The sequence below is a fragment of the Marinobacter sp. SBS5 genome (genome assembly GCF_048285575.1).
Taxonomy (GTDB): Bacteria; Pseudomonadota; Gammaproteobacteria; order Pseudomonadales; family Oleiphilaceae; genus Marinobacter.
This window is the reverse complement of the sequence record NZ_JBLWAZ010000005.1, coordinates 1-42751: the sequence shown is the minus strand read 5'-3', so window position 1 is coordinate 42751 and position 42751 is coordinate 1. Positions and strand designations below refer to the sequence as shown.

32 protein-coding genes are annotated in these 42751 nt (G+C 54.6%); 8 read left to right on the top strand and 24 right to left on the bottom strand.

Translation table 11 applies throughout. The features are described from left to right. Positions 1-120: 120 nt before the first annotated feature. From hemE to ACNQ6O_RS14110, 11 genes are all read right to left on the bottom strand, one after another. Complete coding sequence (gene hemE / locus ACNQ6O_RS14160; protein ID WP_418053877.1) at positions 121-1188, bottom strand: uroporphyrinogen decarboxylase; 1068 nt, start codon at positions 1186-1188, stop codon at positions 121-123. Positions 1189-1313: 125 nt separating this feature from the next. Beyond that, positions 1314-2732: an FAD-dependent oxidoreductase gene (locus ACNQ6O_RS14155; protein ID WP_418053876.1), complete on the bottom strand. Its 1419-nt coding sequence runs from the start codon at positions 2730-2732 to the stop codon at positions 1314-1316. Positions 2733-2807: 75 nt separating this feature from the next. After that, the gene (gene gltB / locus ACNQ6O_RS14150; RefSeq protein WP_418053875.1) at positions 2808-7256 is read right to left on the bottom strand and encodes a glutamate synthase large subunit; all 4449 of its coding nucleotides are present in this window, start codon (positions 7254-7256) and stop codon (positions 2808-2810) included. A 186-nt stretch (positions 7257-7442) separates the two neighbouring features. After that, the gene (locus ACNQ6O_RS14145; protein WP_418053874.1) at positions 7443-8885 is read right to left on the bottom strand and encodes an AAA family ATPase; all 1443 of its coding nucleotides are present in this window, start codon (positions 8883-8885) and stop codon (positions 7443-7445) included. 40 nt (positions 8886-8925) lie between these two features. After that, a complete protein-coding gene (aroB, locus tag ACNQ6O_RS14140) occupies positions 8926-10002 on the bottom strand; it encodes a 3-dehydroquinate synthase (RefSeq protein ID WP_418053880.1) in 1077 nt (358 codons plus the stop codon). Further along, positions 9983-10573, bottom strand: a complete 591-nt coding sequence (gene aroK, locus ACNQ6O_RS14135) for a shikimate kinase AroK (protein WP_418053873.1) — start codon at positions 10571-10573, stop codon at positions 9983-9985. Before aroK ends, aroB begins: the two co-directional genes overlap by 20 nt. A 126-nt stretch (positions 10574-10699) precedes the next feature. Continuing rightward, the gene (gene pilQ / locus ACNQ6O_RS14130) at positions 10700-12808 is read right to left on the bottom strand and encodes a type IV pilus secretin PilQ (RefSeq protein WP_418053879.1); all 2109 of its coding nucleotides are present in this window, start codon (positions 12806-12808) and stop codon (positions 10700-10702) included. After that, on the bottom strand, positions 12808-13365 hold the full coding sequence (locus ACNQ6O_RS14125) for a pilus assembly protein PilP (RefSeq protein ID WP_418053872.1): 558 nt from the start codon (positions 13363-13365) through the stop codon (positions 12808-12810). The genes pilQ and ACNQ6O_RS14125 overlap by 1 nt, the downstream gene beginning before the upstream one ends. Before the next feature lie 2 nt (positions 13366-13367). Continuing rightward, positions 13368-13979 carry a type 4a pilus biogenesis protein PilO gene (locus tag ACNQ6O_RS14120; RefSeq protein ID WP_418053871.1) on the bottom strand — a complete coding sequence of 204 codons (612 nt, stop codon included), beginning with the start codon at positions 13977-13979 and terminating at the stop codon, positions 13368-13370. Beyond that, positions 13979-14542, bottom strand: coding sequence for a PilN domain-containing protein (locus tag ACNQ6O_RS14115; RefSeq protein ID WP_418053870.1), 564 nt, complete (start codon positions 14540-14542; stop codon positions 13979-13981). The genes ACNQ6O_RS14120 and ACNQ6O_RS14115 overlap by 1 nt, the downstream gene beginning before the upstream one ends. After that, entirely contained in the window at positions 14542-15606 is a 1065-nt protein-coding gene (locus ACNQ6O_RS14110) for a pilus assembly protein PilM (RefSeq protein ID WP_418053869.1), read from the bottom strand. Before ACNQ6O_RS14110 ends, ACNQ6O_RS14115 begins: the two co-directional genes overlap by 1 nt. 268 nt (positions 15607-15874) lie before the next feature. Between ACNQ6O_RS14110 and ACNQ6O_RS14105 the strand changes: the two genes are divergently transcribed. After that, positions 15875-18376: a penicillin-binding protein 1A gene (locus ACNQ6O_RS14105; RefSeq protein ID WP_418053868.1), complete on the top strand. Its 2502-nt coding sequence runs from the start codon at positions 15875-15877 to the stop codon at positions 18374-18376. 90 nt (positions 18377-18466) lie between these two features. On the opposite strand, the gene ACNQ6O_RS14100 is transcribed toward ACNQ6O_RS14105, so the two are convergent. Both ACNQ6O_RS14100 and rpmE read right to left on the bottom strand, forming a co-directional pair. After that, on the bottom strand, positions 18467-19732 hold the full coding sequence (locus ACNQ6O_RS14100) for a malic enzyme-like NAD(P)-binding protein (protein WP_418053867.1): 1266 nt from the start codon (positions 19730-19732) through the stop codon (positions 18467-18469). A gap of 214 nt (positions 19733-19946) precedes the next feature. Continuing rightward, on the bottom strand, positions 19947-20168 hold the full coding sequence (gene rpmE, locus ACNQ6O_RS14095; protein WP_114335865.1) for a 50S ribosomal protein L31: 222 nt from the start codon (positions 20166-20168) through the stop codon (positions 19947-19949). 234 nt (positions 20169-20402) lie between these two features. Here rpmE and ACNQ6O_RS14090 point away from each other — a divergent pair, with 234 nt between their 5' ends. The 5 genes from ACNQ6O_RS14090 (at position 20403) to hslU (ending at position 26981) form a co-directional block, all read left to right on the top strand. Beyond that, on the top strand, positions 20403-22574 hold the full coding sequence (locus ACNQ6O_RS14090) for a primosomal protein N' (protein WP_418053866.1): 2172 nt from the start codon (positions 20403-20405) through the stop codon (positions 22572-22574). Between the two features lie 127 nt (positions 22575-22701). After that, a complete protein-coding gene (gene argS / locus ACNQ6O_RS14085; RefSeq protein WP_418053865.1) occupies positions 22702-24387 on the top strand; it encodes an arginine--tRNA ligase in 1686 nt (561 codons plus the stop codon). 7 nt (positions 24388-24394) lie between these two features. Further along, complete coding sequence (locus tag ACNQ6O_RS14080; protein ID WP_418053864.1) at positions 24395-25048, top strand: SPOR domain-containing protein; 654 nt, start codon at positions 24395-24397, stop codon at positions 25046-25048. Positions 25049-25110: 62 nt separating this feature from the next. Further along, the gene (gene hslV / locus ACNQ6O_RS14075; protein WP_114335860.1) at positions 25111-25641 is read left to right on the top strand and encodes an ATP-dependent protease subunit HslV; all 531 of its coding nucleotides are present in this window, start codon (positions 25111-25113) and stop codon (positions 25639-25641) included. Between the two features lie 11 nt (positions 25642-25652). Next, positions 25653-26981: an ATP-dependent protease ATPase subunit HslU gene (gene hslU / locus ACNQ6O_RS14070; protein WP_418053863.1), complete on the top strand. Its 1329-nt coding sequence runs from the start codon at positions 25653-25655 to the stop codon at positions 26979-26981. An 83-nt stretch (positions 26982-27064) separates the two neighbouring features. Here hslU and ACNQ6O_RS14065 read toward each other — a convergent pair whose 3' ends face one another. From ACNQ6O_RS14065 to ACNQ6O_RS14055, 3 genes are all read right to left on the bottom strand, one after another. Next, entirely contained in the window at positions 27065-28306 is a 1242-nt protein-coding gene (locus tag ACNQ6O_RS14065; protein ID WP_418053862.1) for a patatin-like phospholipase family protein, read from the bottom strand. 91 nt (positions 28307-28397) lie between these two features. Further along, positions 28398-30695, bottom strand: a complete 2298-nt coding sequence (gene ptsP, locus ACNQ6O_RS14060) for a phosphoenolpyruvate--protein phosphotransferase (RefSeq protein WP_418053861.1) — start codon at positions 30693-30695, stop codon at positions 28398-28400. Positions 30696-30707: 12 nt separating this feature from the next. After that, positions 30708-31238, bottom strand: coding sequence for an RNA pyrophosphohydrolase (locus tag ACNQ6O_RS14055; protein ID WP_114335856.1), 531 nt, complete (start codon positions 31236-31238; stop codon positions 30708-30710). Between the two features lie 183 nt (positions 31239-31421). Here ACNQ6O_RS14055 and ACNQ6O_RS14050 point away from each other — a divergent pair, with 183 nt between their 5' ends. Continuing rightward, the gene (locus ACNQ6O_RS14050) at positions 31422-32078 is read left to right on the top strand and encodes an HAD family hydrolase (protein WP_418053860.1); all 657 of its coding nucleotides are present in this window, start codon (positions 31422-31424) and stop codon (positions 32076-32078) included. Between the two features lie 156 nt (positions 32079-32234). Here ACNQ6O_RS14050 and ACNQ6O_RS14045 read toward each other — a convergent pair whose 3' ends face one another. The 3 genes from ACNQ6O_RS14045 to ACNQ6O_RS14035 all read right to left on the bottom strand — a co-directional run bounded on the left by ACNQ6O_RS14045 (position 32235) and on the right by ACNQ6O_RS14035 (position 34947). After that, entirely contained in the window at positions 32235-33431 is a 1197-nt protein-coding gene (locus ACNQ6O_RS14045; RefSeq protein ID WP_418053859.1) for a class I SAM-dependent rRNA methyltransferase, read from the bottom strand. A 185-nt stretch (positions 33432-33616) separates the two neighbouring features. After that, entirely contained in the window at positions 33617-34009 is a 393-nt protein-coding gene (gcvH, locus tag ACNQ6O_RS14040; protein WP_418053858.1) for a glycine cleavage system protein GcvH, read from the bottom strand. A 47-nt stretch (positions 34010-34056) separates the two neighbouring features. Further along, the gene (locus tag ACNQ6O_RS14035; protein WP_418053857.1) at positions 34057-34947 is read right to left on the bottom strand and encodes a LysR family transcriptional regulator; all 891 of its coding nucleotides are present in this window, start codon (positions 34945-34947) and stop codon (positions 34057-34059) included. 114 nt (positions 34948-35061) lie between these two features. On the opposite strand from ACNQ6O_RS14035, the gene metE reads away from it, so the two are divergent. After that, the gene (metE, locus tag ACNQ6O_RS14030; RefSeq protein ID WP_418053856.1) at positions 35062-37332 is read left to right on the top strand and encodes a 5-methyltetrahydropteroyltriglutamate--homocysteine S-methyltransferase; all 2271 of its coding nucleotides are present in this window, start codon (positions 35062-35064) and stop codon (positions 37330-37332) included. Between the two features lie 69 nt (positions 37333-37401). Here metE and ACNQ6O_RS14025 read toward each other — a convergent pair whose 3' ends face one another. The 5 genes from ACNQ6O_RS14025 to ACNQ6O_RS14005 all read right to left on the bottom strand — a co-directional run bounded on the left by ACNQ6O_RS14025 (position 37402) and on the right by ACNQ6O_RS14005 (position 42327). Continuing rightward, on the bottom strand, positions 37402-38007 hold the full coding sequence (locus ACNQ6O_RS14025; RefSeq protein WP_418053855.1) for a DUF2931 family protein: 606 nt from the start codon (positions 38005-38007) through the stop codon (positions 37402-37404). Between the two features lie 3 nt (positions 38008-38010). Next, positions 38011-40092: a T6SS phospholipase effector Tle1-like catalytic domain-containing protein gene (locus ACNQ6O_RS14020; protein WP_418053854.1), complete on the bottom strand. Its 2082-nt coding sequence runs from the start codon at positions 40090-40092 to the stop codon at positions 38011-38013. 147 nt (positions 40093-40239) lie between these two features. After that, positions 40240-41046, bottom strand: a complete 807-nt coding sequence (gene cpdA / locus ACNQ6O_RS14015) for a 3',5'-cyclic-AMP phosphodiesterase (protein ID WP_418053853.1) — start codon at positions 41044-41046, stop codon at positions 40240-40242. 178 nt (positions 41047-41224) lie between these two features. Beyond that, positions 41225-41710: a DUF1249 domain-containing protein gene (locus tag ACNQ6O_RS14010; protein WP_418053852.1), complete on the bottom strand. Its 486-nt coding sequence runs from the start codon at positions 41708-41710 to the stop codon at positions 41225-41227. Further along, positions 41707-42327: an NUDIX domain-containing protein gene (locus ACNQ6O_RS14005; RefSeq protein WP_418053878.1), complete on the bottom strand. Its 621-nt coding sequence runs from the start codon at positions 42325-42327 to the stop codon at positions 41707-41709. Before ACNQ6O_RS14005 ends, ACNQ6O_RS14010 begins: the two co-directional genes overlap by 4 nt. Positions 42328-42751: the final 424 nt, after the last annotated feature.

The following is a 42751-nucleotide window of genomic DNA, read 5'->3' as shown; positions in this document are numbered from 1 at the left end:
GCCATGGATGGCCGGAGAGAAGCGCACATGGATGTGCTTGTAGCGTTTTTTTGGAGGCCGTCCCCCCGAGCCACCAACACCCAGCTAGCAGGCTAGCGGGCGACAACCCCCAAGCTTCAATTACTGCTGATGATACTTGGCACTCAACTCAACAACAGCCTCAATGAACGCACCCGCATGCTCCGGGTCCACTTCTGGCGTAATACCGTGACCCAGGTTGAAAATGTGCCCAGTGCCCTGCCCGTAACGAGACAGAATATCTTCCACTTCCTCACGGATACGCTTCTTAGGCGCATACAACATAGTCGGGTCCATATTGCCCTGCAGGGCAACTCGATCACCCACTCGTGCACGGGCGTTGCCGATATCCGTGGTCCAGTCCAGACCGACAGCATCACAGCCCGTATCGGCAATCGACTCCAACCACTGGCCACCGTTCTTAGTGAACAGAATCACCGGAACCCGGCGACCTTCGTTTTCGCGAATCAGCCCGTCTACAATCTTCTTCATGTAGCGCAGCGAGAACTCTTCATAAGCCCAACCGCTTAGCACACCACCCCAAGTATCGAAGATCTGAACCGCCTGAGCGCCGGCTTTGATTTGGCCGTTCAGGTAGTCAATGACCGAATCTGCAAGGTGGTCCAGCAAACGGTGCATCACTTCCGGCTGACCGTAGGCCAGTTTTTTGGTCTCGCGGAAATCCTTGGAGGAACCGCCTTCTACCATGTAAGTGGCCAGTGTCCACGGGCTACCGGAGAAACCGATCAACGGAACGCGGCCATTGAGTTCACGACGGATGGTGGATACCGCGTTCATCACGTAATCCAGATCGGATTCAGCGTTCATCTTCGGCAGCGCATCCACATCCGCTTCAGAGCGGATAACTTTACGGAATTTGGGACCTTCGCCGGTTTCGAAATACAAACCAAGACCCAACGCGTCGGGAATGGTCAGGATATCGGAGAACAAGATCGCCGCATCCAACGGATAGCGTTCCAGCGGCTGCAATGTCACTTCACAGGCCAACGGTGTGTTCTTGCACAGACTGAGGAAGTCACCCGCCTGGGCCCGGGTTGCGCGGTACTCCGGCAGGTAACGGCCCGCCTGACGCATCATCCACACCGGGGTACGGTCCACAGGCTGGCGCATAAGGGCGCGCAGGAAGCGATCGTTCTTCAACTCAGTCATAGTTACAGTCTTCTCATCGTTTAAGGGTCAGAGACAATGGGTGCCAATGATACCCCGTTTGCGCCAATAAAAAAGGGCGGCTTTCCCCTAGGAAGCCGCCCTTCTGACACCGATCAAGCTTTTACTCAGACATCCAGGTAATCCAGGATGCCTTCTGCGGCCTGTCGACCTTCCCAAATCGCGGTGACCACCAAATCCGAACCGCGAACCATATCGCCGCCGGCGAAGATTTTCGGGTTGCTGGTCTGGAACGGAAGTTCCGCTTTCTCTGGTGCCGTTACCCGACCGGATTCGTCGGTATTCACTCCAAGGTCTTCAAACCACGGAGCCGGGCTCGGGCGGAAGCCGAAGGCTACCAGCACGGCATCAGCTGGAATCACTTCCTCACTGCCGGGCACCACTTCCGGGCGACGGCGGCCGTTCTCATCCGGCGCACCCAGCTCGGTGGTTACAACTTTGACGCCTTCAACTTTGCCATCACCAACGATTTCTACCGGCTGACGATTGAACAGGAACTTCACGCCCTCTTCTTTGGCGTTGGCCACCTCGCGGCGGGAACCCGGCATGTTGGCTTCGTCCCGACGGTAGGCACAGGTCACGCTTTCCGCCTGCTGGCGAATGGAGGTACGGTTGCAGTCCATGGCAGTGTCACCACCACCCAGAACGACTACACGCTTGCCTTTCATATCGATGAAATCGGCAGGCTTCTTCTCGAAGCCCAGTCGGCGATTCACGTTGGAGATCAGGTACGGAAGTGCATCGTGAACACCCGGCAGATCCTCACCCGGGAAACCACCTTTCATGTAGGTGTAGGTGCCCATGCCCATGAATACGGCATCGAACTCTTCAAGAATGCTCTTCAACGATACATCCTTGCCCACTTCGGTGTTCAGGCGGAATTCCATGCCCATCTCTTCGAACACCTGACGGCGGCGAGCCATCACACTCTTTTCCAGCTTGAACTCTGGAATACCAAAGGTCAGAAGCCCGCCGATTTCCGGATAAATATCGAACACAACAGGCTTCACACCGTTACGCACCAGCACGTCGGCACAGCCAAGACCCGCAGGGCCAGCACCAATCACGGCAACCTTCTTGTCTGTCCATGTCACCTTGGACATGTCTGGCTTCCAGCCCAGCGCAAAGGCGGTATCGGTGATGTACTTTTCAACCGACCCGATGGTAACTGCACCAAAACCGTCATTCAGGGTACAAGCGCCTTCGCACAAGCGGTCCTGAGGGCACACGCGGCCACATACTTCAGGCAGCGAGTTGGTCTGATGACACAACTCCACAGCTTTCATGATATTGCCTTCCGACACCAGCTTCAGCCAGTTTGGAATGTAGTTGTGCACCGGGCACTTCCACTCGCAATACGGGTTACCGCACTCCAGGCAGCGGTGTGCCTGAGACGCAGCATGGGTTTCTGTAAACGGATGATAGATCTCACCGAACTCTTTCTTCCGCTTTTTCGCCGGCACTTTCTTCGGGTCTACCCGCCCTACTTCGACGAACTGGAAGTCATTATGAAGACGTTCTTTCATAGTGTTGCTCTCATACTTTCGATTTCGACGCGGACTGCGCTCGTGGCGCAGCCCAACTTACAGTTTTCCCGGTGATTACTCCGGGCGGGCTCGGGTGCTGGCCAACAGGCTGCGTAAATTCGCGGCCTTCGGTTTAACCAGCCAGAACCGGTTGATGTAATCGTCGAAATCCTCCAGAAGATGTTCAGCCCAAGCACTTCCGGTTTCGGAAATGTGCTCCCGAATCACACCGCGCAGGTGGTTTCGGTAGGCTTCCATGTCTTCCCGTGCAATACGCTGAATCTCAACCAACTCGTGGTTGTACTTGTCAACAAAGGTGTTATTCAAGTCCAGAACGTAGGCGAATCCACCGGTCATACCCGCACCGAAGTTGTAGCCTGTTTCGCCGAGAACTGTCACCAAACCGCCGGTCATGTATTCGCAGCAGTGATCGCCTGCGCCCTCCACAACAGCGTGGGCACCCGAGTTACGAACCGCAAATCGCTCGCCCGCCGTACCCGCAGCAAATAACTTACCGCCAGTTGCGCCGTACAAGCAGGTATTGCCTGCGATGGACGTTTCCTGGGTTTTGAAGTCACTGCCACGAGGCGGCTTGATAACCAGCTTACCGCCGGTCATGCCTTTGCCTACGTAGTCGTTGGCGTCGCCGTGAAGAACCATATTCAGGCCACCCACGTTCCACACACCGAAACTCTGACCGGCAGTGCCAGTAAGATCCAGAGTAATCGGAGCGTCAGCCATGCCCTTGTTTCCGTAGCGAGCGGCAATTTCACCCGACAAACGTGCGCCGATAGAACGGTCACAGTTGGTCACTTTGTAAGTCCAAGCGCCACCGGACTTTTCATTGAGTGCCGCGGCGGTGTCTTTGACGATCTGCTCAGCCAACTGACCCTGATCGAACGGTACGTTACGCTCTACCTGGCAGGTCTGCGGCTTGTCCGCTGGAATATGGTCGTTTTCCAGCAAACGGGTCAGATCGAGCTTCTTCTGCCGCTCGGTGTTACCCGGCAGGCGCTCGAGAAGATCAACGCGCCCGACCAGCTCTTCCAGATTGCGAACACCCAGCTTGGCCATCCACTCGCGTGTTTCTTCCGCGACAAAGCGGAAGAAGTTCATCGCCATTTCAACGGTACCCTTGAAGTGCTCCTCACGCAGGTAATCGTTCTGAGTCGCCACACCGGTCGCACAGTTGTTCAGGTGACAAATACGCAGGTACTTACAACCCAAGGCAACCATTGGCGTTGTACCAAAGCCGAAGCTTTCCGCTCCCAGAATGGCCGCTTTCACCACGTCCAGACCGGTTTTGATGCCACCATCTGTTTGCAGACGAATCTTGCCACGCAGGTCGTTGGCACGCAGAGCCTGCTGAGTTTCGGTCAAACCGAGTTCCCATGGGGAGCCGGCATACCGGATAGACGTCAGCGGGCTGGCCGCAGTACCACCGTCATAACCAGACACAGTAATCAGGTCAGCGTAGGCCTTGGCCACACCGGCGGCGATGGTGCCCACACCCGGCTCCGACACCAGCTTCACAGAAACCAACGCTTCCGGATTGACCTGCTTCAGATCGAAGATCAGCTGAGCCAAATCTTCAATGGAATAGATGTCATGGTGAGGCGGAGGTGAAATCAATGTCACACCCGGCACCGAATAACGCAGACGAGCAATCAGGTCGTTCACCTTACCACCCGGTAGCTGACCACCTTCACCCGGCTTGGCGCCCTGAGCGACTTTGATCTGCATAACGTCTGCACTGCGCAGGTATTCAGCGGTCACACCGAAGCGGCCGGAGGCAACCTGTTTAATCTTGGAGCGCTTGTTCGTGCCATAGCGTGCGGGATCTTCACCGCCTTCACCAGAGTTCGAACGGCCACCCAAAGTGTTCATAGCCACAGCCAGAGCTTCGTGCGCTTCCGGAGACAGTGCGCCTAGCGACATGGCCGCCGAATCAAAGCGCGGGAAGATGTTTTCTACCGGCTCAACTTCATTGATATCGATAGGCTGAATGCCATCTTTGAACACCAGCAGGTCACGCAAGGTTGCGACTGGGCGCTCATTAACCAAGCTCGCGTATTCTTTGTAGTGACCGTAGTCACCACTGATGACCGCATCCTGAAGCTTGCCAACCACGTCCGGGTTGAACGCATGGTATTCCTGGCCATGAATGTACTTCAGCACACCACCGGGGGACAGCGGTTTACGGGGCTTCCAAGCAACCGAAGCAAGCAGCTCCTGGTCCTGCTGGAAGTCACCGAAATCAGCACCCTGAATTCGGCTGGGTACGCCCTTGAAGCATAGATCAACCACGCTATCCGCAAGACCGATCGCTTCGAATAACTGAGCTCCCCGGTAGGAAGCAATGGTTGAGATGCCCATCTTGGACAGAATCTTCAACAAGCCCTTGTTAATACCCTTACGGTAATTGTTCTTGGCTTCGATCGGATCCATCATCAGCTCGCCCGTCCGAATCAGATCGTTCATGACCTGATACGCCAGATACGGATAGATAGCGGTCGCGCCAAAGCCCAACAGTACGGCGAAGTGATGCGGGTCACGCACCCAACCACTTTCAACGATGAGGTTGGTATCGCAACGCAAGCCATTAGCCGACAGGTGGTGATGAACCGCTGCGGTGGCCATCATAGCGTTCACCGGCAGCTCGCCTTCCACCAAGTCCTTATCACTCAGAATCAGCAGAACCTTGCCATCACGCACCGCCGCTGCAGACTCTTCACAAACTCGAACAATCGCCTGTTCCAGCCCTTCTTCAGGGCGGTAGCTGAGGGCCACACGACCGACTTCAAAGCCAGGACGCTTGTTATTGGTAAGCCTGAGGAACTTGGCCGGTGACAGTACCGGCGTTGTCAGAATGACACGGTCGGCATGGTCAGCGGTTTCCTCAAACACGTTCCGCTCTGCACCCAGACAGGTTTCGAGCGACATCACGATGGTCTCGCGAAGCGGATCAATCGGCGGATTGGTCACCTGCGCAAACTTTTGACGGAAGTAATCCGCAATGTGGCGCACCTTGCTTGAAAGCACGGCCATAGGCGTGTCGTCGCCCATGGAGCCAACGGCTTCTTGAGCACTTTCAGCCAGAGGCCGAAGCACCTGATCCCGCTCTTCAAACGATACGTTAAACATCTTTTGATGAACCAGCAGCTCTTCCGGCCCCATCAATTTGAACTCCGGAGACTCCTGATACAGCGTGGATTCCACCCGAAGTGCGTTTTCTTTCAACCAGCGCTTATACGGCTGCGCATTTTTCAGGCGCTCATCGATATCCGGAGTGTGCAGCACCTCGCCGGTTTCCGTATCAATCGCCAGCATCTGGCCTGGCCCTACCCGACCCTTGGCAACCACATCGCTGGGAGCGTAGCTGTATGTACCCACTTCCGAAGCCAGCGTGATGAAATCATCTTTGGTGATTACCCAGCGCGCCGGACGCAAACCATTTCGGTCGAGCATACACAGCGCATAACGGCCGTCGGACATAACCAGTCCAGCCGGACCATCCCACGGCTCCATGTGCATCGAGTTGAACTCATAAAAAGCACGCAGATCGGAATCCATGGTATCGACATTCTGCCACGCAGGCGGAATCATCATTCGAACGGCACGGAACAGATCGACACCGCCGGCCAGCAGGATTTCCAACATGTTATCCATGCTGGAGGAGTCAGACCCGCTCAGATTGACCAACGGCTGCAAGGTTTGCAGGTCGGGCAGATCCGGTGAGCTGAATTTGGCGGCACGGGCAATGGCCCAGTTACGGTTGCCATCAACCGTGTTGATTTCGCCATTGTGTGCCAAATAACGGAACGGCTGTGCCAACGGCCACTTGGGCATGGTGTTGGTTGAGAACCGCTGGTGGAAAACGCAGATCGCGGTTTCCAGATCGGGATCGCCCAGATCTTTATAGAAATTCGCCAGATCCGCCGGCATCATCAGGCCTTTGTAGGCCAAAGTGCGGTGCGAGAGACTGCAGATATAGAACTCCGAATCGTCAGCCATATCTCGCTCGGCATAACGACGACCGAGGAACAGGCTGATCGCGAATTCCTTCTCTGCTTTATCGCCCGGCTCGACAAATACCTGCTCAATGCGGGGCAAACAATCCTTTGCCATGGGGCCCAAGCAACTATCATCCACGGGCACTTCGCGCCAGCCCATGATTTCGAGCCCTTGCTCGGTCAATCTGCGCTCAATAGCAGCCCGACCAGCGGCAGCCTTACTTTCCTCTTGAGCTAAAAAAACCTGGCCAACTGCAAATAAGTCGCCAGGTTTTTTCCCAAACGCTGCTTCAGCAGCTTTAACCAAAAAGGCCTTGGGGCTCTGCAACAGCAGACCACAACCATCACCGGTCTTTCCGTCGGCAGCAATGCCTCCCCGGTGGGTCATGCAGGTGAGTGATTCGATAGCTGTTTCCAACAGCTTATGGCTAACCTCGCCCTTCATATGGGCTATCAGGCCAAAACCGCAGTTGTCCCTGAATTCATCGGGATGATACAAGCCTGTTGTCATAAGCGTTCTCTCACGTAAAAATCATTCCCGCCAACGCATTTCGCACCACCGTAGTGCACAAAATGAGCTGACACTTTAAAAAAGGGGGAAGGGATTATACGTATGACAAACGATCACGCAAGAAGTTTTAAACTTTTTCTTAACTTGAAAGGAATGCGTGCACCACATAGGTGCACTTTTATCGATTCAGAAGCTTTCGTATGTGCGAATCCAAGGTCTATCGACTTTTAATGCCTCAGGAAGGGTCGCAGCGGCAGATTCCGCTTCGTTCCGGGTCGCGTAGCTTCCATACACCAACATAAACCACGGCTGCCCATCACGTTCGCCTACGGTATAGCGCAACCTTTTATCTTCCGGCAACCGGCCAAGCACATTAAGAACGGTTTGTTCCAAACGCCCGGCCACCAACTGGAGGGTCCAGCCCTGGCTTTGTTGCAAGCGCTCCAAAGCCACAAAACGCTCCGGTAAAACAGGGGTAAATGTGGGCTCTGGCTCTGGCTCTGGCTCTTCAACAGTTTTCGCGGGTTCCTGCGGAACATCCCGCACAACCGACGGCTCAGTTTCTGGCGCTTGAGGCGCCTCACCCACTGCGGTCACGCGCTCTGCCGGGACGGCTAATGCCGCATCGTGCTCGGCAATCACAGCACCTTCATTTTCTTCTATCGCAGACTCCGGCCCTATCGTAATGCTTTTACGCACCCGTTCCGGCGCAACCGATTGATCCGGAAGGTTTTCTACAGCCTGATCATACTGCAGAGATACCAGCCACCACGAAATACCAAGCAACAACACAGCAAGTGCCGGCCAGCGCAAACTTTGGATAGACGGGAAATTAAACCGGGACACCCCATGAGAGCCAGCCACCATGTCGAGCCAGACGCCCGGCGTTACCCGTTTTAAACGACCCAAACTGCCCTGGCTTAGGGCATGTATCTGCTTTAAACGGCAGGAAGACAGCAACTCATCCACCGAACCACCCGTTTTATTAACGCGGGGTTCTAAATAGGCAAAAACATCGTCTTTATCCAACGGAGGCAGCGCGAGATGATGCACGTATCCAGCATCAGGCTCAGATGAAAGAACCCGCTCGACGGCTTCACTACCGGCAAATACGGGTACGGCGGCGGCCGTGCGGTCAGCCGCGACGAATGCGGACAGAATAAGATTCAGAACATCCGGAGGACATCGGTCGGCATCATCTACCAAAAGAACCTGCCGCCGGCCACGTTCAACACGACTCTCAGACCATGAAAAATAACGATAAACCGCCTCTCGTGGCTCGAAGTCTTCAGGAATAGCCGAGCGCGTTAAGCTTTTCAGTTCTCGCGCCAGCGCGGCGGCACTTGTCAGGGCAGCTACCGGAACATGGTGAAAGTCCAGTCTTGCCGACTCACTTCGCACCAATTCGGTCAGCACTCGCGTTTTCCCTGCCCCGGGCGCGCCCGTAACAACCAACGCCATATCACCAAAACCACTGAGATGACGCAGAGTCTCCAAAGCATGCTGCCGCATCGCCCCTGGAAAGAATGGCGAGTCCATCTCAAGCGGGTTCTCGCTCAAACCATAGCGCTGCTGCAGACGCGGGAACAACCCACCGCCATCAAGACTGCTTAAAGTGTCCTGAGCCACACCTCATCCCTGTATTATTGTTTTCTGGGTAGACAACCGGTTAACGGATAAACGCCTGCAAGGTCGCACGCAAATTCGCTGGCTTATAGTCTGCGGTAACCCAAGCATCACCCAGCTCACGCAGGAGCACCAAACGAATCTGGCCATCGACATTTTTCTTATCCACAGCCATCAATCTCATGAAATCTTCTTCGGTCATGCCCTCTGGAGCCCTTTCAGGAAGGCCCGCGCGACGAATTAATCTATTCGTACGGTCTTTATCAGAGGGTGAGATATGCCCCTCTCGAACAGACAGATCCGCCGCCATCATCATGCCGGTTCCAACCGCTTCACCATGCAACCAGTTGCCATAACCCGCAAAGGTTTCGATCGCGTGGCCAAAGGTATGACCGAGGTTAAGAATGGCCCGCAATCCACCTTCTTTTTCGTCCAGAGAAACCACTTCCGCCTTGCACTCGCAGGAGCGGTAAATCGCTTCACCCAGAGCCACGGTATCCAAGGCACGCAGGGCGTCAACATGATCTTCCAGCCAACCAAGGAATTGCGGGGTTCGAATTAAACCGTATTTGATCACTTCTGCCAGCCCCGCAGACACTTCTCTGGCCGGAAGGGTTTCGAGCGTGTCGGTATCAATAAGAACGGCTTGAGGCTGATGGAAGGCTCCGACCATGTTTTTGCCCAAAGGATGGTTAATACCGGTTTTACCACCGACCGATGAATCCACTTGCGACAATAGCGTGGTCGGTATCTGAATGAACGGCACACCACGCTGGTAACAAGCAGCAGCAAAACCTGCCATGTCTCCAACCACACCGCCACCTAAAGCCGCGATTGTGGTATGACGGGTGTGGCGATTTTCCAGCAAACCATCGAAGATGAGATTCAGCGTCTGCCAGTTCTTGTGTTCTTCGCCATCTGGCAGTGTCACCACATCAATCTGTTTACCAGGAAAACAGGCCTTCGCTTTTTCCAGATATAAAGGCGCGACTGTCTCATTGGTGACAATCATCACCTGACTGCCACTCACCCAGGGCGTGAGATCGTAAGAGCCCAACAACCCCGACCCAATCACGATGGGGTAACTGCGCTCACCAAGATCAACTTTGAGTTCTTTCAGTACCTTGTACATGCTGACGACCTTCCTTCCGCCTTTGCCTTCTATGCCTTGGGGTTTTGGGACTGATTCTGTTCACCAATTGCCGAACCACAAGCCGCGGGCTCTTTCGGTCGGTGTACATCACTATATCGGCTAACTGAGTATACAAAGGGTCCCGGATCGCAAACAGCTTTCGTAATACCCCTTCGGGATCATCATTTTGTAGAAGGGGGCGATTGCGATCTTTTCTTGTTCTCTCAACCTGCTGTTCAATCGAGGTTTTCAGGTAGACAACCACTGCGTTCTTACGCAATAAAGGGTGGTTTTCCGCGCGCATCACGGCACCACCGCCTGTCGCCAAAACCACTTCAGATTCGACTGTCATCTCGTCAAGCATTGCGGTTTCTCTTTGCCGAAAGCCACCTTCACCTTCGACATCAAAAATCCACGGGATATTTGCCCCACACCGCTCCTCGATGACTCGGTCTGAATCCATAAAACGATAACCGAGCTCTCTGGCAAGCAAACGGCCGATAGTGCTTTTTCCGGCCCCCATGGGCCCAACCAGAACAACGCGTTTGGGCAAAGACATAACTTTCCGCTCAACAATTTTTCAGGCGGATGAGAATAGCACAGGGCGCGCCAATCCATAACCTCGCCAGGCCTCGGACACAAAAAAGCCGCCGGTATTAGCGGCGGCTTTCAAACTCAGACCCTGTTACTGGATCAGGTCGCTCTTGATGATCTTCGGTGTGATGAAGATCAACAGTTCACTGCGCTCGTCAACATGCTCGGTGCGCTTGAACAACCGACCTAGGTAAGGAATGTCACCCAAGAACGGCGTTTTGGTCGTTTGGGTTGCAACTTCTGACTGGAAGATACCGCCCAGAACTACCGTTTCACCGTTCGCTACCAGAACCTGCGTAGTGACTTCATTGGTATTGATTGACGGGATGCCTGCGGTCACTTCACCGCGAGAGTCTTGGTTCACCACCAGGTCCATAATGATCTTGTCATCCGGGGTAATCTGCGGAGTTACCTCCAAAGAAAGAACTGCTTCTTTGAATGAGACAGAGGTAGCACCACTGGACGAAGCCTCCTGATAAGGAATTTCTTCACCGGACTTGATCGAAGCGCTTTGGCGGTCAGCCGTCACAACGCGCGGCTGCGAAACAACTTCAGCACGCCCGTCGCTTTCCAGTGCAGAAAGCTCCAAATCCACCAAGAAGTCATCGCTACCCCAGCCAATGGCAAAGGAAGACGCCCCCTCTCCAGTCACGCCTAGATCCACACCCAGAGCTCCCGGGAACGAAATGGTATTGCTTCCACCACTCGCGGCATCACGCGCTTCGCTGAGAGTTCCCAGCGAGCCACCCACAGTCACAACGTCGTTGCCACTCACATCATAGGCTGCACCACCCCAACGAACCCCCAAATCTTCGGCTACGTTGGTCTGTGCACGAACAATACGGGCTTCGATAGACACCTGACGCACCGGAACGTCCCAAGTGCTGACCAAGCGGCGAATCTCTTCGAGCTTATCCGTGCTTTCGCGAACCGTGATGGTGTTGGTGCGCTTGTCCGAAGACACAAAGCCGCGAGATGAAATCAACTCGGCGTCAGCCTGGATCAAGCTAACAATTTCGTCGGCCTTCGCGTAGTTCACCTGAATAATATCCAGTCGAACCGGAGCTAGCTCAGCAATCTGTTTGTTCGTTTCCAGCTCAAGCTTCTCACGAGCCGCAATTTCTTCCGCCGGCGCTACCAGCAACACGTTACCAATCTGGCGCTTATCCAAACCTTTGGTCTTCAAGATCAGATCCAGCGCCTGATCCCATGGTACGTTCTGCAAGCGAAGTGTGATGCTTCCGCCCACAGTGTCACTCGCCACCAGGTTCAGGCCGGTGAAGTCAGCAATCAGCTGCAATACCGAGCGAACTTCGATGTCCTGGAAGTTGAGAGACAACTTCTCACCGGTATACGGGAACTTCTCTTCGCGACGCGTTTCCGCTTCTTCTTGAGATATTTCCTCAACGCTTACGGTGAATTCGCGGCCAGACTGATAAGCGATGTAGTCGTAATCCCCTTCCGGACGAATTTCTACAACGGCATTGCCGTCTTCCACAAAGGTGTCGATGCGAGTGACAGGTGTTGCAAAGTCCGTCACATCCAGACGACGTCGAAGATTAACCGGCACATCCAGATCCGGCATCGTCAGACGGATGCGTCCACCCAGCTCAGTCAAGTTAACCGCTGAAGAACTGCTGCCCAAGTCAACAATCACCCGCCCTTCGCCGGCTTTCCCTCTTCGGAAATCGATGCCCGCCAACGCATTTCCACCCGTCTGAGCAGAAACAGTCGTTTGTGACGCAGTGGATGTCGCAGCGACCGACGAAGCGGCACCACCGATCGTCATCACCAGCGAATTGTTATTTCTCACCGTCTCGTGCGGAACCAATTCAACCAGATTGAAGATCAAACGGGTGCGATCTTTGGTTTCCACAACGGTCACGCTCTGAGCATTACCAGAGCCAAGTGGAATGCTGCGCTTATTAATTGCGCTCGTTGTATCTTTCAGGTCAACGGTAATCCGCGCCGGCCGCTCAATGGTGTAACCCGTCGGCTCCGGCGGAGTTCCATCAAACTCCATGGTCACTTCCAAGCGTTCACCCGGCAGCGACGAAAACGATACGTCTTGCAGCGTGACCGCGCTGGCCAGGCTGCTCCATAACCCCACGGCAATAATACCTACGGAGACATTAAGTTTTTTGAACATCGCTAGCCTCGACCCTAAACCTGTTTGTTCTTGCATATTTCTTGTATTCATCATCCTGCCGCTCCTGAGCCCTCATCCAAAGACAAGGAGCGGGGGCGTTCAACCCATCCACCCCGGCCATTCGGAACGATTTCAATCAGTTCGATGCGCGTTTCACTGACACCTACGATACGGCCATAGTTTTGCCCCATGTAGTTCCCAACCCGCACTCGATGAATGCCTGATGCGCCATCCCGCACCAAGGCATAAAGGCTTCCGCCAGAGCCTTCCAAGGTTCCCACCATAGTCAGCGATTTCAGATCAAAGTTCTCGAGCACCTCTCTCGGGCGATCAAGATCCGGCTCGACATCGGTGATAGGTTTTTCGTCCACCATGGTGAGCTGAACATCAACGGGCGGCTCAAACGGTGCCCTGCGATCGGCCGCCGAATAACTGAAGGCCTCATAGGCCTTGAATTCTGGCAAGGGCTCAACGTGCCCCCGGGGTTTCGCCCGGGTATCCGCCATAAACTTGTCCAAATCCGAGAAGCCATTTCCCTGGGAACAAGCCGTCAACAACGACGCCAGACACACACCCAGCCAGGCTTTTCCTGCATGCTTCTTTGCCATGCTTACTCTCCAGCCCGGTAACGGTAGGTACGGGCTACAACTTGCATATCAAGTCGCTCGCCATTTCCACCGATTGGTTTAATCGTCAAATCGTGCAGCGTAACAATTCGCGGCAGACTTGCCACACTGCTCACGAACGAAGCCAGCTCGTGATATGAACCTGAAACCCGCACATTAATAGGAAGTTCAGAGTAGAAGTCTCTCCGGCGTTCTGGCTGTAATTTCACTTCCTGCAAACTCAGACCATTACCTAGCGCTGTATTGGTAATATCTTCCAACAAGCCCGGCACCTCGGTTTCACTTGGCAACTGGCGGACCAGAGCTCCAAAGGTTTCTTCCATTTCGACCATTTGAGCTTTGAACACTTCCAGGTTGGCCACCCGATAGGCCTTCCGCTCATACTGCTGCTTTAACTCTTGCTCTTTTTGCGCCACTCGATCCAGCTGCACGTACTGGTCTTTAATAAAAAACCAATATCCGCCGCCCAGAATCAAGCCAAACACCAAGAGGAACACAATTGCCTTGATCGGTGCAGGCCAAATACCTGCATTATTGACATCCAGATCGTTGATATCGAATTCGTTAAGACTTTTCAGTGAGTCCGCGAGGCTCATTATTTATCCTCCCCTTCGGGCTCTGGCGTTTTCTGCTGAACCGATAGATTGAACTGACTGTAGCCAGCACGACGATTATCTGCGGCAGCAACGTTGCTGAGGTTTGGTCCCGTAAACCACTCGGAATCGTCATACTGACGCATCAGATTGGAAATCCGACTGTTAGATTCTGCCATCCCGACGATATCCAGACGTTCACCCGTCTTCTTAAGATCGGTGAAGAACACCCCATCCGGAAGCGTCCGAACCAACTCGTCAAACACCCGAACAATCACCGGACGCTTGCCTTGCAGATCTTGAATAACCTTCATCCGGGCGAGTAGCTCATCGCGCTGACGCTTAAGGTTTTCAATTTCTTTAATCTGCTTATCAAGCTGCTTCGCTGCTGTCTCAATGTAGGCATTGCGGGACTGCTGGTAAGCGATTCGGTTATCCGTATCTGTTTTCCACAAAAACACCAAGCCGGCCGCAATAATCACGGCGCCCAACATCATCACCACAAACTGCTTCTGCTTCTCCGCGCGCAGTTCTTCGCGCCAGGGTCTGAGGTTAATTTTTGCCATCAGTCGAAACTCCTCATCGCCAGACCACAGGCAATCATCAACGATGGAGCGTCATTGCTCAGCGAGGATGCATTCACCCGGGACCCCACAGCCATATCGGCGAACGGGTTAGCAACCAACGTAGGCGTCCCTGTTTTCTCTTCGACCATTTCGGTAAGGCCCTGAATCGAAGCTGTACCACCCGCCAAAACCACGTAATCCACAGCGTTGTACTGGCTTGCGCCGAAGAAAAATTGCAGCGCTCGTGCCACCTGCTGGACAACCGCTTCCCGGAACGGGTTTAGCACTTCGGCCTCATAATCATCCGGCAGGCCACCTTGTTTTTTGGCCAGCCCCGCTTCTTCTGTCGACAAGCCGTACCGACGCTGAATTTCCTCAGTAAGCTGTTTACCACCAAAGATCTGCTCCCGGGTGTAAACCGTCTTACCTTCGGCCAGAACACTGAGGGTGGTCATGGTTGCACCGATGTCTACGATGGCCACGACCAACTCTTCGCCCTGAGAATCCAGCTGCGGCTCGATCAGCTCGTAGGCCCGCTCAAGGGCGTAGGCTTCAACATCGACAACCTTTGCGTTCAAGCCTGCGATTTCGAGAGCGTCTTCCCGAACGTCGACGTTTTCTTTCCGACAAGCAGCAAGAAGCACATCGACCTGATCCGGATTGCTTTCGGAAGGCCCTTGTACTTCGAAATCGATTGCTACTTCATCAAGGGGATATGGAATGTATTGATCCGCTTCCAAAGCAATCTGGTCTTCCATCTCAAATTCATTGAGGCCGGAATCCATTTGAATCACTTTGGTGATGACCGCCGAACCGGAGACTGCAACAGCCACCTGTTTGACACTAGTGCGGGACTTAGACGCAACACGCTTGAGCACTTCGCCCACCGCCTCTACGTCTGTAATGTTTTTCTCGACAACTGCGTTGGCCGGAAGGGGCTCAACAGCGTAGCTTTCGACCCTGTAACGGTCGCCCTGCTTTGACAGTTCGAGGAGTTTTGCTGAACTGGAGCTGACATCAACCCCAAGAACAGAACTGGATTTTTTTCCTATCAATCCGAACACGCGCTCACCCTATACCTGGTTGAATACACCCGGCGTTGGAGCCCCCCGGCCTCTTGCCTGTTAGCGACAGAAGTTCCGAGATCGCTCTCTTAGTTTTAAGCAGTTTCCCTGCTTTTATCTGTTTTATATGTAAGAGAATTTCTTATTCATTCCGTCTACAATGCAATCTCTCGAATCTACGGGAGACGTTGCACGCCGGAAGGCCGCCAAACCTTCCTAAAGCAATTTCTCAAATAATAGACCTATATCTAACAGATGTCAGAAAAAAATGTCTCATTTGATGCGTACATCTCGTGTTTTTGCCTGGATCATTCTTACCGGCCTGAGTGTCGCCGTCATAATGTCTGCAAGCCTGTATCTTTATTTGCGACCAAGCCTGCCTCCTGTCGAACAACTGCTCGACGTCAAACTGCAAACGCCTCTGCGGGTGTACAGCAATGACAACAAATTAATAGCAGAATTCGGCGAAAAGAGAAGGACGCCGGTCACAATCGAACAGATCCCTACACTTCAGTTACAAGCCTTTCTGGCCGCGGAAGACTCCCGTTTTTACGAGCACTTCGGAGTAGACATCAAAGGCCTGACACGGGCTGCGATCGAACTGGTCTCCACCGGATCGATTCAATCCGGGGGCAGCACCATCACCATGCAGGTTGCAAAAAATTACTTTTTGTCACGCGACCGGACCTTCATCCGCAAGTTCAGCGAGATACTTCTGGCCATTCAAATTGAGCGAGAACTGAGCAAAGAGAAGATTTTTGAGCTGTATTTGAACAAGATTTATTTAGGCAATCGTGCCTACGGCATTTCCGCCGCCGCTCAAGTGTATTACGACAAACCTGTTAACGAACTATCACTCGCACAGATGGCGATGCTGGCCGGCCTTCCCAAAGCCCCCTCAGCCTATAACCCGATCGCCGACCCGGAACGCGCCCTTGTGCGCCGCAATTGGATACTCGGTCGCATGGAGAGCCTGGGTTTCATTACCAGCGACGCTCGTGAACTGGCCGCCGGAGCACCCATCACCGCCAGCTACAACGCTCGAGACACAGACGTCGATGCCGACTTCGTCGCAGAGATGGCACGATCCGAAATGGTCCGCAGATTCGGCGACACCGCGTATACAGATGGTTATAGCGTCACCCTGACCGTCAACGGTCTGAAACAGCAAACCGCAACCGATTCATTAAGAGCGGGCCTCGAAAATTACGACCGCCGCCACGGTTTCCGGGGTGCCATCGCACAAATTGACATCGATGGCATGACACTCGCCGAACTCTCGGGAGAGCTTGCCAACTACTCTAGCGTGGAGAGCTTGATCCCGGCCATCGTGACTGCAATCGATGACAAGAACGGCGTCGTTGAGACTCATACCCGTGCCCTCGGCCCCACCAAAATCGCATTTGACACCATGAAGTGGGCACGCCGGCACCGCACGGAAAGCCTTACCGGCCCGGAACCGAAAAAGCCGTCTGACGTCGTCAGCGTTGGCGATGTCATTTATGTAAAAGCTCTCAACTCCGAAAAGCCCTCCGAAGACGCAACGGCTGTCACGCAAAGCGTTGCCCTGGCTCAAGTACCGAATGTAGAAGGCGCGCTCATCTCTCTGAACGCCAAGACCGGCGCCATTGAAGCACTCACCGGCGGCTACAGCTTCGGACAAAGCAAATACAACCGGGCGACACAGGCAAAGCGCCAACCAGGCTCCACGTTTAAGCCCTTCTTGTACCTGGCCGCCCTCGAGAATGGTCGCTCCCCAGCCACCATTTATAACGATGCGCCAATCGTGCTTGATAACTCCGATCTTGAAGGCACTTGGCGCCCCCAAAATGCATCCGGCCAATTCTACGGACCAACAACCTTGCGCAAAGGCCTGTACCGCTCGCGCAACCTGGTGTCGATTCGACTACTGCGCGATCTGGGCATTCGCACTACGCTGGACTATCTCGAGCAACTTAAACTCCCTACCGACAACATGCCGGCAAACTTGTCACTGTCGCTAGGAAGCGGCCTGCTTACGCCCATGGATCTGGCTCGCGGCTTTGCGGTCATTGCCAATGGCGGCTATGACGTACAACCCTATTTGATCGAAAGTATTCGCGAATCCAACGGCACGGTGATTTATGAAGCACCGGAAACGATTCTGTGCGACCACAATTGCGACCAACTTGAAGAGCAGCACAGCAATGCTCTCGAAATCACAGAATCCAATGACGCCCTGCCGGAAACTGCCGGCATCACCCTTCCGGCCTCACGAAATCCTGAAAGCCCCAGAATCATGCGCAAACTGGCAGATACCCGCTCGGTTTACATCATGCACTCGATCATGCAAGACGTGATCCGAAAAGGCACAGGCCGCCGCGCCAACGCCATGGGCCGCAGCGACTTAGCAGGAAAAACCGGCACCACGAATGAGCAGAAAGACACTTGGTTCGCCGGTTACAACCACAGCGTAGCCACTACGGTTTATGTTGGCTTTGATCAACCGGCACCGCTGGGGCGTGGAGAGTACGGCGCCAGCACCGCGTTACCGATTTGGATCGACTACATGAAAGTTGCTTTGGCCGACACCCCGCCTTCGCTAATGCCTCGGCCCAACGGCCTAGCCAACATTCGCATCAACCCGGAAACTGGCGCACGCGCACACCCAGATGAAGAAGGCGTTTTCGAGCTATTCAAAGAAGAGAATGTTCCGGCTCCGCTAACCGCTGATGAGCTTGGCAGCCCTTCAGGCGGCGCCCCGGAAAGCTTTTCCCGGCAGATTTTCTAAGCCGGGAACGCCAAGACAAGACAAGCAACCATAAAAAAACCGGCGGGATCACCGCCGGTTTTTTATGCATGAAGCTGAACTACATCGGAGTTAGATGATGTCGTCCATAGACTTCAGCGGGTAGTGCGCAGGATAAGGTTGCCCTGCCACACCAGAATCTACAGCAGCGCGAGCTACCGCAGCAGGCACAACTTCCAGCAAGCGAACATCCATCGGCTTCGGAATGATGTAGTCCTTACCGAATTCCAGGCTATCTACGCCGTAGGCTTCACAGATCTCCTGAGGAACAGACTCTTTCGCCAGCTCACGAATAGCGTTGACCGCCGCTACTTTCATTTCTTCATTGATGCAGGTCGCGCGAACGTCCAGAGCACCACGGAAGATGAACGGGAAGCCCAACACGTTGTTCACCTGGTTCGGGTAGTCCGAACGACCAGTGGCCATGATCAAGTCATCACGGGTGGACATAGCCAGCTCGTGATTGATTTCCGGATCCGGGTTAGAGCAAGCAAACACGATCGGGTTCGCAGCCATCTTCTTCAGCTGTTCAGCTGTCAGAAGATCAGGACCGGACAGACCCAAGAATACGTCTGCGCCATCGATAGCATCATCCAGTGTGCGCTTGTCTGTTTCGTTCGCAAACATCGCTTTGTACTGGTTCAGATCATCACGACCAGAGTGGATCACACCCTTACGGTCGAGCATGTAGATGTTTTCAGAGCGAGCACCACAGCTGATCAGCAGCTTCGTGCAGGCAATGGCTGCTGCGCCAGCACCTAAGCAAACAATCTTCGCGTCTTCAATGTTTTTGCCCTGCAGCTCAAGAGCATTGATCATGCCGGCCGCAGTTACGATCGCCGTACCATGCTGGTCATCGTGGAAGATGGGCACGTTGCACTTTTCAATCAGCGCGCGCTCAATTTCAAAGCACTCAGGCGCCTTGATGTCTTCCAGGTTGATGCCACCAAAGGTGTCCGCGATGCGCTCAACAGTTTCAATAAACGCTTGCGGGCTTTCGGAATTAACTTCGATATCGAACACGTCAATTCCGGCAAAGCGCTTGAACAGTACGCCTTTGCCTTCCATTACCGGCTTGCTCGCCAGAGGACCGAGGTTACCCAGGCCCAGGATAGCGGTACCGTCAGAAATAACGGCGACCAAGTTACCCTTGGCTGTATATTTGTATGCGTTCTCGGGGTCCTTCGCGATCTCGCGGACCGGCTCGGCAACTCCAGGACTGTACGCCAGAGATAGATCGCGAGCTGTTTGAGTAGGCTTAGTGACTTCTACACTCAGCTTACCCGGCCGCGGTTTGGCGTGATATTCAAGGGCTGCTTCTTTCAGATCTTGAGACATTGCCACTGTTCCGTTTGTCACGTTTAAAAGTAAAAGCCGCCTGACCTCAGGTCGACGGAGCGCGACATTATGGCGCGCCCGTCCAAAAACGACAAGCTAAACCCGAATATTTTATAACCAGTCAATAGGGCATTTTGCTTATGCCATACATTGCTGGCCAAATTTCAAGCACAAAAAAAGCGCCCGCAGGCGCCTTTTTACATTTCGGCTAAGCTCAGTCTTTCTTAGCACCGATACGACCACCGAAACGCTTGTTGAACTTATCGATACGACCACCGGTGTCCATAACCTTCTGCTTACCAGTGTAGAACGGGTGGCACTGGGAGCATACGTCCAACTGCAGGTCGTGACCAACAGTAGAGCGGGTCTTGATCACGTTACCGCAAGAACAGGTAGCAGTGATGTCTTCGTACTTAGGATGAATACCTTCTTTCATGGCGAACCTCTTTCGGGCATGCCGCTACCTGATCACCGCCGGATAAACCGCTTATTGGGGTCAGGCACCGCAATTTTGAATCAATTGAAAGACCGCGCACTACCACGCCCGGCCAGAAACAGACCGCGAATCTTACTGGCAAAGCTGGCCACAGGCAAGTATCTTCCGCAGTGTCTATTGCATCAAAACCATCAGCCGGCGCTACATCACCGATTTTCAGGATACGCAGATACCGTGACACAGCCCAAAACCGCACGCATCGCCTTGAACCGCCCTTTGCGCCGGCTGTTCGATTACCAGATTCCCGACCAACTGCGACTAACCCCCGGCCAGCGCGTCAAGGTGCCGTTTGGCCGCCAGACACTGACCGGACTCGTGGTTGAAACCGGCGTACAACCTCCGGAAGGCATCACCCTAAAACCCATACAGACGGCACTCGAGCCGTGGGCAGCGCTACCGGACAACACCTTTCGCTTACTCGCGTGGGCCAGCGACTATTACCAACACCCGCTTGGCGAATGCCTGTTTACCGCCCTCCCCCCGGCACTTCGGCGCGGCAGGCCCGCGGAGCTAAAGCCAGACGAGCACTGGCAGACCGCCACAGACCAAGCCGCACTACCTGCAAATGCCCACCGGCTGGTCGCGCTATTTAATACCATTAAAACCTCGCCCGGCATCACCTCCAGCGCACTGGTGCAGTCCGGGTACAGCCGAGCTCAGATTCGCTCTCTAGAGCAAAAAGAACTGCTTCAGCAAAACGCCGCCAAAAACGTGCAGCCAGAGGCGCCAGAGGCCGCGCTACCAGCCCCCATTCTTTCTGAAGCCCAACAGAAGGCCGCCGAAAAGTTACCAGCTAACACCAAGGCGTTTTCAGCAAGTTTGTTGTTTGGCATCACCGGTAGCGGAAAAACCGAGCTTTACCTGCACTATCTAAAAACGCGGTTGCAGCACGACGAACAAGCGCTGGTACTGGTACCCGAGATCAACCTGACACCACAAACCGTCGCCCGATTCCGCCGCTACTTCGGCAACCGTATTCAGGTTTGGCACTCCGCCCTTAACGACAGCGAACGCCTGAGCACTTGGCTAAAAATTCGCAACGGCGAACCGATCATCCTTATTGGCACCCGATCGGCCGTACTGCTTCCTTTTACCAACCTTCGCACCATCATCGTGGATGAAGAGCACGACAACTCATACAAACAGGGCGAAGGCTTTCGCTACTCCGGCCGCGACGTGGCTGTGTACCGCGCTCACCTGAATCAATGCCCGGTCATTCTCGGTTCTGCAACGCCTTCATTGGAGTCCTGGCACAACGCCAGCCAAGGCAAATACAACCTTGCCCGCCTGGAACAAAGGGCCGGCAACGCCAAGCCACCCGAACTCACTCTCTTGGATATTCGCAGCCGCCCGCTGGAAGCCGGACTGGCCCGCCCTGCACTGACGGCTATAAAGGAAACACTGGATAGAGGTGAACAGGCGCTAGTATTCGTGAATCGCCGAGGCTTCGCCCCCATCATGATGTGCTTTGACTGCGGCCACATGGAAGAATGCCCTCGCTGCGACACGCGTTTGACCTACCACCGGCGCGACCGAGCCATGCGTTGCCACCACTGCGACTACCAAACGGCCGCAAGCCACACCTGCCCAAAATGCAAAAGCGAAAACTTCAAGCCTGTAGGCCAAGGCACCGAACGCACCGAAGAAACGCTGGCTGAACAATTCCCCGACACCCCCATCGTTCGGGTAGATAGAGACAGCACACAGCGCAAAGGCAGCATTCAAGCCATACTAAAACAGGTAAACAGTGGCGAGCCCTGCATTCTGGTGGGCACTCAAATGCTCGCCAAGGGCCACGACTTCCCTAACGTAACCTTAGTCACCGTGGTCAACGCCGACGGTGGCTTATTCAGCGTAGACTTCCGCGCCCCAGAGCAAATGATTCAGACCCTGCTGCAAGTCAGCGGCCGCGCTGGCCGCGGCGAAAAACCCGGGAAAGTGCTCATCCAGACCTGCCACAGCGACCACCCGCTGCTGAACGCCCTATGCCAGGGCAATTACCCAGCCATCGCAGACCAGCTTCTGGCCGAGCGGGAATCCGGGCTACTCCCTCCCTTCCGCGCCATGGCCATACTGCGCGCAGAAGCCGACTCCATGCAAAACAGCCTACAACTTCTGGACTCGCTGAAACCCATGGCCAGCATACCCGGCATTGAAGTTTGGGGCCCACTTCCCGCCGTCATCGCGCGAAAAGCCGATCGCCACCGAGCACAGCTCATACTGGTAAGCGATCACCGCAAACAGCTCAACCGATTACTCACCTACCTGTGCCAGCACTTGGACGAAGCCAAGTTACCCAGCCACACAAAATGGATGGTGGATGTGGACCCGCAGGAAACGGGCTGATGAGGACTAGGTGATCCCCGTATGCTTTTTGCTTACACTCCAACTTTCCGCGATAATACGCCTCTTCTATTTTCAACGGGCGCCCTGCCCTGACACCCACTCTTCTGAAAACCGAGTCATCTGACGCATGAAAGAGACCGTATCCGAGCTTCTCCAGTCTGCACTGGCCACCCTTCAATCCGAAGGCACTTTGCCGGCTGATCAAACCTTCACTCCTCAGGTTGGCAACACCAAGGACAAATCCCACGGGGATTACGCCTGTAACATCGCATTGGTGGCTTCCAAAGCTGCTGGCTGCCCCCCGCGCAAACTGGCCGAGGATTTAATCGCCGCGCTGCCTGAAAGTGATGCGGTTTCAAAGGTGGAGATTGCCGGGCCCGGGTTTATCAACTTTTTCATGAGCACCGCCAGCGCGTTCGGCATCGTGAACACGATTCTGGATGAGGCGGAACAGTTTGGCCGTAACAGCAACGGCAAGGGCGAGAAAGTTCAGGTGGAGTTTGTTTCGGCCAACCCCACCGGCCCGCTGCACGTGGGTCATGGCCGTGGCGCCGCGATCGGCGACTGCTTGTGCCGCCTGCTGGAAGCCAACGGGTACGATGTTACCCGTGAGTTCTACTACAACGACGCCGGTGCCCAGATCAATAATCTGGCCCTGTCGGTTCAGTCCCGGGTTAAAGGCCTGACGCCAGAGCACGAAAGCTGGCCGGAAGACGGTTACCGGGGCGATTACATTGTTGATGTGGCCAATGCCTACCTGGCCGGTGAGACCGTGGTCGCGGACGACCGTGAAGTCACCGCTAAGGCCGACCCGGATGACCAAGCCGCCATTCGCGAGTTTGCCGTTGCCTATCTGCGCCGGGAACAGGATCTCGACCTGAAAGCCTTCGGCGTTCAGTTTGATGTGTATTTCCTTGAATCATCTTTGTACGAAGACGGCAAGGTAGAAGCCACCGTTGAGCGCTTGAAGGCTAATGGCTACACCTACGAGCACGAAGGCGCCATGTGGCTGAAAACCACCGAGTTTGGCGACGATAAAGACCGCGTGATGCGCAAGAAAGACGGTGGCTACACCTACTTCCTGCCAGACGTCGCCTATCACCTGGACAAGTGGCAGCGCGGCTTCACCACCGTGATCAACGAGCAAGGTGCTGACCACCACTCCACCGTCACGCGGGTGCGGGCTGGCTTGCAGGCGTTGAAAGCAGACATCCCTCAGGGCTGGCCTGACTATGTTCTGCATCAGATGGTCATGGTCACCCGCTCCGGGCAGGAAGTGAAAATTTCCAAACGTGCGGGTAGCTACGTGACCGTGCGTGACTTGATCGACGAAGTGGGCCGCGATGCCACTCGCTTCTTCCTGGCCGCGCGCCGCGTTGATTCCCAGTTGACCTTCGATATCGATCTGGCCCGCTCCCAGACCAATGAAAACCCAGTGTATTACATCCAATATGCCCACGCTCGGATCTGCAGCGTATTGCGCAAGCTGGAAGCCGAAGGCGTTCAGCGTGGCCGCACAGAATGCATCGGCGACCTGAGCCTGCTGACGCTGGACGAAGAAAAGGAACTGGCAAACCAGTTGGCGAAGTACCCGGAATTGATTGCCAATTCCGCGGCTCAGCGCGAACCGCATCACCTGACTCACTATTTGCGTGACTTGGCAGGCCAGTTCCATACCTACTACAACGCGCACAAGGTGCTGATCGAAGACACCGCCCTTCGTGATGCTCGAGTGAGCTTGTACCTAGCCGTGCGCCAAGTCATCGAGAACGGCTTAGGCCTGCTGGGCGTAAGCGCCCCAGAGGAGATGTAAGCAGCTCATGGCCAGAGATTATGCCAAGAAAGACCGCCCTTCCGGCAAAGGTGCTGCCGCGCCCCGAAAGCGAACGGCCCAGCCAAGCAACAAGGCTAAGGCTAAGCCAAAGCCGAAACGCAGTGCACCTTCGCACTCCCAACAGGGCGGTTTGTCTGTGAAGTGGATTCTATCTCTGGCCGCTGTCGGCGGCTTTATTGGCTTCATTGTGTACTTGAACACTCTGCCTGCGGGACAGGAGGTTCGACAGCCAACACCCTCGCAGGCCCAACAAACACAACCCAAAGCCACCAAGAGTCAGCCCCCGGCGCAAACGGCCCGCAAGGAGCGTGATTTCCGCTTCTACGAAATGCTACCCGAATCCGAAGTGGTTCCGCCGAAGGTCGATGAGTACACACCTGGGCCCGCCAAACAGGCCTACGACTACGTGGTACAGTCCGGCTCCTTCCGTAGCAAGCAAGATGCCGAACGTCAGCGTGCTCAAATCGCCTTCCAAGGGCTGCGCGCTCACGTCCAGCACGTGGTTCAGGACAACGGCAGCGAGTGGTACCGCGTGAATGTTGGCCCCTTCACCTCACGGAGCCAGATGAACTCCGCTGTCGATAAGCTGGTCGGCATTAATATCCAACCTCTGGTTCGAAAGATTCCCAAAAAAGGTTGAATTCAACTCAACCGCCTCCATAACGTCTGAATACCAATCTTCATCAGGCAACTGGAGCCAAAATGACTACGATTGTTTCCGTCCGTCGTGACGACGAAGTCGCCATGGGAGGTGATGGCCAGGTTTCACTGGGCAACACCGTCATGAAAGGCAACGCCCGCAAGGTTCGCCGGCTGTATAACGGCCAGGTCATTGCAGGGTTCGCCGGCGGCACTGCCGACGCATTTACCCTCTTCGAACGCTTCGAGGCCCAGCTTGAAAAGCATCAGGGTAACCTAACCCGAGCCGCCGTAGAGCTTGCCAAAGACTGGCGCTCCGACCGCGCCCTGAGAAAGCTCGAGGCCTTACTGGCCGTAGCCGACAAGACCGCCTCACTAATCATTACCGGTAATGGCGATGTGATCGAGCCAGAACAAGGCCTGATTGCCATCGGTTCCGGCGGGCCCTTCGCCCAAGCGTCGGCTAGAGCCCTGCTGGAAAACACCGACCTGAGTGCACACGAAATCGCCGAGAAGGCTCTGGAGATTGCTGGCGACATCTGCATCTACACCAACCAGAACCGCACTCTGGAAGTGCTGCCCATCAAAGACTGACCGGAGCGACCATGTCTGCAATGACTCCCCGTGAAATCGTTCACGAACTGAACAAACACATCGTGGGCCAGCAAGAGGCCAAGCGCGCCGTAGCCATCGCCTTGCGTAATCGTTGGCGCCGGATGCAGCTAGACAGCAGCCTGCGCGATGAAATTACCCCGAAAAACATTCTGATGATCGGCCCCACCGGTGTGGGTAAAACCGAAATCGCACGGCGCTTGGCCAAACTGGCCGATGCCCCCTTCCTGAAGGTAGAAGCCACCAAGTTTACCGAGGTGGGTTATGTCGGCCGAGATGTGGAATCCATCATCCGTGATCTGGCGGATATGGCCGTTAAAATGCTCCGTGAGAAGGAAATGAAGCGCCACGAGAATCAGGCCCTGGATGCAGCAGAAGACCGCATTCTGGACGCTCTGTTGCCGCCTGCGCGCGACTTTAACGAAGACAGTGCCCGCAACAACGATTCCGCCAGCCGCCAGATGTTCCGCAAAAAACTTCGGGAAGGCGAACTCGACGACAAAGAGATCGACATTGACCTGCGAAGCAGTGGGCCTGGCGTAGAGATCATGGCGCCGCCTGGCATGGAAGAGATGACCAACCAGCTGCAAAGCATGTTCTCGAGCATGGCTTCTGATAAGCGCAAAACTCGCAAGATGAAAGTGGCTGATGCCATGAAGCGCGTGAAGGAAGAAGAAGCGGCCAAGCTGGTGAACGAAGAAGAAATCAAACAGAAGGCTCTGGTGGCTGTTGAGCAGAACGGCATCGTATTCTTGGACGAAATCGATAAGGTTGCCAAGCGCTCAGAAAACACCTCGTCGGACGTGTCCCGAGAAGGCGTTCAGCGTGACCTGTTGCCGCTGATTGAAGGCAGCACCGTCAGCACCAAATACGGCGCGGTTCGGACCGATCACATTCTGTTCATCGCTTCAGGCGCTTTCCACCTGTCCAAGCCGTCGGATTTGATTCCCGAGCTGCAGGGCCGTCTACCCATCCGCGTAGAACTGCAAGCGCTGACGCCGGATGATTTCAAGCGGATTCTGACCGAGCCGGATGCCTCTCTGGTGCAGCAGTACGAAGCACTGATGGGCACAGAAGGCGTGAAGCTGAACTTCGCGGAAGACGCCATTGCCCGCATCGCAGAGATCGCCTGTAAGGTGAACGAAACCACCGAGAACATCGGTGCTCGCCGACTACACACGGTGCTTGAACGTCTGCTGGAAAGCCTGTCGTTCGAAGCCGGTGACGAGGTGACCGATGGTTTTGAAATCACCGCTGCGTATGTCGACGAAAAACTTGGCGAACTCGCCGAAGATGAAGACCTGAGCCGGTTCATTCTGTAACCGCCCAGCGCTCAATAAAAAGCCCGGATGACGTCAATCATCCGGGCTTTTTTGTGCCTGCTTAGTTTTCCAAAGTTAACGCGTTATTCCGCCTTGGAAAACAAGTGCGTGACGTTGCTGAGCCCGGTTGCTAAACGACCCTTCTCCGCCTGTTTCTTACGGCCTTTCGCCACGTATAAGGGCAGCAGTTCACCGTAAAGACTTGTACTGATGGTGCGTTGTTCATCTTCCAGCCGGTCTCTGCGAAGTTTGATGCCGTACTTCGCCAGCTTGGGTTCCAGCTCATCCGCTCGATTCAAAAGATCCCTACGGGTCATCTGATAGGCGTGCTCACACACCATGCGGCGGCTCTGGAAGCTGAACACGTTAGAGAAAAACAGTTTGGCGTCGTCCCGCGTGGGTTCGAACAGCAGGATTTCTTTATCCGGATAATCTCTGGCGTACTGGGCAATTCCCGACTGCATCCGCGAATACACCATGGTGCGGAAGGTCTGAGATAACATATTCGGCATACCGGAATGTGTCAGTTCACCGGCCTTCAAAGAACCCGCACGCACCGCAGCGCTGGCATCGATCGGCACTTGCGGGTTAATCGCGAATACCAAGTCAGCTCCATCCTCGAAAGCCACGGATGCATGCAAGCCTTTTCTCAGAGTTCCATCGACATAATAACGGCCATCAATCTCCACCGGCACATACAAGCCCGGGGAAGCGGTGCTGGCCTGAACGGCTTTGGAAATAGGCACATGGTCAAAACCGGGCGCACCAAAGCACACCGCATCCGTGCTCTCCACATCCGCTGCTACAACGTACAGGCTGCGCTTTAGCTGCCGGAAATCGTTAGTACGGCCCAGCATGGTAAACGCCCGGCGCAGGTATTCGTGCAAGCCTTCGTTATCAAACAATCCCGCGGGTGCCGCCTGAGCAAGAATCGTCAGCGCTTCCAGCAGGCTTTGATCATAAGGGTTGTTAATGAATCGACGGATCGCCGTGCTTAGAAGCTTGGGAACGGCCAACAAACGACTGCCGATCTCACGAAACGCAGGGCGGTAGAAAACATCTGGATGGAAGGGATGCACCTCAGCCTCGTTACGCACGAAAATCCGGCACAACTGGGCAGTGGTTACCTGATTAGCCAAGTGGGACGCAACGAAAGAGCCAGAGCTTACGCCAACGTAGACACTCAACTCATTGAAGTCGAGACCATCGAGCGCTTCGTCGAGAGCCCGCAATGCGCCGATCTCGTAGATACCACCTAACGGCCCTCCGCCCCCTAGGGCTAGGCCTATTTTGGGTGTTGGCTTGAGCTCGGTCGCGTCTGTCATCAACTATCCTTTGTAGGTACTACAGGTCAGATTAACAGTACTAAGCTACCAATTGATTTTAGAGTAAACACACTAACAGCTAAATCAATACTTAAATCGCGGTCTGTTCACACACTGGCGTTTTCACCGGACGAAGGTATCGGCCGAAGCCCGCGTTTCGGAGCGCCAGATCGACACAGCTTTTTATGACATGGGGCGAATCCAGCAGCAAAACGTCTTGTAGCAATTGAACGGCCCATTCCCGGTCGACACTGCGAATCACCGATTTCACTTTCGGCAGACTGGCCGCGTTCATCGACAGCGAATCATACCCCATGGCCATCAACAGCAAGGCTCCGCCCGGGTCGCCCGCCAGCTCACCGCAGATGCCCACCGGTTTACCCACAGCATGGGTGTCTTGCGCGATACGCACCAACGCCTGCAATACCGCGGGGTGATAAGAATGATAAAGCTGAGCAACCCGCGGGTTGTTGCGATCGACTGCCAGCAGATATTGCGTGAGGTCGTTGGAACCAACAGATACGAAATCCACACGATCCGCCAGTTCGCGGATCTGATAGACCGCCGCCGGCACTTCGATCATCACCCCCACTTTGGGCATATGGACATCGTATCCCTCTTCCCGCACCTCGTGATAAACGCGGTAGATCAGGTGCAACGACTCTTCTACCTCAGAGACGTTGCTGATCATGGGCAACATGATTTGCAAGTTGTTCAGGCCTTCGCTGGCCTTGAGCATGGCCCGAACCTGCAACAGGAAAATTTCCGGGTGATCGAGCGTGACCCGGATGCCGCGCCAGCCCAGAAACGGGTTTTCTTCCTGAATCGGGAAATAGGTCAGCGCTTTGTCACCGCCGATGTCCAGAGTACGCATGGTGACCGGGTTAGGGGCAAAGGCTTCCAGCTGCTCCCGATAGTATTCCCGCTGCTCTTGCTCGGACGGGAAACGGTCTTTGATCATGAACGGCACTTCGGTCCGGTACAGCCCGATGCCTTCCGCACCGTGAGAGAGTGACCGCACCACGTCGGTCATCAGGCCGGTATTCACCAGTAAAGGTACCCGGTGGCCATCCAGCGTTTCACAGGGTTTATCCCGCAGCTCTTCCAGCCCACGGAACAGTTCGTCCTCTTCTTCACAGATGGCCTGATAAAACGCTCTAAGATCTGCAGAGGGTGAAGCGAAGATTTGCCCTTCAAAACCATCCACCACCAACTCGCGACCACCGAGCTGGTTGACGGGTATATCCACAAGCCCCATCACGGTAGGCACGCCCATGGCCCGCGCCAGGATGGCTACGTGGGAGTTACTGGAGCCTTTAACCGAGACCAATCCCACCAATTGCCCTTTCGGCACTTCGCCCAGCATCGCCGGGGTCAGCTCTTCACTGACTAAAACCGTGCGCTCAGGGTATTCCAGATGCTTTTGTTCACCTTCCTGCATATGCGACAGCAGGCGGCGGCCAAGATCCCGAATATCCACCATGCGTTCCTGCAGATACAAATCGTCCATCATTTCGAAATGGCGAATGTACTGCTGAATGACCTGTTTCAGGGCACCTTGTGCCCAAATACCTTCCTGAATTTTGCTGACCACTTCACCGGGAAGTGCGCCGTCATCCAGCATTCGCAAGTACACATCAAACAGTGCTTGCTCTTCAGGCCGAAGCTGGGATGCCAAACGGTTGGCAACTCGCTCGATGTCTTCTTTAACCGCTTGAACTGCGCTCCAAAATAGCTCCAGCTCATGGTCAATATCTTCCGCAGGCTTCTCCGGGACAACATCGAGATCTGCTGACGGATACACCACGGTACCGGTGCCGATCGCGACCCCCGGTGCGCCAGGCACCCCGCTGAAACAAACGTCGTGGGCTTCTTCACCAGTTAATGACAGACCGCTGATGGCGCCGGTGGCTTCGCTGTGGGCAATCACTCCGGCCAACTGGGCAGAAATCGTCACCAAAAAGGCTTCTTCACCCTCATCAAAACACCGGGAGTTCTCGCGCTGCTGAACGACCAGAACGCCCAACACGGCGCGGTGGTGAATGATGGGCACACCCAGGAATGAGCTAAAGCGCTCTTCACCGGTTTCCGGAAAGTAACGATAACGGGGATGAGAAGGCGCGTCTTCAAGGTTTATCGGCTCCTCACGGGAGCCCACAAGCCCGACAAGGCCCTCGGAGTGCGCCAGACTGACATTGCCCACCGCGTCTTTATAAAGACCCTCAGTGGCCATCAGGATGTATCGGTTTGAGGCGGGGTCGAGCAGGTAGACCGAACAGACTTCGGTGCCCATTGCTTTCTGCACTCGCGAAACAATGATATCGAGCGCCTCGCTCAGGTCACGGGCGCTGTTCACCTCTTGTACAATACTTCGCAAGATGCCGAGCATGGGGCTATTCCATCATTTTTGGTGTTCCTTCAAACGCCGGTTTGACTCTCCTTTTTGCCACTGTTCCATATTGTGAAACAGTCTGGGGGCCAGTTCTCTCAGCGCGCGCCTATACACTTCTCTTTTAAATGAGATCACTTGTCCCAACGGATACCAGTAGCTAACCCACTGCCAACCGTCGAACTCAGGTGAATCTGTACCATCTACGCGAACATGCGCATCTGGTGACAACATCCGCAACAGGAACCATTTCTGTTTTTGCCCCACACATACGGGGTGCGAGTTGTGGCGTACCATCCTTCTGGGCAGCCGATACCTTAGCCACCCTCGTGTACATGTGATGATCTCCACATCATTGGCACTAAGGCCAATTTCCTCTTCCAGCTCCCGGTACAAGGCCTCTTCAGGCGACTCATTCGGATTTATACCGCCTTGCGGAAATTGCCAGGAGTCCTGCCCTATTCGCCTCGCCCAGAGAACTTCGCCCCTGTGGTTGGCCAGAATGATTCCGACGTTGGGTCTGAAACCGTCTGAGTCGATCACGGCACAGTCCTCGTAATAGTCGGTGGCCGGCTGGGTTTCCAACCGGCGAAATTTGTCCAAGTTGCTCTCATTCTTACAGAATCCCAATGGTTCAGCAAACGCTGCTGCGTGCACCACACCTCACCAGAGCCGTGCTAGACTGTCAGCTTTGCTCAAAAGCCTGTGACAATGGGAGGACGCGGCTTGACGCTCGCAATTTTTGATTTGGATAACACCTTGCTGGCCGGCGACAGCGACCACGCATGGGGAGAGTTTCTGGTGGAAGAAGGCATGGTGGATGCGGAAACGTATCGCCAAGCGAACGACCGCTTTTATCAGGAATACCTGAACGGCGAGCTGGACGTTTTCGAATACCAGCGTTTTGCACTGCAACCGCTGTCCACCCACAGCATGGAAGAGCTGGAATCCTGGCGCGAAGCGTTTATGGCGAAAAAAGTGCAGCCAATGATGCTGGAGAAAGCCGCAAAATTGCTGGCCGACCACCGTGCTCAGGGACACACTCTGATGATCATTACCGCCACCAACCGGTTTATTACCGAGCCGATTGCGGAGCTTTTGGGTGTGGATTACCTGATTGCGACCGAGCCGGAGTTGGTGAACGGGCGGTTTACCGGAGAAGTAGCGGGCACACCGAGCTTTCAGGACGGCAAAGTGGTGCGGCTGAATGACTGGTTAGAGGCCTACAATGACACTCTGGATGGTGCTTGGTTTTACAGCGACTCCCACAACGATGTACCACTGCTGAAATTGGTGCAGAACCCGGTGGCTGTAGATCCGGACCCAACGCTGGAGAAACTGGCTACTGAGAATGGCTGGCCGGTGATGTCGCTTCGGGACTGAGGCTTCCGAGCATCTTAGCCCGCTCACCAACGGGACAGTCTTTCCGGGATACTCTGTGAATACATCCCTGTACGCTCGACAAAATCATCCTTGATTTTGACGAGCCCAGAAAGACTGCCCCGCCGGCGAGCTACATTGGCTGCAACTCTCGCCTTTTTACAAAAAACCCGTCAGCGAGCGCACGAAGCAAGATTTGATGTAATCCGTTTCAGGAATCCCCGGCACAACCGGATGATCCGGCGCCTGATGCCCCTGCTCCAGCAACTGCACAAACCGATCAATCTTACGGCCACTGCCGCGGATAATGTCGATTAACTTTTCCTGCGACAAATGCATGGAGCAAGAAGCAGACACCAGCAACCCGTCACGTTCCAGCAACCGCAACCCCAGCTGATTCAATCGGGCATAAGCCTGCTCACCAGCCTTCTGATCACGGCGGCGCGGAATCAACGCGGGCGGGTCCAACACCACAATATCGAACTTCTCTTTCTCGTCCGCCAGCGCTTTCAAAGCATCAAAGGCATCACCTTCAATGGTATCCACATTATCCAGACCGTTCAGCTTGGCGTTATGATGCACCGAATCCACCGCGGATGATGAAGCATCCACACAAGTTACCTGAGAAGCACCGGCACACGCGGCCTGAATGCCCCAACCACCCACGTAGCTGAACACATCCAATACCCGTTTACCCGGCGCATAGGCTTGCAGCCGCTGACGGTTCATCCGGTGATCGTAAAACCACCCCGTCTTCTGCCCGCCAGCCAACGGCACCTCAAACTGCGCTCCGTTCTCTTCCACCCGCAAAATGTCGGTCTCTGGCCCGTGCGCAAACTCCACGTAATCGGACAGCCCTTCCACCTTGCGCATCTTGCCATCGTTCTTAAGCACCACCACCCGTGGATGCGCCAAACGCTGAACGGCCCGCACAATGGCGTCTTTCATCAGCTCCATACCGGCGGTGGAAATCTGCACCACCACAACGTCATCAAAACGATCCACCACCAGGCCAGACAGCCCATCGCTGTCACCAAACACCCAGCGATAAAACGGCTTATCAAACAACCGCTCCCGCAACGAAAGCGCTGCCTCCATCCGATCCGTCAACCGCTTGGGCGTCATACCCTGGGAAGGTTCCCGACTGATCAAACGACCACAGATCAACGCATGGGGGTTCACAAACACCGTACCCAGTGGCTTGTCATTCGACGCCCGCAACTGAGCCTGAGCCCCGGCTTCGAACTCGGTTAACGGGCTGCGTTTGATATCCACCTCATTGCTGTAAACCCACAAATGGCCAGCACGGAGACGGCGTTCTGCGCCTTTGCGCAGATAGAGAATCGGGAAATCCATTAGTTAATTACCTGAGAGTTCTGTCATTAAGAGGGCCGCAAATTATCGGGGCGTGTTTCCGGGGGCAGGCCTCCCGAAACTGTGCGGAGCCAAGGATGGCGGAGCCCAAGCGTCACATGGATGTGCCGAAGGAGCGTGTTTCGGGAGGCCTGCCCCCGGAAACACGCTTGCACCAATCTAAAACCTTAGCCTTCTGAAGCTACGTGCTCAGCATAGGCTTCAGCATCCATCAGGCCATCCAGCTCACCTTCATCCGCCAGCTTAACCTTGAACATCCAGCCTTCACCATAAGGATCTTCATTAACAATCTCCGGCTCATCCTCAAGCTTCTCATTCACCTCAAGAACCTCACCAGTCACCGGGCTAAACACATCCGAGGCGGACTTCACCGACTCCGCAACACCCGCTTCCTCACCGCCATTGACCGTAACTCCCACTTCCGGAACGCCAATATAAACCACATCACCCAACTGCTCCTGGGCAAAATCCGTGATGCCAACAGTGGCTGTGCCGTCAGCCTCAACCCGCACCCACTGATGAGTATCAAGATATTTAAGATCCGCAGGAATATTGCTCATAATTTGTGTGTCCTGTTGAAAATTTTTGCGCAGTTTAACCGAAGAGCTTAGTTCCAGCGAATGCTACGGGCCAGCTTCATAAACGCAACCAAGTAATCCACCTCCCGGTCACGCTCCCGAAAGCCCAAAAATATCTGCTTCGGCATGCCACCCTTACCCAACTGCAACGCCTTAAGCGGCATTTTCTGGGCGTATTCATCCACTAGCCAGCGAGGTAACGCTGACACCCCGCGGCCGGCAGCGACCATTTGCAGCATAATATCGGTTGTTTCAATCGTTTTGTGGAACGCAGGCGCGGCGTGAGCCGGCAAAAAGAAACGGGTGAAGATGTCCAGCCGCTCCGGCGCTACCGGATAGGTGATCAATGTTTCACTCGCCAACTGCTCTGGCTCTACCCAGGTATTTTCCGCCAGCGGATGATCGCTCGTCACCACCAGCACCTGCTCGTAATCGAACACCGGTTCAAAGCAAACACCGGGGCGGTGCAGCGGGTCTGGCGTGACCAGCAAATCAATATCGTGACCAAACAGCGCGCCCATTCCGCCAAACTGGAACTCCTGTTTAACATCCACGTCCACATCCGGCCACTGCTGCAGATAAGGGCCAACCACCTTCAATAACCACTGGTAACAAGGGTGGCATTCCATACCCACGCGCAAACTGCCGCGCTGGCCTTTGGCGACTTGCCCGATCAGCATCTCCGCGTGTTCAAACTGCGGCAAAAGCCGGTTGGCGAGCGAGAGCAACTGCTGGCCCGCTTGGGTGAACCGCAGCTGCCGCCCTTCCCTGAGCCACACCGGCGTTCCCAACTGCTGTTCTAATTTTCGAATCGCATGACTCAACGCGGATTGCGTCAAATGCAGCTGCTCGGCCGCCGCGGTGAGCGAGCCCTGCCGCTCAACCGCTCGAAATATTTCTAAGTGACTGCGCTCAATCATGGCTTAACCGTGAATTCTGCTCATGGATTGTTGAGATAATACCATTTTTATTCATCACCCAAACCCCATAACCTTGCCTACCTACTTACAACAGAAACCACCAAGGGCAGCATCATGGCTACGACACACAACCTCGGTTTTCCCCGCATCGGCGGTCAACGAGAACTGAAATTCGCACTAGAACATTACTGGGCAGGCCGTAGATCTGAACAGGACCTGTCTACAACCGCCGCGGAGCTGCGCCAACTCCATTGGCAGCAGCAATCTGGCTTGGACTTTGTACCGGTTGGGGATTTCTCGCTCTACGATCAGGTGCTCGACATGTCTGTCACGCTGGGCAACCTACCGGCTCGCGCGGCGGATAAAGAAGGAAACGAGCTAGACGCCTACTTCCGTGCAGCCCGCGGCCGCGGCGCTAACGACAGCCCCTGCTGCGCCATCGCGGCCGGCGAAATGACCAAATGGTTCGACACCAACTATCACTACATCGTTCCGGAGTTCACTGCCGACACCGAATTCAAGCTGAATACGGAACGGCTGATCAACCAGCTTGCTGAAGCACAGCAACAGGGTGTCGCGGCGAAACCGGTTATTATTGGCCCCGTTACTTACCTGTGGCTTGGCAAAACCTCCGACGGCAGCAACCGCCTTGATCTACTGGAGCGCCTGCTGCCTGCCTATTCGCAATTGCTGGAAATTCTCGCCGATGCCGGTGCCGAATGGGTACAAATCGACGAGCCCGCGCTGGTTACAGAACTGGATGCCAACTGGCGTTACGCCTTCAACCTCGCCTATCACCAACTGAAAGCCAACCGCCCGAAGCTGTTGCTGGCAACTTACTTTGGCGAGCTGCGCAACAACCTGCAACTGGCGTGCGAGCTGCCGGTCGCCGGGGTGCATCTGGATGCCATCAGCGCACTGGATGAGGTTAACCGAATTGCGGATTGGCTGCCGACGCACAAGGTTCTGTCGCTGGGTGTTATCAGTGGTAGAAATATCTGGAAAACCGATCTGAACAAAACCTTGGACTGGCTGGAGCCGGTGCATGAAAAACTTGGCGACCGCCTATGGTTGGCACCGTCTTGTTCGCTGCTTCACGTGCCCGTCGATCTTGCACAGGAAACCGGCCTGGACCCAGAAATCCGTAACTGGCTGGCCTTTGCTCTGCAAAAGCTCGAAGAGCTTCAGGTGCTTACCCGCGCTCTGAACGAAGGTCGGGAGTCCGTCCAACAACAACTAACGCATAATCAGTCAGCCATCGACAGCCGCCGTAACTCGACTCGCGTTACCAACCCGGATGTTCGAGCAGCGGTAGCAGAGATAACGGCAGAACTTGGCAATCGCCAAAACCCTTATGCGCAGCGCATTGCGCTTCAGCAGCAAAAATTTCAGCTGCCAGCGTTTCCGACCACCACCATCGGCTCGTTTCCACAAACCCCGGAAATCCGCCAGGCACGTTTGCAGTTCCGCAAAGGCGATTTGGCGGCAGCAGACTATGAAGCCCAAATGAAAGCGGAGATCGAACGCTGCATTCGCAACCAAGAAGCCTTGGGGCTGGACGTTCTGGTTCACGGTGAAGCCGAACGTAACGACATGGTGGAATACTTCGGTGAGCAGCTGGAAGGCTATGCCTTCACCCGTTTTGGCTGGGTGCAATCGTACGGTTCGCGCTGCGTTAAGCCGCCCATCCTGTTCGGCGACATCCGCCGCCCGAAGGCTATGACCGTAGACTGGATTCGCTATGCCCAATCACTGACCGACAAACCCGTGAAAGGCATGCTGACCGGGCCAGTGACCATACTGAACTGGTCGTTCGTGCGAGACGATCAACCCCGTAAAGACTCGTGCCTGCAACTGGCACTGGCCATTCGCGAGGAAGTTCAGGATTTGGAAAAAGCCGGCGTGAGCATCATCCAGATCGACGAAGCCGCTCTGCGCGAAGGCTTACCGCTTCGCCAATCGGACTGGGAAGGTTATCTCGACTGGGCGATCAACAGCTTCCGCATTGCCGCCAATGGCGTAGAGGACAGCACTCAGATCCACACGCACATGTGTTATTCGGAGTTCAACGACATCATCGAGGCCATCGCTCGCATGGATGCCGATGTGATTACCATCGAAACCTCACGTTCCGACATGGAGCTGCTGGATGCATTCAAGAGCTTCGAGTACCCGAACGACATCGGACCCGGTGTGTATGACATCCACTCGCCTAACGTTCCCAGCAAGGAGCAAATCATTAACCTGATGAAGCTCGCCGCGGAGCGCATTCCGGCCGAAAGGCTGTGGATTAACCCGGACTGCGGGCTGAAAACGCGGAAGTGGGAAGAAGTCACCCCCGCGCTGGAGACCATGGTGGCCGCGGCTCAGGCGTTGCGGGCATAAAGTAAACAGAGAAAGGGTGTGCCGAACGGCGCACCCTTGTAGGCTTTCTATGGATGAAAAGGTAATGATTTACCAACCTTCTGATGGTATGCCGTGCTCCTTGAGGTAAGCTCCGTGCTCTTCGAGATATTCTGCCGTGCGCTCTTTGAAGGCATTTACATCCCCTTCCACTTCAACACCTGATAAACGCATCACTTCCACCGCATTCGTGATCTGGTTCATCATCCACACCACAACTTCCCCGCCGGGAGCCAGTCCCAAAACCAAGGTGCTTCTGGGTTTAAAACTGACCGTGCCGTTTTGGTTAAGGCGCTTTGCCGGCTCTAGCATGCGCTCCTTCAAATCCGGCGGCACTCGTATCAGGATTGCGTAGTACTTCTGTTCAGAAAACGAGAACCAATGCAGCGCCATCAAATTGGGAAAGGGCTCCATTGCACCACCCCCTCCACTAGGCCCATAAGGCCCCTGCCAGCAACACCCCAAAGAACCTACCGGCACACGCCAGCTTCGTTCACCCGATTTTTCTAGATGCAAATTAAGCACCCACATATCATAGTGCTGAGGGGCCGCAACGCCGACATACCAATAAGGACTCTCTTGCTTGAAAGTGTTGCAACCAACCAGTGACAAGTACGCAATAACCAAAATCAGATTTCGAATAATCGACACAACCATTCCTTAAACATTGGGGTAAGCAACTCGCTCACCGGAATCAGTGGGCGCATTAGGGCTAAAATTACGACCGATACGGAACGAAGTCAGTGTATCTCCAAGGGCTAACTCGAGTGGATTGTAGTGAGCGGAATAGTGGGTATAGCGTTGCCTGATCAGATTTCGGTGCTCCGTACTTAGCTTCGGTTTATCAATTCCTCCAGCAACCTGTTCTAGGAGTGCATTTGCAACGGGCTCTAGCTCTTCAGGCAATCGATGCTCAGCTTCTTCCGGGTCAATCGCCTTGAACGGAACCCCGCGTTTGGCAGCTAATTCATGCATGACCTTAAGCCCCACCCGAGAATATTCACCACGTATTTGTCTAACCATTTTCAAGGAGAGCTCCACTCTACCGCTTGGTGCAGGGTGCTCTAGCTTATTCTTCACCACGCTAAGGCTCGGCTCGCTTTCCACTTTATCAACACCGGAGATAGAGTGGCGGCCCATCGATAGTATTAGAGGCAGACTGAATGAACCTATCCATCCCTGCGCCAATTTTTTCTGCTTCAGTGCCACAAGGCTATCCCATTGCATCGTTTGCTCTGGCCACCTCACCCGATTCGACGGAACTAAATGCGGCGGACTTATCAGGACCTCCTCGCGCTGAGTGTCGGGATAGCCCCCGCCGATATCTGAGTGAGCGCCTAGCAAGCTGATTTCACGGAAATTATCCGAGAGACTGCCATTGGCTGCTCTTAAACTATTTAACGCAAAATTTTCTCGGTGCTCATCTTCAGCTACTAACTGAACGGCATGCCCAACCTTTGTAGGGTCTAGGTATACTTGAACTGGATCATTTCGGTGATTGCCCGCCCAAAAGTCCAGAGCCTCCGGATTAATAACCGCCGCAACAGTATCAAACAGCCCTACAAACCTAATCACCACTTTGTTTGGCCACTCCATTTGATGGCTTGCTAAAATCTGGCCAAGCACCCCATCTCTTCCTAAACTTATCTCACGAACAGCATGACGCGCTGCAGCAGCCCCGCGACTGAAACCAAACAAGTCAAAGCATAATTCCTCTATTGGGTCAGCCAAGGCCAGCATACTAATCTGCCTGACCACGCCCGCTAACGCTTCTTCAACCTGGCTAATTATTCCAGTATCGCCTATCCCAGTAGCGGCCCCCACTAGGGAGTCCCCCTGTCCAGTTTTGGTACCTACACCCCCCACATATACCGAGCGTCGATGAATAGTTTTATTTGAATCAGCTACGCTCGAGCGATCGTAAAGATCGGCCAATTTGGCCACGTTCGTGGGAGCATTCCCATAACTCCCTCCCATCATTAACGCAAGACGGTATGAACACTCTTCCTCCGATATCTCCCCTCGCTCGAAAGAATGAACACACTCCTTAGCCGCACGTTCCTCCAGCTCCCTCGAGTTCTCGGCGTTATTCAAGGTGCCATCTGTGAAGATGCCGATTTCGAGGTGAATTTCCTGAGGTTTTTTTGAGGTTTCGGGCTCATCGTCTTGAGCTGTGGATAAGGCAAGTGGCGCCAATGACTGTGCTGGGAAACTCGTCGTTGAGTTTTTGGATGACGGTCGTTGTTGCCGAGCCTCTTCCTTCTGTTTCTCCCGATACTCTGAGCCGAACTGACTGGCTCCGAGGTAGCCAACACTTCCAATGCCTTGGTAGGCTAGCTGCTGCGGTGTAATGCCGTGTCGGTTCAGTGCTTCCACGCTGCTGCGTATTTCGGAGTTGGCTACACCCTCACCCAAAACCCAGTGTTCAGGGCTATCACCAGAGCTCTGCCAATACACCACCGGAGCTGAAGGCTCACCATCGACAACCTCATGGACTAGCCAGAGTTCGCCTTCGTCAATTCGACGCACAACCTCCTCAACTAACCCAGTTCGGTAATGTCTTGCGGCTCGACCTCCGGCAGGGTATGTATTAACTCGCCCTAGCAAACGCTCAACGTCCACTTTGTTGGCGTTATGACTGTTATCTAGGATTAGGGATTTAGCTTTTACAGCGGCAAAAAATGGGGATTCCAGCCTGGGAAGATCTGCGGCACGCAAATCCCAGGTGCTTACAATTTTCATGGCTCGTCATCCGTTGACTGAGGGTGTTCGTCCTTGTGAAATCGTATTCACAGCGTTGCTATCGTAACAAACTGATCATCCCAATCAGTGAACTGCCTTCCAGTGGCGAGCAGGAGTTTCCCAAGAGTTAAGCGAATCGTCTTGAGGTCAATATCCGGTGCTATTTTCATCCAGTTCGAACTCGAACCGGCTTGCTCTGCGGACTTCGGTAACAACACTTCCTGAAGGGTCTAACTCAATCCACCGGTAACCTGGCGCACGGGGTTCTACCGAGAAATCACTGGCTCCGGCGGTAAACTGGATGCATGTGGAGGGGGTGGCGAGCAATTGAACACCATTCCGTTGCTCGCTAAGCTCTTGATGGATATGCCCCCACAGTACAACTTTCACCTGCGGGTGCTTATCGATGATCTGCCAAAACGCCTCTCGAGTTTTCAGGCCAATTTTTTCCATCCAATCGGAACCAATGTCCACTGGGTGGTGGTGCAGGCAAACCATGGTGGGTAGTTCGGGCTGTTCAGAAAGTACGCTGTCGAGGTGAGCCAGTTCTTCGTCAGACAACTCGCCGAACACTTTTCCATGAACGGAAGAGTCGAGCATCACGAAATGCCAACCGCCCTGCACCCACTGGCGCTGATCTGCTTGAAACTCTGCGGCAACAGCATTCATCAGCGGGGTATCGTCGTGGTTGCCCGCTATCCAAAGCGAGGGGCACTGGAATACCTGCAGCTGTTCCCCGAAATATCGGTAGGCTTCAGCCGAAGCATCTTGAGAAATGTCGCCGGTGGCCAACACTAAGTCGGGCTGCCCGTGCACCTTCAGCACTTCATCAATAACCGCAGCCAAGCTGTCTCGGGTGTTAACGCCCAGCAAGGCTCCGTCTGACTGCGCGGTCAGGTGGGGGTCCGTCAACTGCAGCACCCGTAACGGGCGCTTGGGGTCAGAGTTGGTCATGCAAGCCCTGCTGTTGTCCATGCGACTGGTTAGAATTGTTCTTAGTGTACGATGGCTGTGCCTCGTTTCATTGGCAGAGAATTAAGGATATGTCACATTCTCACCAATCGCGCTTATTATTTTTCAGTATTTAACAACTATGGCTCAGGCCTGCGCCCCCGGCAATGTGCACCTAAGCTCAGTTTCCGCCTTGACCAGCGGTCCAAACGGCGTGTTCCATGGGAAGGTGACCGAAGCGCAAACAGTAATCCAACCAGTCGGCAAGAAAGCCGTTAATCTGGACCTTTTCATCCGGATGGTGCATGAAGCGGTTCGGGTAATCGTTCACCGGGGCAATATGCCGATGACGGTAACAGCTAATCACCTCAGCCATCGTCGCATCGTGATAGACACGCACAGTCATCCTAGGGTTGTTGAGCCAACGGCCGCTGTTATGTATCTGTTCCAGCAGGAGAGTTTCTGTGAACTTTGCGGTTTGCAGTCGCTCGATTCGCACCCGGCCCAGATACTGATCTTCACGGTGCAATTCGATTTCACACACGTCGTCATCATCAGCATCAAGCTGTCTCAGCTTCCGCAGCCGGTGATAGTTGCCATCACACAGCGCGCCCAGCTGGCGCAAGTCCGGCACGTATCGTTTTGGTCGCTTCACCCATTCGGTCATACCCGCCACTCCTTACGCAACCTGTCTCGGTTCAGTTGCAGCCATTGAATGGCGATGATGGCAGCCGCGTTGTTGATACGGCCGTCGGCGATCATGGCGAAAGTTTCTTCAGCCGAGACGACATGAGAAAGAATGTCTTCATGCTCATGCTCGACGCCAAACACTCCACCAGCGTCGGCTGTGCTGACCTGTCCACAATAGAGGTGAATCATTTCGGTGGTGCCGCCCGGCGATACCATGTAGTCACAGATTTTGTCGAGTCGGCTGAAGCTCAGGCCGGCTTCTTCTTGGCCTTCTCGTTGTGCAACGTCTTCGGGACTCTCACCGTCTTCGTTCATGCCGGCCACGAGTTCAAGCAGCCAGGGCGATTGGTTACGCCCCAGAGCGCCGAGCCGAAATTGTTCAAGTAATACGACTTCGTCCCGTTCTGGATCATAGGGCAGTACGCAGGTGGCGTCGCCGCGGATGAAGAGTTCGCGGGTGAAGGTGGGCATTTCACGGCCATCGAAGCGCGGGTGGGTCAGCCAGAGCTTGTCCATGCGGAAGAAGCCCTGGAAGACGGTTTCGCGTTTTTCGACTTTGACGTCGTTGGCTGTGAACTGGAACGGTTTTGGCATCGGTTCTTCCGGTTTGGTAATCGGTTTTGAACGATAGCCTTTGACGTTGGTTGGGTGCAAGGGGCCAGATACTGGCCAGGCCTGATCATTTTGCCACCAGCCTTCTGATTCGTTGCATTGCAGGCATTGGGGATCCCTTTCCAAAAAACGCTCCTTCGGCCCCCCTCCGGGGTCCGGCCCGCAATCGCAGATTGCGGTCGTTCGACTGTCGCATGAAGCTTTGCTTCATAAGCGCTCGGCCGAACCCATGTGGCGCTTCTGCTCCGCCATCCATGGCTGCGCACATTTTTGGAAAGGGATCCCCAATGCCCGCTTCGAGCTTCGAGCAATACGCCAATAAAGGTCTTTTCGTGGCCTGTATAACTGCCAAGATCGATTGAGCATGGCGGGGGCGGCCGTACAGAAATTTGCGGAGCCATGGATG

Excerpts from the sequence above, each read along its gene's own strand:
- hemE (WP_418053877.1), bottom strand. The coding sequence starts at position 1,188 with ATGACTGAGTTGAAGAACGATCGCTTCCTGCGCGCCCTTATGCGCCAG.
- ACNQ6O_RS14155 (WP_418053876.1), bottom strand. The coding sequence starts at position 2,732 with ATGAAAGAACGTCTTCATAATGACTTCCAGTTCGTCGAAGTAGGGCGG.
- gltB (WP_418053875.1), bottom strand. The coding sequence starts at position 7,256 with ATGACAACAGGCTTGTATCATCCCGATGAATTCAGGGACAACTGCGGT.
- aroK (WP_418053873.1), bottom strand. The coding sequence starts at position 10,573 with ATGTCTTTGCCCAAACGCGTTGTTCTGGTTGGGCCCATGGGGGCCGGA.
- pilQ (WP_418053879.1), bottom strand. The coding sequence starts at position 12,808 with ATGAATACAAGAAATATGCAAGAACAAACAGGTTTAGGGTCGAGGCTA.
- ACNQ6O_RS14125 (WP_418053872.1), bottom strand. The coding sequence starts at position 13,365 with ATGGCAAAGAAGCATGCAGGAAAAGCCTGGCTGGGTGTGTGTCTGGCG.
- ACNQ6O_RS14120 (WP_418053871.1), bottom strand. The coding sequence starts at position 13,979 with ATGAGCCTCGCGGACTCACTGAAAAGTCTTAACGAATTCGATATCAAC.
- ACNQ6O_RS14115 (WP_418053870.1), bottom strand. The coding sequence starts at position 14,542 with ATGGCAAAAATTAACCTCAGACCCTGGCGCGAAGAACTGCGCGCGGAG.
- ACNQ6O_RS14105 (WP_418053868.1), top strand. The coding sequence starts at position 15,875 with ATGTCTCATTTGATGCGTACATCTCGTGTTTTTGCCTGGATCATTCTT.
- ACNQ6O_RS14100 (WP_418053867.1), bottom strand. The coding sequence starts at position 19,732 with ATGTCTCAAGATCTGAAAGAAGCAGCCCTTGAATATCACGCCAAACCG.
- rpmE (WP_114335865.1), bottom strand. The coding sequence starts at position 20,168 with ATGAAAGAAGGTATTCATCCTAAGTACGAAGACATCACTGCTACCTGT.
- argS (WP_418053865.1), top strand. The coding sequence starts at position 22,702 with ATGAAAGAGACCGTATCCGAGCTTCTCCAGTCTGCACTGGCCACCCTT.
- ACNQ6O_RS14080 (WP_418053864.1), top strand. The coding sequence starts at position 24,395 with ATGGCCAGAGATTATGCCAAGAAAGACCGCCCTTCCGGCAAAGGTGCT.
- hslV (WP_114335860.1), top strand. The coding sequence starts at position 25,111 with ATGACTACGATTGTTTCCGTCCGTCGTGACGACGAAGTCGCCATGGGA.
- hslU (WP_418053863.1), top strand. The coding sequence starts at position 25,653 with ATGTCTGCAATGACTCCCCGTGAAATCGTTCACGAACTGAACAAACAC.
- ACNQ6O_RS14065 (WP_418053862.1), bottom strand. The coding sequence starts at position 28,306 with ATGACAGACGCGACCGAGCTCAAGCCAACACCCAAAATAGGCCTAGCC.
- ptsP (WP_418053861.1), bottom strand. The coding sequence starts at position 30,695 with ATGCTCGGCATCTTGCGAAGTATTGTACAAGAGGTGAACAGCGCCCGT.
- ACNQ6O_RS14045 (WP_418053859.1), bottom strand. The coding sequence starts at position 33,431 with ATGGATTTCCCGATTCTCTATCTGCGCAAAGGCGCAGAACGCCGTCTC.
- gcvH (WP_418053858.1), bottom strand. The coding sequence starts at position 34,009 with ATGAGCAATATTCCTGCGGATCTTAAATATCTTGATACTCATCAGTGG.
- ACNQ6O_RS14035 (WP_418053857.1), bottom strand. The coding sequence starts at position 34,947 with ATGATTGAGCGCAGTCACTTAGAAATATTTCGAGCGGTTGAGCGGCAG.
- metE (WP_418053856.1), top strand. The coding sequence starts at position 35,062 with ATGGCTACGACACACAACCTCGGTTTTCCCCGCATCGGCGGTCAACGA.
- ACNQ6O_RS14025 (WP_418053855.1), bottom strand. The coding sequence starts at position 38,007 with ATGGTTGTGTCGATTATTCGAAATCTGATTTTGGTTATTGCGTACTTG.
- ACNQ6O_RS14020 (WP_418053854.1), bottom strand. The coding sequence starts at position 40,092 with ATGAAAATTGTAAGCACCTGGGATTTGCGTGCCGCAGATCTTCCCAGG.
- cpdA (WP_418053853.1), bottom strand. The coding sequence starts at position 41,046 with ATGACCAACTCTGACCCCAAGCGCCCGTTACGGGTGCTGCAGTTGACG.
- ACNQ6O_RS14010 (WP_418053852.1), bottom strand. The coding sequence starts at position 41,710 with ATGACCGAATGGGTGAAGCGACCAAAACGATACGTGCCGGACTTGCGC.
- ACNQ6O_RS14005 (WP_418053878.1), bottom strand. The coding sequence starts at position 42,327 with ATGCCAAAACCGTTCCAGTTCACAGCCAACGACGTCAAAGTCGAAAAA.